This is a genomic window from Vibrio sp. 1F279 (assembly GCF_041439815.1).
In the GTDB taxonomy this organism is placed as follows: Bacteria; Pseudomonadota; Gammaproteobacteria; order Enterobacterales; family Vibrionaceae; genus Vibrio; species Vibrio tasmaniensis_A.
Genome location: NZ_JBGOOU010000008.1, coordinates 115343 through 173013, shown reverse-complemented (window position 1 = coordinate 173013; position 57671 = coordinate 115343). Strand labels below are relative to the sequence as shown.

The following is a 57671-nucleotide window of genomic DNA, read 5'->3' as shown; positions in this document are numbered from 1 at the left end:
CAGCGATTCAAAGACAGCGCCACTGCACTGATGATGGTAACCCCAACGGCGAGCAAAATGACATCTTGATTAGCGACTAAATAAGTCGAGCCTGAAAGCCAAGTGAGGAGCGCGGTTGCATTCTCATTACCCGAGCTCATTGTGATGCGCAATAGAGCGTCGAGCCCCGCACTTAGCGCGATGCCAGTTAACAAGGTTGGCGTTGGGGCAAAATTGTGTTTTCTTCCCATCAGCCAAACCACGGCAGTCACTGAAGTTGCGCCGAGTGTACCAAGCAGCATTTGCTCTTCTCGGCCGACTGCTGTGCCAAATAGTGTGCCGAGCACTAACGCCAGAGCAGCCCCTGAGCTGATCCCCAATACTTCGGGGCTCGCCATTGGGTTGTTTGAGATGCGTTGAATAATCGTGCCTGCAAACGCAAGCCCGATCCCTGCCAATAGCGCGACTAATACACGCGGTAGACGTAGATCGAATAGCGATGGGTTGAGTTCAAGATTCCAGCCGAACTGGTTTTTACCTACTGTAAGGGCAAGAACACACATTGCCATCAATAGTACTGACATCGCGGCAAGTACTTTACGCGTACTGACGAATTTGTAGTGCTCAATGGTTTCACTGCGGTTTTTGAGATCGGACTGCAGCTTGGTACGTTGCAGTAACCACAATAAGAAAGGAGCACCCAGTAGCGCCGTCATTGCGCCGGTAGGGAGAAGTTCGCCACCGAAGCCAGAGAAGGGCTGAATCACTAAATCCACAATCAATAGAATGAAGCTGCCTACCAACCCGCTGACCAGAATCTGTTTCGCGAGTGCTCTTACACCGATAAGCCTAGCGATAGCAGGAGCCACAATGCCAACGAATCCGATTAAGCCTACTTCACTGACTACGGCTGCAGTAATAAAGATCGCCAACGATAAGCAAAGCAATTTGATTTGTTTGATGTTTACACCAAGCGAAGTGGCGACATTATCGCCAAATTGCAGCGCTGATAATGGACGCTGTAAAACCAGTAATAACAGCGTCGGGATCGAGACTAAAGGTATGAGAACCTGCACGCTCGACCAATCATTCTGATTCAGTACACCTGCACCCCAAACAAAAATACTGGTAAGCCGTTGTTCATGCAGCATGAGCAACATGGTGTTGAGTGAGCCTAAAAATAGGCTGACCACCATACCGGCTAACACCATGTGTAATGGTGAAAAGCCTCGTGCAGAACTTAAGGTAAAAACTAAGCCTGTTGCAAGGCAGCCCCCAATGAAAGCGGGAATAAACCCTGGGATAGCTAGGTTAGCAGGAATTAAAAGGATCCCTAATACCATGCCGAGTTCTGCGCCCGCAGCAACACCCAATGTGGTAGGTGAGGCAATGGGGTTACGCAGTACAAATTGCATCACACACCCAGCGACTGCCAGTGCAAAACCACAAATGAGAGCGACGGTAAGCCTAGGTAAATAGGTGAGGTGAGTAATCAGATGCTGATAATTTGAAGAATCAAAGTGAAACAGCGTATCCCAAATCAAGCCAACCCCTTGCGAGTAAGGAGCGGTAATTTGCAGTAGCGAGCTGATCAACAAAACAGCAGCGACAGGTAGTGCCGCTGCCTTGATACTGAATCGCCCGGTGACGGTTTTTTCGATCTTTGCGGTAGCCATTATTTTTGGATAAGCAGTTCGGTAATGTGGTCACTAAACCTTTGAGCGGCGATTAGCCCACCGAAGGTCCAGATGGTAGGAAGTTCGTAAACGGAGTCTGTACGCGTAAACGCCATCGCTTGCCAAAGAGGAGATTGAGTCAGTTTCTTATGCTCTTCTTCCGTTAGCGGGCCAAAGATCATCACATTCGTCTGTTGGTGTTCAGCGAGCCTTTCAGTACCTGTAGTGGTAAAACCCCAGAGGTTTGTCTGCTCTTGCCAGTCGTTTTTAAGACCCATGCTGCTTATGGTGGCTTGCGCTAATGAACCTTGGCTATGAATGCGTAAGGTTTTGTCGTTGATAAAGCGTGCAAAAATCAGTGGTTTGTCTGAGTTGCCTGCGGCACGTATTTTTTCACCGTTATCGCTTAATCTCTTGTTTGTCTCATCAATCACTTGTTGGGCGCGTTGTGCTTTGTTAAATAGCTTGCCTAAAGAGAGGGTAACCGAAGTTGCGGATTCAAGTGGTTGTTTCTTTTTGCTGTAGACACTGTAAACCAAGACAGGTGCGATTTTATTGAGCTGGTGGTAGGCCGCCGTCATATGCTCACTGATTAAAATGACGTCAGGTTTGAGTTTTGTTAGCAGCTCTAGGTTTGGTTCTCTTCGGGATCCCACATCTGTCACGTCTGCATTTAACGCAGGTTTTACCACCCATTGCTGATAACCTTGTGCGTCTGCCACACCTTGCAACTCAACGCCTAGGCTTAATACGGTTTCGGTGAGTGCCCAATCTAAAGCCACCACTTTTTTAGGTGTAGCATCGAAAGAGACACTGCCCATTTCATGTTTGATTTCTAGTGCGTGAACGCTCTCTAGAGCAAGGGCGTTGAAAGCTAATACTGTGAACAGCATGGTGATGAACTTTTTCACAACAGGTTCCTTTTGATTTAAGGGATGTAGCTGATAGGTTGCCCTGTCTCAGGGTGTTTAAAGAGCGCAAGCTCCATTCCGTAGATTTGCATCAGTGTTTCTGGCGTCATCAAATCTTTAGGCGAACCGGAAGCAATCACTTTTCCAGAATGAAGCGCAATCAAATGATCACTGAATTTGGCGGCCATGTTGACATCATGAAGCACCATGATCACGGTTAAGCCGAGTGACTGATTAAGCTCTCTGATTAAAGCGAGCAATTCATGCTGGTGCGCGACATCGAGTGCTGAGGTTGGTTCATCAAGCAAAATACATTGGCTTTGCTGAGCAAGCAGCATGGCGACCCAAGCTCTTTGTCTTTCTCCGCCGGAAAGTGTCGCGACAAATCGGTCAGAAAAGGCGTTAAGGCCAACTTTCTCAATCGCTTCGTCTACGATGGCATAATCATCTTTGCTGTAACGTCCAAATGCGCCTTTCCATGGATAACGGCCAAAGCAAACCAGTTCACGAACGGTCACGCCATCAGTAATCGGTGGGTGCTGCGGCAGGTAGGCGACTTGGTGTGCAAATTCAAGGTTACTGTATGAGGCGAGTGGTTGCTCATTGAAGAAAACGTCACCTTCTGTTGACGTGTTTTGTCGACTTAACAGTTTAATGAGTGTCGATTTTCCACATCCATTATGACCAAGCAAGGTGGTGATCTTCTTTGGTTCAAAGGTCAAAGTCGTTGGCGAAAGGATTTTCTTACCGTCGATTTCGAACGAGGCATTGGTAAGTGTGTACATAATGCAATATGAAGTTGAGTTATGGGCTGCTAGCCGCTAATGTAACACAGTGAAATCAAAATGATAATTATTCGCTAAATCAATCTATTTATCATTGTAATATGCTCGTGCCCACTACGAACCTACCAACCTTATCTAGCGCCTTCGATATTATGTCTGTGATACAAAATAAAAAATTTCAACTATTGGCTATTGGTCTTGCTTCGGCTCTTATGGGAATTGGGCAAAACGGCTTACTCGTTTCCCTGCCTTTTCTTGTGGAACAGTCTGCATTCAGCTTGCCTACGTGGTCGATTCTTATCGCGGTAGGAAGCATATTATTTCTGCCATCTGCGCCGTTTTGGGGAAGGCAGAGCGACAAATATGGCCCTAAAAAAGTAGTCATTCAAGCACTGATAGGCATGGCCGTCAGCTTTGCTTTGTTGTGCTTTTTCGCCATGTTTAGCAAACAGGGGCAGGCATTCGTGTTTTGTTTGATTGGGCTGGTGGTCGCGCGAATTATTTATGGTTGTACGGTGTCTGGAATGGTGCCTGCGAGTCAGCATTGGGCGATATTATTGTGTGGTGAGAAGAACCGTTTACAGGCCATTACATCAGTGAGTCTTGGCCTAAGTGTTGGTCGATTAATTGGGCCTTTGGTCTCCATTTTAGCGTTAAAGTTATCGCCTTTTGCTCCCCTGATCGTGATGATCTTTTTACCGTGTGTTGCTTTACTTGTCACGATGTTGTTACCAACCCCTAAAGAAGAAACTCGGAAGGTTGAAGGAATAGGGCAAGCATCTTGGTTACCGAATAGTACATTACTGCCTTTTTTATCTTGCGGGTTGTTGTTGTGTGCCGCAGTCGCGTTGTTGCAATACAGTTTTTCTCCACTTATCTATTCGATCACCCGTTGGCCTACCGATCAAATAAGTGACACGATCGGGATTCTTTTGACTATCAGTGCTGCCTGTACTTTTGCTACTCAACTCTTGGTTATCAAAAAAGAAAAGCTGACACCGTTTGTTATGTACCGTTGGGGGGCATTGGGTCTGCTTGTCGGTTTTGGAATGTTCTTGATCCCCAGTATGTGGGCGTTTGCTGTGGCGATGGTAGTGACGGCGATTGGCGCAGCGTTGCTTGTTCCTGCTTACACGTTGTTTGCCACTGAAAAGCAAAGTGAGGCTCCGGGCGCAGCCGCAGGGTATATCGCCATGTCTCATACTCTAGGCTATGGCGTTGCTTCATTGCTTGCATTTACTTCAACCTTGAACCCTCAGTATCCCATCTACTTATGTGGGCTGTTTTCTCTACTGATTTTCGCGACGACTTATGTTGTAAAAATAAAGGGAAATACCAAGCTCGCTGAGCAAGCTTAATCTTATATGTCCCCTGATACTTTTTAGTGAATCAGTTAACAGCCGTAAGTAAACGGCTTTGTATCGAACTTTGATTCACTAATTTATGTCTTTGAAAGCTGCGTCTTCGAAAACCACATCCCCTTTTAACACTGTCATCAACACCTGAGTCTTGGCTATTTGTCTTGCCGATACTGTAGTGATGTCTTTGTTGAGAATCGCGAAGTCCGCTGATTTTCCAACCTCAATAGACCCCGTGACGTCTTCGATACCAAGGCTCTTTGCTGCATTGAGCGTGTAAGCGTCGATAGCTGTGTAGATATCAGTTAGGCCTGTTTTACCCATGATTAAGCTATTTGCGATTCCAACTAGAGGGTTGATGTCGTGTACGTTCCAGTCACTGCTCAAGGTGATATTGGCATCAGTCTTAAGTATCGCGTCTAAGTTCATCATGGCTTTGGCGCGGCGAGCACCAAGGAAAGCTTCGGCCCATTGGTGTTGATGTTTGGCTACGTAATCGGAACCGACTTGGAAGTCCGCCGAGACATTGAGCTGCTTGAAGCGGGGAACGTCTTCATCATTGATTAACTCTATGTGAGTTAGGGTATAAGGCTTTTGCGAACCTTGTTTACGCACGCTTTCTATCGCATCAAGAGATTCACGAACGGCACCATCACCAATCGCATGAATGTGAGCGCTAAAACCGATTTTATCGAGCGCGGTTAGCCACTCTTTCATCTGTGCTGGTGGAATGTAGTTTAGGCCATTGGGAGACTGTGGCAGATAGGTATCTAAATAGGGCGCGAGTGTTTTTGCTGTACCGTTAATGAAGATGCCATCGCTGTACATTTTTACCTGATCGACGAGCAACAGACGGCTTTTATCATCGGAATACATCTTCCCGAAGACTTCTAATTGAGAGGGTATCGCCATTGATGGGTAAACCCAAGGGCGTAATGACACGCGAGCCGTCAAATCTTGGTTTTGCTCCGCTTCTAGCCAAACGTCATACCAGCCTCGTTTCCAGTACATCCGGCCGTCACCGATGGTGGTAATGCCGTGCGCAGCGGCTTCTTCAAGACCGAACATTAACCCTTGGTAGCTTTGTTCAAAGAGCTCGCTTTGGCTGTTCCACGCCATCTCCATAATTTGGTCGCCAGCGTTATCTAATAAGATGCCATTGAGCTTGCCGCTGTCTTGGTCTTTTAAATAAGCGCCACCTTGTGGATCAGGAGATTGTTGGCTTATTTTGGCTATTTTTAAGGCTTTTGAGTTGACCCACATAGAGTGAGAGGTTTGCTCCATAAGCACCACGGGGCGATCAGGGAAGATACTGTCGATGATCTCAAGTGGTGTGTATTCAGAGTCGCTGTCGAGTGTCGACTCAAGAGAAAAGCCATAACCCATCAGCCAGCCTCGACCATTGGTTTCGGCATTGATTTTACACGCTTCTAAGTAAGGGATTTGCTCTTCTAATGTGGCTTCAGAGTCTAGTTCGCAATTGCCACCCAGCTCTGAGGCGGCTTCAAACACATGGTTATGATTATCAATGAACCCCGGCAAAACAAAGGCATTCTCCAAGTCGATGACATCGCTACTCTGACCTTGAAAAGATTGCGCCTGAGCGTGGTCACCGATGAAGATGATCTTGCCTTTATGGGTAACGATCGAGTCTGACTCGCGATGCCCATATATGTCGGCATTGGTAAAGATCTGGTCTGCGGTTAGGCTTTGAGAAAAAGCCGATGGCACAGAGACTAGGCTAGCGAATAATGCAATCCATGCAGTGCGTGGCAAAGTGAGCTTATTGTTCATTGTTATTTATTCCATGTTCCACTGTTTAGTAAGTATAGAAAGCGAGTGGTAAGAATCATATCGCGGATTTTTGATAATAAAGTGTCCATAGTTGCTCTCCTGACTAAGTTAACTTGCCGTAAATTTAGTGGTGACTCTGACTCAATATCGAATAGCAATGAAACACCATTGATTCATTCGCAGACTAAACAATTCACATAAGATTCTGAATAAATTACAGTTAGGTGAACTTTAAAAATGGATTTAACGTATTAGCAAGGATGTAAGTTTATGTTTTCACAAGGCTTACTCGCATTACTAATAAAAACAAGCCGAGGTTAGGATGAAAAAAATATTATTGCTGCTTAGTGTGATTCTATTGGGTGGTTGCGCGGGCATGCCTGAAACAGTAAAGCCCGTTCAACAGTTTGAATTGGATAGATACTTGGGCAAATGGTACGAAGTGGCTCGTTTAGACCACTCGTTTGAGCGTGGCTTAGATAACATCAGTGCCGAATATAGCTTGCGTGATGATGGTGGCGTTAAGGTGATTAACCGCGGCTATTCGGCTGAAGATGGCGAATGGAACGAAGCGGAAGGTAAGGCGTACTTTGTCGAAGGCAGCGATCAGGGTTATCTAAAAGTGTCGTTCTTTGGCCCCTTCTACGGAGCTTATGTGGTGTTTGAGTTGGACAAAGAGAATTACCAATACGCGTTTGTTTCGGGCCCAGATACCGACTACTTGTGGTTACTTTCAAGAACACCAGAGGTTGCACCAGAAGTGATGGAGAAGTTCAAAGCGATGTCTAAAGAGCGTGGCTTCAATACTGATGAATTGATTTACGTTGAGCACAGTAAATAAGCTGAGCGCGCTAGGTTAACGACAGTTGATTGAGAAAAAGGAACAGATGATGAGTGCATCTGTTCCTTTTTTATTGGTTTGGTTTTGTATGAACTAGCCTTGTCGACGAACCTGCAACACGCTGAGCACCGATAGTGAAAGGAAGAACGCCGGATCACTCCAGCCGAAGCCAACAAATATTCCTGTAAACGCTGCATACAATGTGATGATGGCGCCGAGCATATTTGTAACCACCAAGCCTTGGATGAGCTTTTTAGCGGACAAGCCAGGTTCAATGTCTCTAAGCAGCCAGCTTATTGCAGCGATACCACCCAAAAATATACTGGTGTGTTGAGAGAGAAAGTACGCGTACTTATCATTGATCTCTACGCCGTACATGGGCCACATTACCGTTGGGATAAAAAACAGTGCGATGGCAAACCCTGCGTAAATAATGCCGTGTAGGCTAAGAAAAGTTTTGTTGTTCATTACGTATATCTCTCTCTATTTATTACTTAGCTATTCAGTATCTTTGTTGTCATTCAGCGAATGAACAAGTTTGATTAACCGTTGATTGGGCCTTTATTAATGGTAGTTAATGGCTGATTGACGTCAAAAATCACACCACGCACTTCTTCAACACCCATCTCTTTTAAGCGAGCAGCGTGCATCGCCAGATAGGTTTCAGCACTCAGCTGATCTTCAAATAAGTAGACGCCGCCACCCAGCTTTTCAGCTTCGTTCTCTGTCCAAATTTTCCAGATCATGCCCGGTTCGTTGTTAATAGACTTTGCTAGGTCAACGAGTGCGTTTGACATCTCTTCACCAAATGGGCCGCTAAATTCAAAATCGACTTGTAATAATTTCATGGTTATTTCTCCAAACAGTTACTTGGTATTGCGCTGAGACTCATGGTCATTTCGCAAAACATAGGAGGCTTGATTGCCTGTTGAAATAGATATTACCTGTAAAAAACAGACGGAAAAGTTCATAATATAGTTATTAACTGTCAGGATTTTAGACCGATGAGATTGAAAACCACCCTCGACCAATGGCAAACGCTTTACGAGATTGACCGCGCAGGCAGCATTCAAGCGGCTGCATTGCAATTGAATAAGAGCCATACCACGCTGATTTATGCGCTGAGAAAATTGGAGGACCAATTAGGCGTGACTTTAGTTCAGGTTGAAGGTCGTAGGGCGGTATTGTCGGAGGATGGGAAATCACTGTTGCGCCGTGCAAGCAGTATGTTGGAACAAGCTCGCGAGCTAGAGTTGATCAGTGAACAGCTAGCGAAAGGTGTTGAGTCTGAAATTGTGGTTGCTGTTGATCACTTGTGCTGCCTTGAACGCCTTTATCAACCAATGGCTGCATTTTTGACGGAGAACAACACCACATCGATACAAGTGATTGAAACGTCTCTGTCTAAAACAACGGAAATGGTCACTCAAGAACTGGCTGATGTGGCTATCATCAACTTGCCTATTACTAATTACTCAGCCGAAGCCTTTGGTTTTACGATGATGGAGCCAGTAGTTGCTAGCTCACATCCGTTAGCAAGTGCCGTTTCAGTGTCGTTGAATCAACTGTCGTCTTTGCCGCAAATTGTGGTGCGAGATTTAGGTACACGATCTAATCAAGGCACTAAAAGCCAAGGGAACAAACAGGATGTGGGTTGGTTGAAGTCGAGTCAGCGCATTACGGTGGATAATTTCGATCATGCGTTTGGCGCGGTAGAGCAGGGAGTCGGTTATTGTCGACTACCAAAGCACATTGTTGAAAGTCGAGGTAGCGACAAGCTCACTGTGTTGAATGTCGAAAATGGCAGTGGGTATCACGTTCCGCTGCACCTGACTTTACCAAAAGGAGCCAAGACAGGCCCTGCTGCTAAACGTTTCTATGAGTTACTTCTTGAGTCAGCTTCAAATGCGAGCTAACGGTTAAATATTCTAAGATTAACGAGGCTGATTGCCGTTTAAGAATAGCGCGACACATTCGCGAGTGTAGTGAAGTCTTTCTTCTTCAGATTCTCCGCTATCGTGTCCGAAGAATCCCCAATACGCCGATTTGCCGTGAAACATCAACAACAGTTGGCGTGCTGCAATGACTGGCGAGCTTGATGTCGACAGTGTGAGATCACCAGAGTCTATTTTCGACTGCAAATAATCAGCAAGTAACTTGGTGGTTTTCTGAGGGCCAGTTTCTAAATAGATAGAGGCGATCTCTGGATGCGTATTCGCTTGGCTAATGGCATTTTGAAAGGTTTGTCTAGATTGTTCATCAAGTAATAAATCCTGAAACTTCACACCAAATTTCACCAACTCATCACCCACCGCAGCATCCATATCAAAGGCAGCAGGACTGAGTTCTCGCTCCGCACACTTGGTTTGCATGCAGGTTTCGAAAAGTTCGTCTTTGTTTTTAAAGTGAGAGTAGACCGTTTGCTTAGAAACGTTCGCTGCTTTGGCTATCTGATCCATATTGATCTTGAAGCCATGTTCAGAGAAAAGTTGGCTGGCTGCGGTTAAGATCTGCGATCTCTTCTGTTCACTCTTGATGATTTTAGTCACGTGCTTGCTTCTCGTTACTTAGTGTTGTCTCGTTACCTAGTTTGTCTCGTAGCTTGGTGCCTGTTGGTGCTCAGTTCTATGTGTCTCGTTTTACGCTAAGCATTATGCTTTTTGTGATGGTTTTATCAATCATTAACGATGAAACTTATTTTTAACATAATCAAACTAGACAGTCTAGTTTGATTTGGTTAGTCTAAAAAAAGAACATAATTGAGTACCGCACAGGAACAGTACGTATGTATAAATTGATGAAGGGAAGCGCAGTGGCAGTGGCGTTGTCGGCTTTTCTTGTTGGATGTGGCGAAAAGGAACAAGCCCAAGAGTCGGTTGATTCAACCGCTGAAACGGCATCGAGCGTCCAAACCATTTTAACGGTGGAAACGATGGCCTTGGCGCTGTCTTCCTCTTATGCAGTACAACGCGAATATGTCGGTGTGGTTAAGGCGGGTCAACAGGCTAATTTAGGTTTCGAACTGGCGGGCAAAGTAAACGAGATTCTGGTGGATGTCGGTGACACAGTCACAACGGGTCAGCCGTTGATTAGACTGGATACCCAACTTTTGGAAACCGAGTCTAGCCAACTGAAAGCGCAGGCTGAAGAAGTCAAAGCTCAATTGAGTTTGGTGGCTGCGAACCTTAAACGTCAACGTTCATTGAAAGCGAAAGGCTTCAGTGCCGAAGCTGAGATTGATTCGTTAACCAGTGAGCAACGCGTATTGCAGGCGAACTTGCTGCGTATTGATGCCTCGGTAAAAGGCAATCAATTGAAGCTGGTGAAATCGACAATTCGTGCGCCATATTCAGGGACCATCGCAACACGCTTTGTCTCGCTTGGAGATGTAGTGAATGTAGGGAATCCAACTCTTACACTGCTTGCCTCTGAAGGGAAAGAAGCCTTTATCGGTATTCCTGCCCATCAAATGAAAAAGGTTACTTCACTTTCCGCCCCAAGTATTCGCGTCGGGCGAGATGAATTCGCTGTGAGACTGTTGAATCCGGGCGCAATGGTCGACACACAGTCTCGCAGTGTCGGTTTGCGTTACTTGTTTCCTGAACAATCGTCGGTGTTAGAAGGGCAACTTGCCTATTTGAAATTTGATGAGCAGATTGATGACCAAGGCTACTGGGTGCCATTAACGGGTTTGATTGATGGATTGCGCGGTGTGTGGAACATCTTTGTGATTGGTGAAGACAACAAAGTTGAGCGCCGAAGTGTTCAGGTGTTGTTTGCCAACAATCAACAAGCGTACGTGAGTGGGGCGATTGAAGACGGTGAACAAGTGATTGCCAGTGGCTTACATCGTTTAGTTCCTGGACAAACCGTGAAGCCAGCAAGCGTTACTGCTGAATAGGAAATAGCATGAAAATCATAGAGACTATTTCCAACACTCGACTGCTTATCTTAATGACAGCACTGCTGATGGTGAGTGGTATTTCTGCGTTCATGACGTTGCCACGTGCAGAAGACCCAGTAATCATCAACCGTTACGCGAACATCACAACCAGTTTCCCCGGAGCCAGTGCCGAGCGTGTTGAAACCTTGGTAACAGAAGTTATCGAGAACAAGCTGCGTGAGCTGAGTGAAGTTAAACTCGTGAGCTCAACCTCAAGGCCGGGCGTGTCTATTGTCACCTTAGAATTGAATGACACCATCACCGAGCCTGAGCCAGTTTGGTCTCAAGCTCGCGACAAGCTATCTGACATCGAATCCATTTTGCCTGCGGGCTCTCATTCTCCCGATCTCGACAGTGATCATACCTATGCTTTCACAACTATCGCATCTCTAACCTGGTCTGGTGCAGGTGAACCTGACCGATTAACACTCGGGCGCTATGCCAAAGAACTCGCTAAGCGACTAAGAACTTTGTCGGGTACTGAATTCGTTGATGAATACGGGATGCCACAAGAAGAGATTCAAATCAGTTTACGTACGGCCGATGCCGCCGCGTTGGGGCGTTCAAGTGCCAATATTGCTGAGTCGCTCGAAGGGGCAGACGCCAAGAACTCCGCCGGCGAGTTAGTGAGTGCTTATTCTCGCTTTGGCTTAGAAATTAAATCTGAACTCGATTCTATTGAACGTATTAAGCAAGTGCCAATAGCCACTGATAGCAAAGGTCACATCATCCGTATGGAAGACATTGCTTCCGTGAAACGTGGTGAGAAAACCCCACAAGACCAGATTGCCATTATTGATGGTGAGCCGGGTGTGATTGTCGCGGCAAGAATGCATCCTGATCTGCGAGTTGATAATTGGACGTCGCGAGCTAATGCTCTGATTGGCAAGTTTGAGCAAGAGTTACCAAGTAACGTTAAGGTGACCGTGCTCTTTAATCAGCAAGGTTATACCGAGACTCGCTTAGACGATTTAGGCAAAAGCTTGATGATCGGTTTCGGTCTGATCTTGATTGTTCTGTTTGTCACTTTAGGCGTGCGTGCCGCGATCTTAGTCGCCATTTCTCTGCCGTTAACCTCATTATTGACCTTGTCGATCATGAAAATGACCGGTGTGCCGATTAACCAAATGTCGGTGACAGGCCTAATTGTGGCGCTCGGGATCATGGTTGATAACGCGGTGGTGATGGTCGATACCATTCAAGCTTATCGTTTGAAAGGGCAACAGCGCGCTGAAGCGACCATGAATGCATTGAAGCATTTATGGGTGCCGTTATTAGGCTCAACCTTAACTACCGTGTTGGCGTTTGCCCCGATTATCTTGATGCCGGGTGCATCGGGTGAATTTGTCGGTGGTATTGCGATTACCGTTTCTTTCTCATTGATCGGCTCTTACATTATCTCGCACACCTTAATCGCAGGATTGGCGACCAAGCTACTGCCCAAGCAACTCAGTGATGTCGACAAGAAAGGACAGCACCATTGGTACATGACGGGTTTGAGAATCCCGGCTTTGACGCGCTGGTTCTCATCTTCTGTCCGCTTTGGTGTCACGCATCCAATCATCACGATTGCTTTGGTGTTGTTGGTTCCGTTTACCGGTTACTGGAGTATGTCTCAGCTGACTGAGCAATTCTTCCCGCCATCAGACCGAGACATGTTTGAGATTCAGGTTTATATGCCGCCGCAAGCGAGCATTTATGCCACTAAAAACACCTCTGAAAAAATCGACGATATCATTCATCGTTACCCTGAAGTGGAGCGTATCGATTGGCTCGTGGGTGCAAACTTCCCATCCTTCTATTACAACCTGCAAGCAAGGCAAAATAATGCGCCATACTTCTCGCAAGCCATGGTGAAAACAGAGAACTTTGACCAAGCCAATGCGCTAATTCCACAGTTGCAAAAGGTGTTGGATGAAGAGGTGCCGGAAGCACAAATCTTGGTACGTAAGCTTAATCAAGGGCCTCCATTTACCGCGCCCGTTGAACTGCGGGTGTATGGTGAAAACCTCGATACGTTGAAAGCGATTGGTGAGGATGTGCGATTGATTTTGGCGGGTGTTCCTCATGTGACGCACACAAGGGAAACGCTGCAACCGGGTACGCCGAAGGTGTGGTTGAAGGTCGATGAAGATACCGCGAAACTCAACGGTATTTCATTGAACCAGTTCGCAGGTATGCTGCAAACTACTCTGACAGGTCGTGAAAGTGGCTCTGTGATTGAAGGCAGTGAGTCGGTACCAATCCGTGTTCGTGTGGCAGATGAGGCGCGTGAGAACTTAGCGCATTTAAGCAATATCCGTTTACCAATCAGTTCAGATGTCTACTCGACAGGTATTAACGTATCGACACTGGCCGAACTTGAATTGACGACCAGTCGCGGCGCGATAACCCGCCGAAATGGGCAACGTGTGAATACCATTGAGGGCTACATTGAAGCAGGAGTCTTGCCTCAAACCGTGCTTAATGAATTCCAAAAACGCCTAGCAAGCTATCAGATGCCATCGGGTTACACGATTGGTTTTGGTGGCGAATCCGCTGAACGAGATAATTCAGTCAACAGCCTTATCTCGAATGTCGCCGTTGTGGTGGTATTGATGGTGTTGGTGGTGGTGATGTCGTTCAACTCGTTCCGAATGAGTAGCATTATCTTCATGGTAGCAGGATTGGCTGGTGGGCTAGGGCTGTTATCGGTGTGGATCTTCGGTTATCCGTTCGGCTTTACGGTGATCATCGCCATGCTCGGCATTGCGGGCTTAGCGATTAACGCTGCCATTGTGATTCTGACGGAATTGAAACTCGATAAGCAAGCCTCATCAGGCAATGTGGACGCGGTCGTTGAGGCAGTGATGTCGTGTACTCGCCATATCAGCTCGACAACGATTACAACCGTTGGTGGCTTTATGCCATTGATTATTGCTGGTGGCGGTTTTTGGCCTCCATTTGCAGTCGCGATTGTTGGCGGTACAGTATTAACCACGCTTATCTCGTTCTACTTTGTGCCTGTGGTTTATCATTTGATGACTAAAAATCAGCGTAAAAACATAGTGACTCAAGCTGCGTAACTGTTTTTCAATTTAACTGCTCTTCAATTACCCATAATCGAGCCGTATCTGGTTCGATTATGGCGTTGTTCTCTCACTAAATTCATTCCAACTACCCTTCAAAAATATCACTAAGCCAATCTTCAAGTTGCTCTCGTTTATCTTGTGGGCCATTGATGATCACCAAACCGTTTAGTGTCGCGTGATCCCAAGATATGGTGCCAGTAGCTAGCGCATCGAACACATCGAGTTCCGTAATCAGTAATAGATCTTCCTCTGTAGGCAAAGTATCTCGACCTGACACATCGACACCTTTCTCAAGTTTAACTTGGCTGTAATGACCTTTAATTGCTTCGAATAAGTTGAACTCAATTTTGCTTGGGTGGGGTTTCGCAAGCGCAGCCTTGACGGCAAAGAGTCGAAAATGATCCGGTTTATTGAGGTTGTTGAATTCATCGTCTTGTCTGGCTGTGATGACGTTGCCAAAGACTTCTAGTGAACCGGGCTCTGTCACTAAACTAAATCCTGTATCTTGGTGAAGACCACAAGCGAAAGTTAGGGAAGATGTGAGTGAAAGAATGAGAGCAAATCGTTTTAGCATGTGTGAACCTTAAACGAACTAGGGCAGTTTTCTTACTTCAACAATAGATCGAGATTGTTGAGTGAAGGTTGCGAACTGTACCAACAAATAAACGATAAAGGGACCACAATAGGTCCCTAAGTTATCGGCTCGCCATCCTTAGCATGCCTTTGCTTGGTGTATATCTAATTAACGAACGATTAGCATGATCTCTTCTGGAGTCATTGGCTTATCGAAGTAGCTCATGAATTGACCGAAGCCTTTGATGTCGCCGTTCGAGAACTTGAATGCACCAGACTGTAGGTTGCTACCAATCACTTGTTGAGCGTTTGGACCCGCAATCAAGATTTGGTTCAGTACTGCACGAGTGGTGTCGATTTGAACGTCTGCGCCTTTTACTGCTTCTTCGTGTAACTGAGCAATACCGTTACGGATTTCGATAGTGAATGCTTCGTTCGTATCAGAGAAGTTGTACGTTAGCATCATGTTCACGTCTAACGAGTTTTCTGCGATAAGCGTTGAAGTCATCATGTCGAAGATCTGCTTACTTGGTAGCGCAGTAAGCACGTCAACAGAAGCGAAGCTGATCATGTTAGAGAAGTCACGTTTGTTCTCTAGTTCAGCCGCCGCGTTAAGCGCCCAGTTACGCCAGTTGATGTTCACTTGGTCTGCAGCCCATGCTTTGTAAGCTTGTGCTTTCATCTCGCGAGCTTCCATATCTTGCTTGTTTACCGTGATTGGGTAAGAAAGAATTTCTGCTGCAAATGTGTAGTTTTCAGCCTTAATTGCTGCTTGTGCAGTCGTAAGGATGTTCTCACGGCCGCCCATGATCTCTACGAACGCTTTAGCACGTTGCTCGTAAGCCATTGGCTCTAATTGCCATGGATCTGCTTCGAAGAAACCGTTGTAACCAACGTAGATCTGACGAACAGCATGTGCAACGGTACCGTAGTGCTCTCCTAACCAAGGGTGCTCAGCAAGGTGCTTAGGAAGTTTAACGACTTCAACTAGCTCGTCCGGCGTCATACCTTTGTTCATGTAACGGATAGTTTGGTCATGCGTGTATTGAATCGCATCACGGTAAGCCGTTAGTACGTCAGCTACCGCTTCTTTACCTTCAACTGGACGACCGTGAGAGTTAATCATGATCTCAGTGTCGAACTTACGCATTACGTCGATGCCCTTGAACCACATTGATGGGTCACGGAATTTAGTACCACGAATAGTGTGAAGATTAGGGAAGTTCTCTCCTTGAAGTACTTCCGCAGCGTGCAGAATTTTCTGATCTGGGAAGTAAACCACTAACTCATCTTTCGTTTCAGATGGCACGTTCTCAATGTGCATTTTCACGCCAGCGATTTCGATTTCGATGTGGCTTTGGCTTGGTACAAGCAGGTTTGGTTCGATGAACGAAATAGCACCTTGCATGAAGCGTGGGCCAAGGCCGTCATTTACTGTACCGTGCTCACCTTCTTCTACGTGCTTAGCACCTGTGTAAGAAGTGCGGTGACCAAATAGAGTACCTAGGTTTGAAGACCAGTTAGCCACTGCAGCTGTTAGGCCTTCTTCAGCGATGATTTTTACTTCACCTGATGCTACTTCTTCGTCAGTAACCCATGCACGCACGCCAGAGATGTGGTCGATGTGGTTGTGAGAGTAGATGATTGCTTTAACCGGTTTGTCTGTGATTTGACGGAACTGCTCTTTAACCGATTGAGCCATTTCTACTGACTCGCCTGGATCAACAATGATGATGCCGTCAGTACCTTCAATCATGACTGGTGTGTCTAGACCGAAGCCGTAACCAAGGTAAATATTGTCATCTACTTGGATGATAGCTTGGTCCATTTTACGACCATGCTTGGTTAGGATTGGATGAACGTGGTCAGATTCTGCAGTGTAAGCTAGAGAATCGCCCGTTTTAGAAACAACCTGGATACGTTCGCCTTTACCCCAGAACATGTTTGACTTGTGTTCGAATAGAACCTCGCTTTTGTAGCGTGCATCAAGATCGATGTTTTGGTATTGAGCTGCGTTTGCCGTTTGAAGTTCTTGGCCTACTTTCGATACTGCTTCAACAGTGGGTGTTACTGATGCAAAACCAGAAGCAAATAGAGCGCTTGCGATAGCAACAGGAAGAGCCATTTTTTTGAATGTATTAGTCATGATTGTGACCTTATATTTGGATACAGGAATTGGATTTCTTGACTCAAATAATAGAGAGGGTAGAGGTCGCTATCTACACGCTAATAGTATTTCAATACATCGCTTTTGCGATGATTGGATTATCATTGATATTGTTTTTTCGATTTATATCGGAGGTTAAATTAGGAAGATTGGTTTGTGATAGATACAAAAATGCCCTGAAAACTAGGGCATTTCTTAAAGAACTAAAAGTAATATTTTCGATTATCTAAGTGCTTACCAAGCTCCTAAGTAAGACTTGTAAGATTGCAGGCGAACTGTTGCTGCACCGATAACATCAATGAAGCCCCAGAACGGATGCGGTTTCTCAGCCGAGATCCAAGCCGCGCCAGTTGAACCAATAGGGATGTTGTAACCTTCTGGTTCGATGATCTCAAGAACGATGGTACGGCCTAATCCGTTACTATTTCTTACAACGTGTTGACCAACACTCTGTGGGCCTTGAAATGGAGAAATAGCCGCTTCGCCAGTACCGGTTGTGAAGCTGTGTACTTTTGCTCTGAACACGTGACCTGGGTATGCATCAACGAAAAACTCTGCGAAATCGCCTTTTTGAACATATCCGTAAGTTTGATCAGAAACTCGCATTTCTAAAAATTTCTTGTTGGTGTTGTAAAGGTGCATGTTGCCCATGACTGAACCTTCGGCAATGTTGACAATCGCGACTTGTCCATCAAACTCAGCACGAATCGTCTTTTTCTCTTGCGCCCAGTTCACTTTTTGAAGATCGGCAACCAATGAATTAAGTTCAGCGTTCATTACACGTAGGTCAGAATCGTATTTCTCAACATCACGCGCATTAAAGATTTGCGGTGATGTTTCAGCACGCTCAAGATCTCGTGTCATCTGCTTGATCTGTTCTTCCTTCTTAACAATGGCAGATTCGATCTTTGCTTTGTCAGCTGCAGAGTTAATGTCGACGAGTGTGTAAAGTACATCGTTTTCTTTTACTCGTTGGTTGTGGTCAACATGGATTTCATCAATTTGTTGGCCAAATACAGGCGACATTACCGCGTGTGGTGCTTTTACTGTGGTTGAGTTCGTTAAATCAACCGGCGCCCACAAGCGAGAAATAACCGCCAATACCGCAAGAATCGTTACGCCGCCAATGGCAGCCCACGTGTAGTTTTTGAAGTTCTTCTTCAGTGCGCCTGTCGCAAACAGTGACCATACAATTAGGATGTATGGAATCATCATCTCTTTCATTATGCGACCTCTTTTTCTGTAGGGGATGGTTTTGTTGGAGTCTTTTCTTCTGAAGCCTGTTCTTTTGAAGGCTGAGCTTCTGAAGACGGTTCTACTGGAGACTGTTGTGTTTGAGACGGCTCTGTTGCCGATTTTTCAGGTGATACGTGGACTGCGGCTGCCTCTGAATTGGTCGCGTCTTGTTTAGGCTGCACACCACGGCGAATGACATCACTCAGTGATTGACCAATATGTTTCCAGTTCGCTAGCGCGATAACCAAGGCGATAACCCAGAATGTTTTGCTGATGAAGAGCCCGCAAAGTGACAGTGCAAAAACGATCTGTACGTGAGCGCTTTTGTGTTCTTTTGCTTTATGCACACCCAGTTCATGCAACTGCCACATGCCGTAAACACCGGCTAATACCACAGCAATGGTCACCGAGAACAAGTAACCAGAGAAGTACTCCATCTGGAAGAAGTTCATCATCATTTCATTGGGATGATTGTTGAATTGAGACATGTCGATGTCTTTAGAATGGATAGTGCCTAACGGTGCAAGAGCCCATGCACCAGCAAACATTACCGCCATAAACAGGCAGAATTTAATCAAGACCATCACAACGGCCCAGATTTTCTGGAAAATGATTTTTATAAAGTTCATATCTCAACCTACATCAATAAGAAGAGAGAATTTGCAGCCTAGAAGTCACCTTTAATGACATCTTAAAAAGTAGATGTCTATTATGTGGGTAGATTAGTGCCCATAATAAACAAAAGTAATAGATGATATTTAAAGTGATATTGCACAGTCCAGACAACCGATTCTCGGTATCAAGAAGCGAATATGCTTCTCTACAAATCAATCTTTATTATTTGTCAGCAGACGTAAATGAAATGGCTATGAAGCGTTCGAATTAATATTCGCGCGGCTTTCTAGCGACTGTTTTTATTACGTGTATTACCTCGACAATCGAGGGGCTCTTCCATGACAATTGACATACCAAAGTAAAACATTTGTCAGTTTTCTATTTGGGCTGGTGATTGATTTGTTAGCAGGATAATAGGAAGAGTTTTGACCAGTATCTACCCAGAATTACGATTTGATAATATCGTAATTACGATTAGTAGTTATAACTATAAATCGGTAAAGTGATTTATTTGAAAAGGCTCATATACAGATAGAAAACATTGTTCATTAACTTGGTTTGGATCATAGAAGTCGATGAAAAGTACTAAAAAGGCTGGCCTAAAATATTGAATAAATTAGACCAGCTCTAGGGAGGATTTTAATCGATTATTTGAACGGGTTTAATGTAACAGGAGCAATAAAGAATTTTAGGTTCCAATCTGGTGCATATGGCACATACTCAGCTGGATTGGTCGTATTAACATTTGCGTCTGGTTTCATTACGTAATATTGAAGTTCTACACCCCAACGAACAGGCATCGGTCCAATCTTAAACATATCGATATAGCCTAACCCGACAGGTACAGTAAATTGGTCGGAACCATCTTTTGTCCAATCAATTTGAATATTAGGCGTCATACCAATTAACGCGGTGTTGCTGACACGATAGTTTAAGAAGTACTGGATGTCCGCTTGATTGGTTGATTCAGTAACGCTGTCGCTACCGCCTACATCCCACCATTGCTGAGCTAAGAAACCAACGTTCCAGCTTTCAATACTTGCTGGGTTACCGGTTTCTTTACCAAGGCGAGCGACCATTGCCGCAGGGCCTACTTGCCATTTATCTTGGGTTAAACCATCAGTACCAGTTGGCATGATCACCGTTGGACCAACACCCCAAATCCAGCCGTCATCACGGTTAGGCGCTGCCATTGATAGAAAGACGGTGTCTCCCATGCCATTTGTACGACCTTCAAAGAAATCACCGTCTTCACGGTCACCTGGTGAACTGTAGTGGTTGGCTACCAGACGGTTCACCAAGTTCCATTCGCCATCCATGATAGGAACAGGCATTACTGGTTGAAAGCTGAAACGGTTTTGCATTTCATGGTGGCCATCTTCTTTCTCAAGAAAGGTGTAATCATTCTGAGTGATTAGCATCCATACGTCAGATACCGGGTTAGCCGATTTTTTTGCGGCTTCCTGAACTGAGAGTTGTTCCTTTTCAGCCAGCGCAGAACCAGAGTAAGCGATAGCCGCACCGCTTAAGAGTAGGGAAATTATTTTAGTGTTTTTCATATTGATACCGAGGGTCATTATTTTGGTGCCATTGTAGTATTCACAAAAGGAATGTATATGTACCGAACGGAAACTCAGTGTCATGTAATTTGAGACAATGTTGTGGTTTCAAAGCGCGTTGCATGAAGTACGCCCCATTATTAAAGGGCTTACGGAGAAGGGAGGGCTTTATTGTCTCAATATATGAAGATTTATTGAGGGTTGATGAGTGTGAGTAAAGTCTGGTTAATATGCTATTTATTAGCAAAATAATCGATGCGTTATACCTTTAATAAATGTTTTTATTGACGATATTTAATCGTTTTTACGATAGCATGGTGTTTATGGTCGCCTAACGAGTAATGATATATGAGCAACGAAATCCCCAATTTCAACCTACTTGCTGTGTTTTCTGCGGTGATGGAGCAGGGCAGTTTAAGTAAGGCTGCGGATCAACTCAGTACCAACCAATCGACCATCAGTACCGCGTTAGCCCGCCTAAAAAAAGAGATTGGCCAAGAGCTTTTTGTTCGTAAAGGAAGAGGTGTTGCGCCTACGTCTTATGCGCAAAGCTTGTATGAACAAATTAAAGCGCCGATCAATGAACTCAATGGTGTGTTTCAGTCGATGGCTAATTTTGATGAGCAATCCTCTGAGCGTAAGTTTGTGATCTCTGCGCCTGAGCACTTACAGTGGGTATTACTCAATAGTTTCGCGGCGCTTCCCAATCAAAATTTGTCGTTAGAAGTGTTTGATCAACCAGACAGTGATGAGCGCATTTACGAAGATCTTTTGACGCAAGAGTTCGATGCGATGATCGATATTGTGGTGCCTGAACACCCAAGTATCGTCAGTGAAACACTTTATGAAGGCGAGTTTGTGATCGTGTGTCGATCTGATCACCCACGAATCCAAGGTGAAATCAGCGAAGCTCAGTTCCTGAGTGAAAAGCATGCTGTATTAGACAGAACACGACGCAAAGTTCGCAGTTTAAATCACTACACTTCTTTGGATCTGTCCCAACGTAAAATCGTATTTCATGGGCGTTCACTGTTCAGTAATATCTTGCTGTGTAGCCAATCCGATTACATTACTGTCGTGCCTTTATCTATGGCCGTGCAGTTCCAAGAAAAGTTAAGTTTGCAGCTGTTCAAGCCGCCTTTTGAATATCAGCCGATGTCTCACTACCTGATTTGGTTGAAGAAGCAGAGCAGCGACCCCGCTCATAAATGGTTCAGAGAACAAGTCATCAGTACATCAGATGCAATGTCGAAGGCGCTTAAAGATAGGCGTTTGCGGTTTTAATTGAGAGTTTAATTCTAGGGAAGCATTGGCTTCCCTTTTTTGCGTCATTGAGTTCGTGTTAGTCATAAAGTTCATAACAAAAAATTATCACATTGAGAATTTTTGATAATTTCCTTAATTCCTCGCTGAATCGTATTATTTCACTCAGAGATTAGTGGATAACCTCCACTCAAAATAATAACGGCGCCATGCTTGTGGTGCTAATAAGGGCGAAATATGAAATTCCTACACACAATGATCCGAGTTACTGATTTAGACAAGTCTATCGAGTTCTACACCAAGGTATTGGGAATGAAGGAACTTGAACGCCATGAAAACAAAGACTACCGCTACACATTGGTTTTTGTTGGCTACGAGCAAGGTGGCACGACTATCGAGCTAACGCACAACTGGGATACGAATGAGTACGAGATGGGCAGCGCGTTCGGTCATCTGGCATTGGGTGTAGACGATATTTACGCAGCATGCGACAAGATCAAATCGCTAGGTGGCAACGTGACTCGCGAAGCCGGTCCAGTGAAAGGCGGTTCAACTCATATCGCTTTTATTACTGACCCAGACGGCTACCAAATCGAACTGATTCAACTAGGTTAATCGAGGATATAACAATGACAAATGCACTATTTCAACCAATTCAACTTGGTAATATCGAGCTTAAAAACCGTATTGTTATCCCACCGATGACGCGTTCTCGCGCAACGCAACCTGGTAATTCAGCAAACGACATGATGGCGGCTTACTACGCTCAACGCGCTTCTGCAGGTTTGATTATTGCGGAAGGCACACAAATTTCACCTATGGGCCAAGGTTACGCTTGGACTCCGGGTATCTATTCTGATGAGCAGATTGCGGGTTGGAAAAAAGTCACCGATGCCGTACATGAAACAGAGGGTGTTATCTTCGCTCAACTTTGGCATGTAGGCCGTGTCACACACCCAGACAACATTGATGGTGAACAACCAATTTCGTCTTCTGCACTTAAAGCAGAAAACGTAAAAGTATTCATCGATAACGGCACTGATGAACCGGGTTTTGTGGATGTGGTTGAACCTAGTGAGATGACGAAAGAAGACATCAAAGAAGTGGTTGAACAGTATCGCCAAGCGGCTTTGAACGCGATTGAAGCAGGCTTTGATGGTATCGAACTTCACGCCGCGAATGGTTACTTAATCAACCAATTCATCGATTCTGAAGCAAACAATCGCACTGACGAATACGGTGGTTCAATCGAAAACCGTTTACGTTTCCTAGGTGAAGTGGTTGAGGCTATGGTTGAAGCGATTGGTGCTGACCGTGTTGGTGTGCGTCTTGCTCCGTTCACATCGTTGAATGGTACCGTTGATGCTACGCCAGTCGAGACTTACACAGCGGCGGCAGCATTACTTAACCTATACAAAATTGTTTACCTGCACATTGCAGAAGTCGATTGGGACGATGCACCTGAAACACCGAAAACCTTTAAATCAGCAGTACGTAATGCTTACCAAGGTGTCCTGATTTATGCGGGTAAATACGATAGCGATCGTGGCGAAAAAGCGGTTGCTGAAGGCGTAACTGACATGGTTGGTTTTGGTCGTCCATTCGTTGCTAACCCAGATTTACCAGCTCGTATTCAAAATGGTTACCCACTTGCGGCGCACGATCCAAACACGTTGTTCGGCGGTGCTGAAAAAGGTTTAATTGATTACCCAGAATACGCAGGCTAAAAACAGCTGCCTGAAGCAGAGTATTGAGATAGTATCTTGATCCTGTTGAATGTTTATAAAAAGCAACCTTGCAGAGTCGGGTTGCTTTTTTTGTTATTGGACTAAGTAAAATGATGGACGTGAAAGCGATGCGCGGAGAGCTTTACCTTCTATTTGCCACCCTGCTAGCTGGGGTGGGATGGATTGCATCTAAGCTGGTGGTATTAGAAATGCCGGGGCCAGTGTTCATTGGTGTGCGATTCCTCGTCGCGAGTTTGATTCTTCTGCCGTTTTGTATTCATCACATTCGTAAGCTTTCGCTTAAGCAGGTTCTTTCTCTTTGCGGCGTTGGCTTGTTGCTGTCTGCTTCATTGCAAGTCTGGGTGTATGCAGTATCGATGACGGAAAGTTTGTCGGAAGGAGCGTTTATCATGAGCTTAGCTATGATCATCGCGCCGTTTGTCTCTTGGATTATATTTCGAGTTAAGCCTAATCGTGCCTTCTGGATGTCATTTCCAATTGCGATTATCGGTATGTTGCTACTGACCCTAACTAACGGTTGGCACGTTGAGCAGAGTCAGCTCTATTTCCTATTAGCATCGATGTTGCTTTCGGTTCACTTTGTCATGAATAAGCGAGTGATTACTAATATCAAACCTATAGCTTCAATTTGCGTTCAGCTTTTTGTGGTGGGTGTTAGTGGGTTAGCGTTTGCTTCGATGACCACTCAACCAGAGTTTGAAATAACTCAAACCTTAATATTCTGGTTTATCGTCTCAGCGGTTGTCGCGACATCGATCCGTTACTTATTGCAAACTGTCGGTCAGCACTCCGTGAACATGGAAGTGGCGGCATTGATCATGATTCTTGAGCCAGTGTGGACATTGTTATTGAGTGTCAGCGTGTTGGGTGAAACGGTTGAGATGCAAAAGCTACTTGGCGGAGCGGTGATTATTGGTTCGCTATTTTGTTATATCAAATGGTCTAGACGAAAATAAAACACTCGGCGCAAGGCCGAGTATTGGTTGTTGGTTCGTGCAAGTTTAGAACTCATTAAGCATGTACTAACAGTAAGCTCCGGTCACAGTAAGATCAGATCGCTGCGACCATCTTTTGAAGTAGCTTTATCATCTGCTGTTGTTCTTTAGCGTCCAACTCGTTCATTAGCTCTTTGTTTAAACGAATAGGGATTGGAACGAGTTGTTCTTCGAGTGCTTTCCCTTTTTCCGTTAAGTAGATTCTGAAAGAACGACGACTGTTTGGATCGGCTCTGCGTTCAACCAGTTCAAGCTTTTCTAACTTGTCTAATGTTCGTGTCGTTGTCGAATTCTCGACTTTGGACTTTGCCGCGATATCACGCTGAGTAATACCTTCCTCTTCCCATAGGCACATCAAGGTTGGCCAGAGCGCAATGGTTAAGCCATGTTCTTTCAATTCTGTGTCGAAGTCTTTGCTCGCTTTATTGGCGATCACGTTGATCATCCAACCAAAGCTATTTTGTCTATCAAATTCTTGTGACATTCGTCAGTACCTAATTCTTATGATGACATTACAACTATTGTCATCGTAACTAATACCGATGCAATTAGCACCAACATTGCTTCGTTATTTGATAAAAAAGCGAATTGACTGCTAATTTTGAATTAATCGCGAATCGTGACCTTGGTAATCACAATATCTTCGCAAGGTACATCTTCGTGTCCCCAGCGAGTAGTGGTTGGTGCAAGCGCAATCTTGTTGACCACGTCCATGCCTGCCGATACTTTGCCAAACACTGCGTAACCCCAACCTGCGTTGCTGGTCGCGGTATGGTCAAGGAAATCATTGTCGTCAAGGTTGATAAAGAACTGCGCCGTTGCTGAGTGTGGTGCGTCTGTACGAGCCATTGCCACTGAGCCAATCACGTTCTTTAGTCCACGATTCGCTTCATTGACGATAGGTGCGTGTGTTGGCTTCTCTGTCATGTCGATAGTGTGTCCACCACCTTGAATCATGAAACCCTCAATCACACGGTGAAATGTGGTGCCTTCATAGAAGCCTTCTTGGCAGTATTTAAGGAAGTTTTTTGAACTTACTGGCGCTTTCTCAAGGTTAAGTTCAATTTCGATGTCGCCAAAGTTAGTGGTCAGAATAATCATAAAGGTGCCCAATGTTCGAGTACTAATATTTTGAGTACTACAGAGTAGTGGATGACGTAATAGGGTGCAGTATATGAGAAATAACGACGGATGCCAGTGAACAGTGATTCTGACGTGTATTCAAGGGCGATCTGAATGATCTTCGAGCGTGCCATCGCGCGTTCACTTCATTCGTATAGACAAGAAAGCCAGCGAACAGGTCGCTGGCTTTGGAGGTTTTAAAGATTATTGCTTTTGATTAAAGCGTTAGAAGGTAATTTACCAGCTGGTTGTACTCTTCGTAGCTCTTGATTTGATCCGGTTTTACGATGTATTTGTTGTTAACTAATACGCCTGGAACGCCAGTTAATGTGCTCGCATCAAACTGCTTATCAAAACGCTTCTGCATTGAGTTAACTGCGAAACCGTTGTAGGCCGCATCAAACTTCTTCGCATCGATACCGTTATCAATGAAGATCTGGCGCAGTTCCGCTTCGTTTCTTGGAGTCTGTTGCTTCTCGTGAATTTTGGCGAACATTGCTGGAACCATATTGTCTTCAGCGTCGAGTGCAATCATGGTCGCGTAAGCTTTTGCCATAGGCACAGCCATGTCGTTGCCCATAAACGCTACGTGCACTTTTTGAAAGCTTGCTGATTCTGGTAGATCTTGTTTAAGGAACTCAATGACGCCTTCAAATTTGTAGCAATGAGGGCAGTAAAACGAGAAGAATTCGGTAACGACTGGCTTATCTGCTTTCGCTACGTCGAGGATCTTGTAGTGAGTACCTTCTTCAAACTGAGCGGCATTAATTGAGGCGCTCATGATCAGAGCTGCGAATAGGCTAAATAGCTTTTTCATGTGTTATTTCCTAAATTTGGATGTCATTGTTTACAGCGATAGAGCTGTATTAGTAATACGTTGGCAAGCGTTGCCAAACAGGGACAAACAATTAAGAAATAGGAGGGCGATAAGGAGCTTGTGGCGACATGATTGCCTTGTGTGAAGGCTCTTTCTCGATCAAAGCCAATGAACCAATTTGGGTATCAAAAGACTCTGACACAATCAACGGTGGCATTTTAAGCAAGCATACAGAGCCACAGCAGTGGTGTTCTACATTGGGTTGCGCGCTGGAATATGGGAATGAGTCACTGGTGTCGAATGAGGAATCGGTGTTCAGCGATAAGGTTGATAGATTTTGAGTTACCTGCATAGCATTGGCGTTCGCGATACTGTCCACACTGACGGTGGCCACTAACATAGCGAATAGCATAAAAGCATGTACCCAAATTTTGCTTATCAACTTTGGCATGGAATATTGGTCTTTGTGTCCGAATTAAGGTTGGTATGAATCACATTCTGCAACCGCTAAACAGGAAAGCGTAGAACGAGCGCATGATACATCACTCGTTTACGCATCTCTAATTAAACCCAACAAAACTTAGCAGAGCTCAACTTTTATTACGCTTGGTACTGTTTAAGGAACATCTCGACGCTGGAATTAATGATTATTTGCTTGTGCTGCTTATCAGGAGAGGGCGCATGACCAATGATCTGTGGCCAAAATGCAAAAGATTTCAGCAGGGCGATAAACTGAGTGGATGCAAACAATGGGTCGAGTTCAACCAAACGCCCATCAGCCAATGCCGCTTTGATCCAAGTCGTCAGGCCGCTTTCTGCTTGAGAATATTTTTCCATCGCTTGATGCGCGAGTTCTGCGTTATGAAAATATTCAGAGAACAGTACGCGAGATAAGTCGATGAAACCTTCAGACTCGAGAAGCTCAAGTTCTTGGTTGGCTATAGAGGTAAGTTGTTCATCTAGCGGTTGTTCGGCTTGATAGGGGAACTGAGTCGCTGCGAGTGTTTTGCTCCAAATGCTGTCTAAAATCTCATCCAGTAGCAGTTCTTTACTCGCAAAGTGATTGTAAACCGTGCGCTTTGATACTTCCGCGCGGCTCGATATTTTATCCATGCTGGTGGCTTTATAGCCATGCTCGGTAAACTCTGCGATGGCAGCGGCCACGATAGATTCGCGTTTTCTTTGGCTTAGTGTTTTTTTTACCGTCATCTGGATATTACTCAATATGTCGCGGTTAGCATTGCATACTCTAATTTTACACCAGTAAGTTTACTTTTAGAATACCAATCAGTGTATTGGTAATTAGCACGCTAGCACCTGAATCGCTTTGCAATGAACTGCGGGTGTCATAGAATCGAAAACGTATTCGAATTTTATTGATATCAACGGAAGAGAATAAACAATCAATGAGTAGTATTTTAGAGTGTATTCGTACAGTTGGACGAGGGGAAAGAGGTCGTAAGCCTTTGTCATTCGAACAAGCCTACCGCATCATGGATGAGTATTTAAGCGGAGAGGTCGGTGACGACCAAATGGCTATGCTACTGATGTTGATTCGTGTGCAGAATGAAACCAATGAAGAGATCGCAGGCTTTGTAAAAGCGTTTCAATCTCGAGTGCCAGACTTAGGTGCTGATATCGATTGGCCGTGTTATGCAGGTAAGCGTAACGATAACGCCAGTGGAAAGCCTTGGAACCTGTTGGCAGCAAAAATTCTAGCTGACAACGGCTATAAAGTATTAATGCATGGCTACATGGACAAACCCAGTGGTCGTACGCATGCCGAAACGCATTTAGAATGTGTCGGCGTTCGCAGCGCGCAAGATCCGCAAGACGCAAAGCAGATTCTAGAAGCCGATGGTATTGCTTACTTGCCTTTGGCGAACTTCGCCCCACAAGCTCAAACTATGATTGGTTGGAAACATCGTTATGGACTGAGAACTCCGATTAATACCGTTGTTCGTGCATTGAACCCTGGTGGTGGACGTTTAGGCTTGCGTGGCAGCTTTCACCCTGGATTCCCACAGCTTCATGCAGAAGTTGAGCATGTGATTGGCAATAAATCCCACTCGGTGATTTCATTTAAAGGCATGAATGGCGAATCAGAATACAACCCCAAGGTAAGCCAAACTGTCTGGATGAGTTCTCCTGAAAAGGTGGAATCTTTCTACTGGGAAGGCACGATGAATGCTGAGCTGCCTCTACCTTCTGAATGTGTACTGGGTACACCGGAAGATGAGATGGAGCTGATGGCGAATAGTGTTGTGGATAGTATGACGGCAATTTTATTCGCAGAAACGCACGATAAGGCTGAAGCTTACTCAAAGGCAGCGCGTTTGTGGGAAGCCTATTGCACTCGTTAGTAGCTACTAGCCAGTCGTTAAGAGCTAGCAAATAACGTATAGCGATTGAAATCGTGAATGAGAAGGTCAGCGAATGCTGGCCTTTTTCGTATATTTACCGTGGTAGGTATTCGCTGTTGAATTAAGTAGGCAATCATTGTCAAGGTGATTGCCTACTCATAACATGTTATTCAACGGTGTTCTGTGCTGTTGACCATGCTGCTTAAGCTTGCCGAACAAGACATGCGTTATGACTGCGCTATTTTAGGAATAGGCCGAAGTCGATCTCTTGTTCTCTTCCGTATTTAACCAGTTTCACTTTCAAGTTGTGTTCTGCTGCAAGATCAATAGCTAAGTTAGACATGCGCTTTATCTCATTAAAACAGCTTGAGATTAGGGGCTTTTCTTGGTTGTCGACAGTAGCGATAAGTGTGTTCTCTGTACCTTCGTTGTCTGCATAAACATACACGTACATGTTGTTGTCGTGTTGCATAAATTACCTAAGCTGAGCTTTTTATTATTAGTGTGATGAAGGTTACAGTATTTATGTATTCAGGCTAGCTTATGGGAGGAATCAAAGGTAAGAGTTTGTAAGCGGTGTTTAAATTTTTGCTTCATAGGCATGCGTGCAAGCCTTTTGTTACCTCGTTTTTTGCTTTGGTAGGTTTTGCCTATCAATAAAATTGTTGAAATCCATTTAGTAAAATCAAGATTTTAGACAACAATTAAGGTAACACGATAGAAAAATCGATAACAAAACGTATTTTAGGGAGAACGCAATGCATTCTATTAAAGTGAAAGATTACATGACGCCGCAGGTTGTGACATTCACTCCTGACATGCCGTTAAGTCTCGCGTTAGACAGAGTAATGCGCAGCCATCATATGGGTGGTCCAGTCATTGATGATAATGAACAAGTGATTGGTTTCCTTTCTGAACAAGATTTACTCGAGAAGTTAGTGAAGGTGAGCTATTTCTGCCAAGACACGCATATTGTAGGTGATTGTATGTACCAAGAAGTTCTCTCGGTATCACCTGAGTTATCCATTATTGAATTGGCAGATATGATGCAAGTTGGAAAACCCAAAGCTTATCCGGTACTCGATAACAAAAAGCTAGTGGGTATGATTACTCGAACCGATGTTTTGAGAGCAATCGGCAAGAACTTAGATGAATGCTTTAAACATCAGGTATAGTTTTAAACATCATGTATAGTGGTGTGTTAAGAACGATTATTTTTCTCAATACCCTCAATTGAAAAGGCGCACTAGCGCCTTTTTTCTTTGTAGAGCTTTTCTTGGTGGATCTTTTTTGTAGATCCCTAGTTTGTGGCTGACTAGCTTATAGAGCTTTATTTTGTGGTGTTCCAACTTTTGGAGGTTTCATGTCAAATCAAACTGCGAAGTTTGTAGAAGATTCAACGATGCGCCACATATTGGTGATGTCGGGGGCTGGCTCTGTTGGTTTGATGGCGTTATTCGTGGTCGATTTACTCGATATGTTGTTCATCAGTATGTTGGGACAAGTCGAATTGGCCGCGGCTGTTGGTTTTGCAGGCACACTGACATTTTTCTCTACCTCCGTTTCGATCGGTACTTCTATTGCTATGGGTGCGTTGGTTTCCAAAGCTATTGGTTCAAAGAATCAAGAACACGCTCGAAACCTCGCCACGAGTATTATGCTGACCGCTTTTGTCATCAGTTTGACGATTACTGCGGTGATGTTCGCCTATATCCCAGAGCTGCTTGCTGCGATTGGTGCAAAGGGGGTTGCCGCAGAGCGGGCGCAAGCTTACCTGCAGATCTTATTGCCAAGCGGGCCATTTCTAGCGCTAGCGATGGCTGCGGGTGCAGGCTTGAGAGCTGCAGGTGATGCCAAACGTTCGATGTGGGCGACCTTGTCGGGCGGCATTGTTAACGCGATTCTCGACCCTTTGTTTATTTTTGGTTTTGGTTGGAACATCGAAGGGGCGGCTATCGCTTCTGTCTTTGCTCGTTTTTCGGTGCTCTTTTTCTCGCTTTACCCTTTGATTCGCAGTCACCAGCTGGTGGCTCCCCCTTCTCTTGTACAATGGCGCATTAATATTCGACCAATATTGGCTATTGCGCTGCCTGCTATTATCACCAATACCGCAACGCCTATCGGTAATGCGATTGTAACGACGGGGATTGCACAATACGGAGAGGATTTTGTCGCGGGCTTTGCTGTGATAGGTCGTCTGACGCCGGTTTGTTTTGCGGTTATCTTTGCTTTGTCTGGCGCTGTGGGCCCTATTATTGGGCAAAATTTTGGTGCAGAACGAATGGACAGAGTAAAAGAAACACTCAACAACTCATTGTTGGTTACTACGGCGTACACCATCGCCGTTTGTATTCTCTTATACTTTGTCCAAGACTATGTGATCCAAGGCTTTAGCCTACAAGGTGATGCAGCAATTATTGTTGCCGCATTCTGTACCTATGTGGCGTTAACCTTCACCTTCAACGGCGCACTGTTTGTTGCCAACACGTCTTTTAATAACTTAGGTAAACCGCTTTACTCGACAGCACTGAATCTGGGTAAAGCCACTCTCGGTACATTGCCGTTCGTTTACTTAGGCTCGCAATGGTATGGCGCATTGGGTGTGCTGTATGGGCAAGCCTTGGGCAATGTTTTGTTCGGAATACTCGGTACCCTAGTGCTTCGCTATCATATTGCAGAGCTTATGCAAGGTTCCCAAGTTGATCCTGTAGAAGACGATGTGTCGATAGTCAGCTTGAATACACAACCATTCTGTTCACATGATGCCGTTCTTATTGATGATGTATCGGCGAACAGAGAAGAGTGTAAAGAGCTCAAGTCGCAATAACAGCGACACTCCAATATAGATTAGTTGGTTTGTAAATTTCTTCTTGGTCTTGGACAATTTGTTCTTGACCTTGGAGTAGTCTCCAAGGTTTATACTTTTGTTGTACTTAAGGTTCTGTTGCTCATGAGTGAGCAATAACCTCAAGGCTTTTGAGTATTAAGGAGATACATTATGTGCGCAAAACACGCAGCGTGCCGCTCAACAAAAGTGGACGTTCAACCACAAGCGACTGGAGCAAGTTGCTCTAGCCCTAAAATTTCAAGCATTACCGCAGCAGGTACTTCATCTTCATGTTGCAGCTCTTCTGCTACTGCGTCTTCATCGTCAGGAGATGATTGTTGTGGTTCAGACAGTGGAGAAGAAGACAGTCAGTCCTCTACTCAAACTTTAAATGCCCAATTTTCTAAAAGTTGGTTGGTCTCAGGAATGGACTGCTCAGCTTGTGCTAAAAAAATAGAGAAAGCCGTTAGTAACATTGAAGGTGTTATTCAAGCCAAAGTTCTCTTTGCCACCGAAAAGCTAGTTGTGAAATTCGACAATGAAAGTCTTGCCGACACCATTGAACAGGTCTCTATCAAAACGGGCTTCCCTCTTTCGGAAGTTGGTTCTAAAAAAGAAAAACAGCACCCCGAGACTTTTTGGCAAGCTCATATCCAACCTAATTTACAAATTATAGCGATTGCAGCCGCAATGCTCTTCGCAGCACTGTTGAAAAGTACTTCTCCTCAACTAAGTGAAGGTTTGTTTACCGCAACCTGTTTGCTTGGTTTGTATCCAGTGGCCAAGAAAGCAGTTCAGTTGGCACGTTCAGGTACGCCGTTTGCAATCGAAACCTTAATGAGTGTTGCCGCGCTCGGTGCTTTATACCTTGGCGAAACCGCTGAAGCTGCGATGGTTCTGTTACTGTTTTTGATTGGTGAGCGTCTAGAGGCATTTGCTTCATCAAGAGCAAGAAGTGGTGTTCAAGCCTTAATGGCATTGGTGCCAGAAAATGCCACCAAGATTATCAACGGCGACCGTGTTGACGTTGCAGTAAGTGAACTTGTTCCTGGTGACGTGATTGAAGTGGCGGCGGGTTCTCGTTTACCTGCTGATGGTCAACTTATTACCGACGCGGCGAGCTTTGATGAAAGTGCGCTAACGGGTGAGTCTGTTCCTGTCGAACATATCGAAGGCAATAGCATCATGGCTGGTGCTGTGGTGGTCGATAAAGTCGTTCGTATCACCATCACGTCAAAACAGGGTGAGAACGCGATCGACCGTATTCTTCACTTGATTGAAGAAGCAGAATCTCGTAAAGCACCGCTTGAACGTTTCCTCGATAAGTTTAGCCGCTGGTACACACCACTAATGATGTTGGTGGCTCTGTTGGTCATCATCACCCCACCATTGCTGTTCGGGCAGCCTTGGGAAACCTGGGTTTACCGAGGTCTAGCTCTATTGTTGATTGCTTGTCCGTGTGCGTTGGTAATCTCGACACCTGCTGCAATTACTTCTGGTTTAGCAGCAGCGGCGAAACGTGGCGCATTAATAAAAGGCGGCGCGGCACTAGAGCAGTTAGGGAAAATTCAAACGATTGCCTTCGATAAGACAGGTACGCTGACTGAAGGTAAGCCTCAGGTTACGGATATTCAACCTCTATCAGGTTGGAAACAAGACGCGATGCTTCGTGTAGTTGGGGCGATTGAAGTTGGTTCGACTCATCCTTTGGCGCAATCGCTTGTCGCTAAAGTTAAAGAGCTGAATGTTGAGATCCCTGAGTCACACAACAAGAAAGCGCTCATTGGTAGCGGTGTTGAAGGCGATGTCGATGGTGTTAAGTATCAGGTTTTATCACCGTCTAAAGTCACGTTCGCTCTTGGACCCGATGTGGTTTCTCAGGTAGAAGCATTAGAAGGCGAGGGCAAGACGGTTGTGGTTGCTCTTGAGCTTAAAGATCTAGAAGAGTCAACAGAACAAGCTACGACTGTGATTGGTTTGATTGCTTGGCAAGATACGTTACGTAGTGACGCTAAGCTTGCGATTGAACGACTTAATGACTTGGGTATTCAATCAATCATGCTCACAGGGGATAACCCACGAAGCGCAGCAGCGATCAGCAGCAAAATTGGTATGCAATATAAAGCGAGCCTGCTTCCAAGTGACAAGGTGTCTTATGTTGAAGAGTTATCTCAACAGTCACATGTTGCTATGGTCGGTGATGGCATCAACGATGCGCCAGCAATGAAAACGGCGAATGTCGGTATTGCTATGGGTGGTGGTACTGATGTTGCGCTTGAAACGGCAGATTCAGCACTGACTCACAACCGTTTAACTGAGCTGCCCGCGATGATTGAATTGTCGCAAGCGACTATGAATAACATTCGTCAAAACGTAGCACTAGCGCTCGGTTTGAAAGGTGTGTTCTTGGTGACCAGTTTGCTTGGTATTACCGGGCTTTGGGTTGCCGTTCTTGCAGATAGTGGCGCGACAGCTCTGGTGACACTCAACGCACTGCGCCTGCTTCGATTCAAGTCTAAATCGGATTAAGTTCAGCTCTCAGACATAGACGCTCTTAATTTTAAAAGCGTCTTATATAAGAAGCATCTCGCATAAAAGCGCCTTTAGCGGTCATACGTTAAAGGCGTTTTTTGTCTCATTAGTATGCAACGCAGCCGTTCGGATTGCTTATTTTTGTGATGCCAATCGGTTTTTCGTGAAACCTGAAATGTTGTTGCGATCATTGGTGTGATGTTCGTCACTTCATTTCATTATGAGCTTGGTTAGAGTGTGTTCGTACCCCACGAATTTACTATGAGCTTAAATAAGGGTAAAAAGCCCAATAAGCCAAAAGGAGCGAACTATGTCTCAAGCTGTTTTCCACTTAGGTGTTACTGAAGCAGATCTTAACGGTGCTACTCTTGCGATCATTCCTGGTGATCCTGCTCGTGTGCAAAAAATTGCAGAAGAGATGGAGAATCCCGTATTTCTTGCGAGTCACCGTGAATACACGCTTTACCGCGCAGAGCTAGACGGTAAGCCAGTTGTTGTATGTTCAACAGGTATCGGCGGCCCATCTACTTCTATCGCAGTTGAAGAGCTTGCTCAGCTTGGTGTTCGTACTTTCCTACGTGTTGGGACTACTGGTGCGATCCAACCTCACGTAAACGTGGGTGACATGATTGTTTCTACGGGTTCTGTTCGTCTAGACGGCGCTAGCCTGCACTTCGCTCCTATGGAGTTTCCAGCAGTTGCTGACTTCGAAGTTGCTACAGCAATGAAAGCAGCAGTTGAAGAATCAGGCGCAGCAGTTCACATGGGCGTAACCGCTTCAAGTGATACTTTCTACCCAGGTCAAGAGCGTTACGACACGTTCTCTGGTCGCGTGGTTAAGCGTTTCCAGGGTTCTATGCAAGAATGGCAAGACATGGGTGTTCTTAACTTCGAAATGGAATCTGCAACGCTACTAACAATGTGTGCAAGTTCTGGTTTGAAAGCAGGTTGTGTTGCTGGTGTGATCATCAACCGTACTCAAAAAGAGATACCTGATCACGAGACACTAAAAGTAACTGAAGCGCGCTCAATCAAAGTGGTTGTAGAAGCTGCTCGTAAAATGCTTTAAGTCGGTAACAGTACTTTTAGTTTTAAAGTGCTTTAAGTTTTCAATTGCTTTAAGTTTTCAATTGCTTTAAGTCTTAAAACGACTTCAAATTTTGAAAATGGCCACATCGAATGATGTGGCCATTTTTTTGCGTGTTTACAAGTCCTTTGAGCTTTTTACCTTGCGAGCTTTAGACTTTGTAAACGTAGACCTTGTGAGCTCTAAACCTTGTGAATATCTAGATGCTGTAAAGTTTAGACCTTGTTAATACGGGCGGGGTAGTGGATATAAGTCATTTACTACGATTGGCATAATCGTTACGGGTACAAAAAAGGCGAGTGACTTAAGCGGTCATTCGCCTTTTTGTTTTTGAGAATTCGATATGTTCGAGTTTCTTAAATTAGCACTCTAAATCTTCATCACCACCGGCAGCGGTAAACCATGCCGCGAGATGTGTTTTAAGATCTTTTAATTCGTCAGGGCCAATCAATGCAAGGCCAAGATCTTCTGCTCGTGTGATGTCATTATGACGAAGAGGGCGGAAGCTCACCAACATTGCACGGGCCTGTAGGCCACCTAGCAGGTCTCTGAGCGATTCCAGCTTGTACAAGGTATCATCGCCATCATCTCGCATACCTTTGGTCTTACACTCGATGATGTGCAGCTTATTGTTCACTACAGAAGCAACATCAAGCTCATTACGAACCTCACGCTCACCGAGTTGACGATAAACCTGAACATTCAAAGAGCGGTCTTGAATGGTCGGCATGTCATCTTGGATCTGCTTTACGGTGCTATGAACCAATGTCTCAAGCCATTCGCCGTTTGAGAAGCGTCGCGCGTCTTCATTGGCAAACGTCAAAATACCATTGTCATAAGTGGCAATCTTAGCTTCAACCAAATCGCTCAACAGCATGTTCAGCTCGCGATAACCTTGTTGCTTCTCAGACAAGCCCACATCAAGCCTCTGTTCTTTACGGCAGGTCGTTGCAAGGTAGTTCAATGTAGCAAGGCCTGGGCCTAATTCTAATGCGTTACTTGCCCAACGCTCACCCAGTTCATACAGTTTTTGGTCAAGTTGCGGAGACAGTTGTACATCGCTGAATTCACCACGAGCACCGAATACCGTTAAGTAGTCATCGATAGTGATGCGGTCTTGAACTTGTGCGTCTTCTTTCCCATTCGGGTAAAGCCAGCACAGCTTGTCACTGTTTGGTTCAACAACAAAGATTGGCCAGTGGTAAGTACGAAATACTTCATAGACAGACAGTAGGCGGTGACGAAGGCCACAACTTGCGTTGAGCTTCACTTCTTGTCCCCGAGCTTTTAAGTCTTCAGCAAGGTTTTGGATCGATTCTTTAATTGCAGAGGTGTTTACGATAGTTGGAATCTCGAAAAATTCACTCGTAATATCACGCTTCTGCAAAACGCTGTCTAAGCGTTGATAGATACTGATTTGATTTTTGTCACCGATGAACACGATGTGAGTGCTGATCGTTCGGTTGTCGAGTAGTGGGGTGATCAACCGAATGGGGTCTTGATCGATAATGCCAACATGAACAGCCATATAAATTCCTTAATAGCGGCTCGCTCATAAAGGTGAAAGAAAAACGGGAAGCAGCAAGCCTTTATAATCATATAATGACAAAGCTCATAAAAAACAAGGGCAACCCTTGATAAAAGTTGCCCTTGTTCAATTAGTTATCACTATTGGGTGAGATATCCCAACATTTCAGGTGAATATCTATTGGTTCTTCGTTTACTTATAGCTTGAATTGATGAACTAAATCGCCTTGCTGGTTTGCCAGAATTGTTAGGTTTTGGCTTGCCTCTGCAATTGATGACATCGCTTGATAACTCTTATCAGCAATCTGGTTGATGTCTTCAATGTTACGCGCGATATCACCCGAAGTTTCACTCTGCTCAGCCGCGGCTTGAGAAATGTGCGTACTCATTCGACTGATTTCTAGAATCAATGCCTGAATTTCTTCCATAGCACTATTAGCACTTGAAGCTTGTTGAACCGACATATCCATATCGCTCATGCAGCTTTCAATCACATTGCTTGCTGTTTTAGAACTTGATTGTAGGTTACTGATCATGGTCTCAATTTCAGACGTCGATTGAGTTGTCTTTTGTGCCAGTACTCGGACTTCATCTGCAACTACAGCAAATCCACGGCCTTGTTCACCTGCGCGCGCGGCTTCGATTGCTGCGTTGAGTGCAAGTAGGTTGGTTTGATCTGCAATACCACGAATAACATCGAGGATAGAGCCAATCTGGCTACTCATTTGTTGTAGCTCGCCTACAGCACCCACGGATTCAGTCAGGCGCACCTCAAGTTGATTGATGGTACTGATGTTGGTGTTCATGACCTGACGACCTGATTCAGAAGCCGATTCTACTTGTTGAACCATAGTTAACGAGCTTTGCGCGCTGTTTGCTACTTCTTGTACAGAGTGAGACATTTGTGTCATTGCCGTTGCGACGGTTGCTGTTTGTTCACGCTGGCTGTTCAATTGAGCCTGTGTCTCAGAAGAGGTTTTTTGGTTTACGCTTGCAGTATTGGTTAGGTCATCTGAAGCGTCATTCAGTTTCACCAGAATATTGTGCAGGTTGTCGGCTAAGGTATTGATGTGACGGCTTACTCGGCTGAATTCGTTGTCGTATCGAATATCGATACGCTGAGTCATATCTCCTTCAGTCAGGCCTTCTAATGTACCTAGGATACGCGTTAGTGGCTCTCTTACACTATGTGCAATGTGGTAACCAATTGCTGCAGCGAATACGGTGACAACAATGCCAATTGCAATCGCTTTGAATAGACCGTTGTCGTAGATGCTGCTCGCATCTGCTAATGATGAGTTGAGTTGCTCTTCCGCTGTGACGTTGAAAGAATCCAGTACCGCCATTGCTTGGTCGACTTCAACGGCTAGATTAGCAATGTTGATGTACAAGGCTTCTTTCGCTTTCAGATAGTTATTATGTTTATCTAAAACACCGCCTTTTTGTCCCACGTCTTTGGTGAAGTTTTTAACCGATTCATCGAAAACATTTTTTATCGCAGGCAATTGTGTCGCTAAGCCACGGTACGCGTAGTTTAGGTGGGTAACGGCCTTTTTGTTTTGGTTGACGGCTTTTTGTACGAAGGCAACATCAGAACTTGCTAGTGCATCAGAGGTAATCACCTCGGCGTCTTGTAGTTTAATAAAGTAGCTCTTTGCCATCACTTTTACAGAGATGCTTTTTTGGTCGGCAACGTACTCTTTCATGCCAACGGTCAATTCTGAATGTAAGCGTTGGAAATCACGTGATGCTTTTTGTACTTGCTCTTGCGCCTCAAACATAGCGATATAATTGTTCATCGCTTCATCGCTTCATCTGCTTCGGTGAAGTAACGTTCTTCCATCGCTCTTAATTGCGTGATGCGCTCAGTGAGCGAGGTATTGTCTTGGCTTGCTGTTTCTAGGCTACCTAGAACTTCAGAAAAAGCGTTTTGTGATGCAGCAAACTCTGTACGCATTGCAGACATACGCTCAGAATTTTGTGTGGTTAAGAAGTCTTTAAATGACTTGTCAGCGGAAAGTAATTGGACACTTGTTTGGTTTGAAAGCGCAACCAGCGGCAATGAGACTTTTGAGACGCTCTCAAAATTGCTATGTATCTGATTCATGCTGCTCATCATGATGGTTATCGTGACTGCGAACATGATGATGATCAGTGCGAAACCAGCGTACATACGCTTGATCACAGATCCCTTCATGACTTTCTCCCTAAATAAATGTGGACCTAATACCAGGTCAAAACAAAACTAACAAAATTATCAGGATTCTATTGAGCTCGGCTTACGCATTTTATGACGCACACGTCAAAAATAGTCCTTTGTTCTAACCAATATGCCATTCTTGAGAGGCAAGGCGTGTTTTTTTTGATTTGCACGGTGTTTTTTATTATGCTTTAAAGCAGGTTTATTGTGGTTTGATGCGGCATAGCGCATACTCAAAGCATTAAAAAATAAATGTTTTATCGGAGAGAAACATGGCTGAAGAAACCATTTTTAGTAAGATCATCAATAAAGAAATCCCAGCAGATCTACTATACCAAGACGATTTAGTAACCGCATTTCGCGATATTAACCCTCGTGCTCCTAGTCATATTCTAATTATTCCTAACAAGCTGATTCCAACAACGAATGATGTTGAAACGGAAGATGAAGCAATGATGGGACGTATGTTTACTGTTGCTCGTAAGTTAGCAAAAGAAGAAGGCATTGCAGAAGATGGCTATCGTCTTATTGTGAACTGCAATTCTCACGGTGGCCAAGAGGTTTACCATATTCACATGCATTTGGTTGGTGGCCGCCCGCTTGGCCCGCTTTTAATGAGTTAATTAAAAGGCTAATAAGCTAACGAAACAGTTAATGATCTCGTTAATACAAGTTAATGGTTAATTAACATAAACAGCGAGTTGGAAAATTTGTTGTTTGTATGCCAACTTTTAGTTTTATCTGTTGTCTGAATATCGGCTTCGCTCAGGCAGAGCTAATTAAGCAAGGGATTACCTTGCTTAATATCCTTTTTACAGCGTGTTTCGTTTTGATAATGAGACTAGGGTCTGTTGAACTTTCGAGCTGATTTTTGCAGCACTTTGTGGGAAATTTTTACAAGGCAGAGGCTTTGAGGTGTAGCTAGCCTACATGAGAAGCTGATAACGCAGTAGAAATGAACCACAAAGACTGCCCGAAGGGTTCGGCTAGAATCGTTTTATGCTTTGTTAAGAAGTATTAACTTAGAATGACTAGGCTACATACTCCTTGCCGCGCCTAAAACGATTCTATCTCGAACAAAATTTAACCACGAAAGGTCAACAGACCCTAACAAAGTTGGCATTTTAAACATGCACGGAGACGATAAGTGAAGCACCAGTTTAGATTCGCTTCCATTGCCCTGTTATCGGCGTTGACAGCGGGTTGTGCGAATATGTCGGCAGGGAGCCTGTTCAGTCATTACAGCGCGCAAAACAAAGAAATTTACCAAGCAGTCAAGTCTGGGGATTATTCAACGGCTCAACAAGAGTTACCAGATTACGTAGCAGGTGACATTCTTGATAACTTTGAAAAAGGTAGAATTAATCTACTTGATCAAAAATATCCTGAGAGTAAGTCGTCGCTCGAACTGGCCGATCAGGCAGTAAAAGATCAGCAAAGTAAAGCGGTGATCTCTGTATCAGACAGTGCAACCAGTGTCGGCGCGTTGGCTGTGAATGACAATATTACCGAGTATGTGCCTGCTGACTATGAGTTGGGTTTTCTGCATTTATATCTTGGTTTGAATTATTTAAAGAAAAACGACTTAGAAGGTGCGGTGATCGAAATGCGTCGCGCTAACCAAGTTCAGGAACAAGCCAAGAAACAACGTGAAGCTGAGTTAGAAAGTGCTGCTAGCGACGCAAAATCTCAAGGATTGTCTGCCAACGTGGGTAGTATTCTTGCGAATTATCCTGATGCGGGTAAAAAGCTGCAATCTGTGCAAAATGCGTATTTGATGTTTTTGTCTGGCCTGCTTTACGAAGCATCTAACGATCTGAACAGCGCTTATGTGGACTATCGACGTGCTTTGGCCATCATGCCTGAGAACCAAGAAATCATCGATAGAACCATGGCAACAGCTGCTCGCTTAGGCATGCGACAAGATTTAGCAACACTGAAAAAGCGCTACAAACAGTCATCTAAGTTAGGGGCAAGCGAAGGGCGAGTAATTGTGCTTCAAGAACAAAGTGCAGTTCAAGCGATGGACAGTTGGCGATTAGATTTACCTATTTATGACAGTCGCGATCAGGGCGCAATATACTCTCTGGCGCTGCCATATTACCCGCGCCAAAACGTAGAACGTTTTTCTGCGCTACGAATCAGCGGGCAACCGTTGTCTGAGCATTTGATTACGGATGTGAATGCGATGGCGCAGAATGATTTATCTGAACGTATGACGAGCATTGTTATTCGCCAAGCGTTACGTGTGGTCGCGAAAGACCGCATCCGTAAAGAAGCAACTCAAGGTAACGATGTCGGTAACATTTTGTTCAATGTCTGGAATGCATTCACGGAACAACCAGACACTCGAAGCTGGCAATCTTTACCTGCGGAAATAAAGACCAGCACGTTTGTAGCAAACAGTGGTCAATATACGTTAGAAGCGGGCACTAAAACGTATGACTTTGATATTCGAGAAGGGCAGACCACTTTGGTGTGGATTTCTCGACAAGGAAACAATGCAACAATGTGGCATAAACAGCTAGGGAGGCTGTAATGAAAAAGTGGTTAGTGAGCTTAGCAGCGGTTATGGCTCTGGCTGGTTGTGCTGATAATACAGCTGGCGTAAGGTAGATAGTCAAACTCAGAACGTTTTCTTTGGTGATAAGGTATTGGGTAGCCGCTTACAGGTTGAAGATATCCGAACTGACCTCGTCGACGGTCATACGCGAGGAATCGTGCGTTTAAACAGTAACTATAAAGGCGATCAACATATCCTTTATCGCTTTTACTGGTACGACGATGCTGGTCTTGAGGTCAACCTAAAGCAAGGACCTTGGAAGCAAGCGATTGTTCGTGGCTTTGAAAGTATTTCGTTGTCGGAAGTGTCGGTAAATCCGAAAGCGACTCAGTTCAGAGTTCAGTTCAGAGAGCAGTAAACTTTCGTTTGGAACCGCTCATATTTAGAGTGGTTCCAAGCTTTATAGCAAAGACGAGATAGAACGGGTCTAAGGATTCGAAAATACAAAAATTTAAGAGAGTGGGTAACCCCGCTTAGTGATTAGTTAAGGAAACAAAATGAAAAAGAGTGTCATTGCGCTACTAGGTTTAGCGGTTATTTTAGGCGGTTGTTCAAACAAGGTAAGCTACGGTGATGCACAATCAGTAGAAACCACGACAATCGATTTCGGTTCAACTGACCTTCAAACGATTGCGGGCGAAATGGTCGATAGCATGATGGCGTCTGGTTCTGTGTCTTACATTACTCGTGATCAACGTCCAATCGTGTTCGTAGAGCGAATCAAGAACAAAACAAGTGAGCACATCGATACTGAGTCAATCACTGATACCATCAGTACTAAAATGCTGAACTCTGGTAAGTTCCGTTTCGTTGATATGGACCGTGTAGAGTCTGTTCGTGAACAATTGAATTTCCAAAATAACGATGAGCTTGTAAATCAAAGCTCAGCAATCCAATTTGGTAAAATGGTTGGTGCTCAGTACATGTTGTACGGCAACCTATCAAGCATCGTTAAGAAAGCGGGCAGCGACGAAGACGTATACTACAAAATGACCATGCGCCTAATGGATCTTGAGTCTGGCTTGATTGAATGGGCTGACGAAACTGAAATCCGTAAGCAACAATCTAAGAGCTTGCTGGGCTTTTAATTAAGTTTACTTGGCTTCTAATTAGCTTACTGGGTTTTTAATTTAGCTTATTGAGCTTCTTAAATGGTTTAGTGTGCTATTAACTTGGCTTAGTCATGCCTCAACGCAGTACATGTTATTTGCTGTGATTGGTATTAATGAAGAGGCACTGGCTTTTGGTCAGTGCCTTTTTTGTAGGGAAATTAAGACGTTTATAGGGCAGTTAAGACGTTTATAGGGAGTAAATATGGCGATTTTTTCTTGGTCTGAAGCAAAGCTTCTTGATACCAGTTTGAGTTCTCTTGATGGCTACTTTTCTGAGCCTCCAATCAGAGCACAGACACTTACAGGTGGGTTGACTAATCGATGTTGGAAATTGGTTTTAGCCGATGGCACCGCGTATGTTTGGCGTCCAATTACCCCCATCACCAAAGCGTTCTTCATCTCTCGCCATGAAGAGTATCAAGTACTGTCTGCTATTGAGCGCCTAGATATCGGCCCAAGTCCGATAGTGGTCAATGAGCAAGGCTTATTGGTTGAATGGATCGCGGGTGAGACGTTGTACGAAGGACTCGAGCAGGATGATTTACTGAAGACGCTGATCTCGGTGCATTTGGTTAATACTGCGCGCCTGCCGCTCCAACCGTTCAGTTATACGGCTCGAGTTGACCACTACTGGCTTCAGCTTGATGCGGTTCATAAGACTGAAACCTGCACTAAGATTTATCAAGAGTGGCGCGTGGCTCCAAGTATCCCAAGTGTAGGCCTGTCTTTGTGTCATTTTGATCTCGGTGGCTATAACCTTGTGAAGAATCAAGATGGGATTAAGATCATTGACTGGGAATACGCAGCGCTAGCAGACCCAAGGCTTGATCTTACGCTGACTATTGCTGTTGCCCGATTACCAGTTACAGAAGCTGTTAATAAGTACTGTCAGCTAAGAGGTATCCATGATCCCCAATCGTGGCTTGACGGAGTAGAAGCCTGGTTACCAAGAAGCCAAATGATGGCAATGCTGTGGTATTTACTTGCTCATCAGCTATGGGGCGATGACAGTTATCTGCGTGAAGCAGAGGCTCTTAGTCACACTTTATGTAGCTATGATCACGTTTAGGAAGTGAAAAATATAATTTCAGAGGTCTTCCCTTTAAAACCTTGTTTTTCGTGTTAGATTGATCAAAACGTACCAATATTCAATGGGGGAGGTACAATGATTATCTATCTACACGGCTTCGACTCAACAAGCCCGGGCAATCACGAAAAAATACTGCAGTTGCAATTCATTGATGATGACGTTCGTTTCATCAACTACAGTACTTTGCATCCAAAACACGATATGCAGCATTTGCTAAAAGAAGTGCATAAAGTGATAGAGCAATCCGATGATCCACATCCAATCATTTGTGGTGTAGGTTTGGGTGGTTTTTGGTCTGAGCGTATTGGTTTCTTATGTGGGATTAAGCAGGTGGTGTTCAACCCTAATCTGCACCCTGAGAACAACATGGTAGGTCGAATTGATCGCCCAGAAGAGTATGAAGACATCGCGACTAAGTGTGTCGCTCAGTATCGTATGAAGAACAAAGGACGCTGTTTAGTGGTGCTTTCTCGTGAAGATGAAATTCACGACAATACGAAAACAGCTTCTGCTCTAGAAGATTACTACGAAGTTGTCTGGGACGAAAAAGAGAGTCATAAGTTCAAAAAGATCTCTCAACACTTACAGGCAATGAAGGCGTTTAAAAACGCTTAAGGATTACCGTCATTTTATAAAACAGCACTCAATTGAGTGCTGTTTTTTTATCCAAATTAGCAAGCGATGCCCGAAGGGTTCGAGCTGAGCACCCCGCAAAAAGCGTTTTACTCTTTGTTGAGGGAGATTTGCTTAGAATGACCAGGCTACTTCCCCCTTGCCGCGATTAAAACGCTTTTATATCGAACGAAATTTGACCGTGAAAAGGTCAATGTGCCCTAGTCATATAGATTTTATCGATGAGTTTGCGCAAACGTTAACTAATCAGTCACGAATCCTCATTGTGGGTAAGGATTTTTGTTGCGGTCATCTTTTTGCTATATAATGTTCTAAAGCAAAATATTTTGATAAATGTCAAAAAAAATTGAGAGTGAGTGATAAAACTTGCCCATAATTTGTGCTCTGCCTCTCAGGTAGACACCTTTTTCATCCTCGTGAGCAAAGTGACAAACCAATGTTTGTTGCTTGTAATCCCTCTAACTACTCAGTGAGCTGTTGTTACTTATTATCACAGTCATCAAATGAGCCGCAGCCTTTGGAATTGAGGCCGAGTAGATACATAGAATTTATCGGTTGGAGTAATCGAGCCGAACCCCATTTATTCATTTTGTAGAGGATTGTCATTGTGACAAAAATTATCGTAGTAGGCGGCGGTGCTGGTGGTTTAGAACTAGCAACTAAGCTAGGCCGCACTTTAGGTCGTAAGAAACGTGCCCAGATTACTCTGGTAGACCGTAAAGCAAGCCACCTATGGAAACCATTGCTTCATGAAGTAGCCACTGGCTCATTGGATGAAGGTGTTGACGCGCTAAGCTACCGCGCACACGCGAAAAACCATTGCTTTGATTTCCAAATGGGCAGCCTGAACGATATCGATCGTGAACGTAAAGTGATTGCGTTGAGCGAGTTGACTGATGAGCACGGTGAGTTACTGATGCCAAGCCGCGAACTTGAATACGACATTCTTGTGATGGCGTTAGGTTCAACGTCAAACGACTTCAATACCCCAGGTGTTCGTGACAACTGTATTTTCCTTGATAGCCCAGAGCAAGCACACCGTTTCCGTACAGAAATGAACAACCAGTTCTTAAAGCTGCACGCTAAGAATGGTCAAGGTACGGTAGACATTGCGATTGTTGGTGCGGGTGCTACTGGTGTTGAACTGTCTGCTGAGCTTCACAACGCTGTGAAAGAGCTTCGTACATACGGTTTTGGCGACCTAGATTCAAGCAAGCTGAACGTTAACCTTGTTGAAGCGGGTGAGCGTATTCTTCCAGCTCTACCTCCTCGTATTTCCAGCGCAGCACATTCTGAGCTAACTAAGCTTGGCGTCAACGTGCGTACAACGACAATGGTTACACAAGCTGACGCTGACGGTCTAACGACCAAAGATGGTGAGAAGATCCCAGCACAGATCATGGTATGGGCTGCTGGTATTAAAGCGCCAGATTTCATGAAAGACATCGGTGGTCTTGAGACGAACCGTATCAACCAGTTGGTTGTCAAAAACACGCTGCAAACTACGCTTGATGACAACATCTTTGCTATCGGTGATTTGGCGCAATGTACACAAGCGGATGGTTCGTTTGTTCCACCACGTGCGCAAGCGGCTCACCAAATGGCAAGCTGCGCATTTAGCAACATCATCGCTAAGCTGAACGGCCGTGACCTGAAAGACTACATCTACAAAGATAAAGGCTCACTGGTTTCACTAAGCCGTTTCTCTACAGTAGGTAGCTTGATGGGTAACCTGACTAAAGGTTCGATGATGGTTGAGGGACGTATTGCTCGTGTGGTTTACATCTCTTTGTACCGAATGCACCAGATGGCACTTCACGGCTTAATCAAAACATCACTGATGATGTTGGTGGGTCGTATTAACCGTGTCCTTCGTCCAAACCTAAAGCTTCACTAATCAGGTAAGCCTTCTAAGGTCATTACGCTGATAATAAAAAAGAGCTCTTCGGAGCTCTTTTTCGATCGTGTCGAGTACGTGTTATTTCGGATTGTTACTCTATTAAGCGATTAAGATAATGGAGGTAACACAGAATAAACCACGCCATCTTTCGGTTTACCGTTAAAGATAAAGCGATTCTTTGCAATGGCTTCACGTTCAGCGCCACATTTCTCGATCAGCTTTTGGCTGGGTAGGTTCTCTGTATCGCAGACAATCTCCAAACGCGTCAACTTGAGCATTGCGAAGCAAAATTCAAATAGGGCAAGCATTGCTTCTTTCGCTATCCCTTTTCTCTGAAATTGATCACCCACCCAATAACCTAAACTTGCCATATTAAAGGTGTGGTAAAGCTCATTTATGGCCACCATGCCGACTAACTTTTCGCTTTTTCGTTCGAAGATACCAAAGCCAAACGCATCGGCTTTAACCCAGTTTAAGCGAGTCGCAAGAATGAATCTCTCGGCCTCGACGGTCGAAAACTCGTCGTGGCACCAGTCGAGCCATGGCAATAAACTCGGGGAGGATTTAACCAGCTGCGAAAACTCTTGAGCGTCTGAGGCTTCAATGATTTTTAGGTTGAGGTGTTGAGTATTTATCTGAAAGTCAGGGCTCATAAGAAATACCGAATTACATGTAAGTACTGAACAAAGGATTCAGTGCAGAATAAAGATAGATAGCACTTAATAAAACGCCCTCACTAGGAGGGCGGATTGAATTACTTATATAATTATAGCCGAATCGGCAAGTAACTTACTGCGCCACGCGTCGAACTTGAATAACCATTCCAAGAAGTGGGTGGTCAAGGTAGTGAGTTTCTGTACTGCGCATACGACGTTTTTGGTCCATGCGGTAGCTCTTAAGAAACTCTTGGACTTCAACCGTCGGAGAAATCTCCGTTAGATTACCCACTTGCACGTTACTTTCTGCACCACTTACAGGTGAATCTAGCTCGATTTGTTGCTCTTGTAGTGTCACTTCACGAACGCTCGGCGCTTTCAAATCCAATGTCGTTTCAGCGTATAGATAGTGCTGAACGTAGATTTGCAGCTTGCCGTCTAACTCGTAAAGCGGCTTATCGATAGTCTCTTCTTGAAAACCATCAGTATTTACTGCTGTTACTACACCTTTCTCAGAACCGTCGGCATTAAACTGTTTAGAGAAGTCTTTACCGGCTTGAATGTGGAAAACCGGTGCCGAGCTTTTGCCTTGGTCGCCTTGACGCCAAGCGGTATGCATCAGAACTTCAAAGCCTGCGTGTTTGCGTAGCTTGTCTTTCTGAGGTGTTAACTTGTATTCCGAGTAAGGCAGCATCTGCACGCCTTTCTTCGCTCGGTATTGGGTATCTTGAAATGAACCTACGCGCTCAAGTGAAATCTGAGGCTGTGTGTTTGGCCAAGATTCATTCACTTTTTCTGCATCAACAGCACGCTTAAAAATGATCACTTCTATATCAAATTGTCTCTGCGCCAAACTTGGCAGTGAGACGAACAATAGTAGCAGTGGGATCAGTCTTTTCATTTTTACTCCGTCTTCCAGCCGAACTACCGGCTGGATAATTTATATGTGCAAGTGGATTGGGTCTTATGCGAAGGAAGCAAGTTCTGTCTGAATTCGCCCAATAAATCACTAACAAATTGAATTCGTTTCCGTCTGTCGACCAATGGTATCGTAAACTTGAACTTTGTTGGTCCTTCCATTGAAAACTTTTGCGGTTGAGATTGCAACAGTTTAACAAGGTAGGTCGGGTTTATGTCAGCATCCGGGTAGAATTCTAAGAATCCACCTTTATCATGAGCCTCAATTTTCTTCGCTTTGATAGACGCCGCGGCTAATTTTAGCTCTGAAACTGACAACAAGTTCTTGGTAGCATCCGGCAGAAGGCCGAAGCGATCAATCAGCTCGACTTTCAACTCTGCCAATTCGTCGGTGTCACTCACACTCGCAATACGCTTATAAGTAGACAAACGTGTATTGATGTCTGGGATGTAGTCATCAGGCAACAGTGCAGGCAGGCGCATCTCAATTTCAGTTTGTTCACGCAGTAGGTCATCAAGCGATGGCTCTCGCCCCTCTTTCAATGCTTCAACTGCTTGTTCAAGCATCTCCATGTACAAGGTGAAACCAACCGATTGGATTTGACCACTCTGTTCATCACCTAACAGCTCACCCGCGCCACGAATCTCTAAGTCATGGGTTGCTAGTGTAAAGCCTGCACCTAAGTCTTCAAGTGAAGCTATGGCATCTAATCGCTTAACCGCATCTTTGGTCATTGCTTTCGGGGGAGGTGTTAGCAAGTAGGCATAAGCTTGGTGGTGAGATCGACCCACACGCCCACGCAATTGGTGCAACTGTGCTAAACCAAGGTTATCGGCTCTGTCCATTAAGATGGTATTGGCTGTTGGTACGTCGATACCGGTTTCGATGATGGTTGTACACACTAGCAAGTTAAAACGCTGGTGGTAGAAATCATTCATGATGCGTTCTAGTTCGCGCTCTCGCATCTGGCCATGAGCCACGGTGACACGCGCTTCTGGAATCAGTTTCTGTAGTGACTCAGCCGTCTTTTCAATCGTGTCTACTTGGTTGTGTAAGAAGTAAACTTGACCACCACGCATGATTTCACGAAGTACCGCTTCTCTGACGATCGCGTCATCACTCTCACGGACAAAGGTCTTTATTGCTAAGCGTCGTGCTGGTGGTGTTGCGATGATTGACAAGTCACGCATGCCGCTCATTGCCATGTTCAATGTACGTGGAATTGGCGTCGCGGTGAGCGTTAGGATATCGACATCCGCACGCATTGCTTTCACTTTTTCTTTCTGACGCACACCAAAGCGGTGCTCTTCATCGACAACCAACAGGCCAAGGTCTTTAAACTGAAGGTCACTTGAAAGTAACTTGTGAGTACCCACTAAGATGTCGACCTTACCGTCGGCGACATCTTGCATGATCGATTTCTGTTCTTTGGCTGATTTGAATCGAGACAGAACCTCAACACGAATCGGCAAGTTGGCGAAACGGTCGCGGAAGTTTTCAAAGTGTTGCTGAGCAAGTAACGTTGTCGGTACTAACACGGCCACTTGTTTGCTGTTATCGGTACACACGAACGCGGCACGCATTGCGACTTCTGTTTTACCAAAACCAACATCACCACACACCAAGCGGTCCATGGCTTTTGCTTGGCACATATCAGACATTACCGCATTAATTGCCATCGCTTGGTCATCGGTTTCTTCAAACGGGAAGCCAGATTTGAAGGTTGCGTACTGACCACGATCGAGCACAAATTTGTAACCCGGCTTAAGCTCACGCTTGGCGTAAACATCGAGCAGTTCGGCTGCGACGTCACGGACTTTCTCTGCGGCGCGCTTACGAGCTTTCTGCCATGCTTCACCGCCAAGTTTGTGTAGCGGTGCAGAATCTTCAGCGCCACCAGAGTAGCGGCCAATTAAGTTCAAAGAGGCAACAGGCACGTATAACTTGGCATCGTTTTGATACTCAAGTGTTACGTATTCGGTTTTCATCCCACCCGCTTCAAGTGTTTGCAAGCCGATATAGCGGCCAATACCGTGGTCAATGTGAACAACGGGTTGGCCCGGTTTAAGTTCCGCAAGGTGACGGATTACGGTGTCGCTGTTTACGCTTTTTTTGTCTTTTTTACGACGCTGAATAACGCGATCACCCAATAGATCACTTTCACAGATAAGGGCGATGTTTTGCTCTTCGTGGATAAAGCCATGCTCAGCAGAACCTAGGATCAGGGTGAACTTATCTTTACCTTTAATTGCCGCGTCGAGGTTTTCAACTTCGCTTGGACGAACTTTGATGCCTCGAAGCAATTCACTCAGAGCTTCACGGCGGCCTTCAGACTCAACCGAAAAAACAACCTTGCCATCGAAGGCTTCAGTGAACTTTCTTAAGTTAGACAACGGTTCTTTATTCTGATGTTGAACGCTGAGATCAGGCAGAGGCATAACCGGAAGGTTTGTACGCCCAGCTTTTTCTTCAATCGTGTCTAAGCTTAGGTTGACCTGTGGCTTCTGTTTGAAGTGTGCGAACAGCTCGTCTTTCTTCAACCAAAGTTGCTCAGGTGTCAGCAGTGGTCGTAGTGGATCAACGCCACGTTGCTCGTATCGGTGAGAAACGTCCGTTAGGAACGAATCTACTGCAGTCTCGACATCACCTAGAATCAGGAGTTGCGCTTCATCGGCAACATAATCAAACAAGGTTTCGGTGTGCTCGAAGAACAGCGGTTGCCAATACTCAATACCAGCAGGCCACGTGCCTTTAGAAACCTGCATATAAACTGATTCTGGTTCACGGCGCGCATCAAACTGTTGGCGCCAACGAATACGGAAATCTTCAATCGCTGTTTCCGAGGTTGGGAATTCGTGAGCAGGCAGCAGTCGAATCTCAGAGATGTCTTCGATAGAGCGCTGGTTTTCAGGATCGAAAGTACGGATCGTGTCGATCTCGTCATCGAAGAAGTCGATACGATACGGGTCTTTGCTGCCCATTGGGAACAGGTCGAGAATAGAACCACGGCTAGCGTATTCACCCGGGCCAAACACTTGGTCAACATAGCGATAGCCCGACTTTTCGAGTTGCAGACGTAATTTCTCTAGTGAATAGAGATCGCCTGTTTTCACCATTAACGTGTGTTGTAGTAAGAAGTCGCGCGGTGACTGGCGTTGCAATAACGTGCTGATCGGAACGATCGTGATGCCATCTTTTAGCGTTGGCAGTGCGTAAAGGCGTGCTATACGATCTGAGATGATCTCTTGGTGCGGCGAGAAGCTATCGTATGGCAGCGTCTCCCAGTCAGGAAATAACGCAACTTCATGTGCCGTAAACTGTTCAATTTCAGATTGAAGCTTGAGTGCGATCTGAGGATCAGGCACTGCAAGTAAAGTATGGCTGTTATGCTGCTCCGCTAGTTTAGCGATAGTAAGCGCGAGAGATGAACCAACTAGGTTACCGATGTGCTTTTTGTCACCGGCACCTTTGAGCTTAGGTAGTGTGAAAATGGATTGTTTTGTCATGTCTATTTACTTGTTATCTCGTTCTAGAGAGCGTTGACGTAAGAGCTTTTGTTGTTGATGGAGCGCAGCCTTGATCAACAAGTCTTGGTCAGTATCACGAAGATGAGCATATTTGAATTTGATTTCGAAGCCTGAATCTTTAGGTTCGCTAGCGAAGACCTCCGCGTAGCAATAGATAGCGGCGGCAGGGTGCTCGATAAAGAGCTTGGCTTTAACTAAGCGACCCGCTTCGATATCTGTTTTGGAAAAACACGAGAACTGACTCGCGCCAAATGAATACGTGTGGGTCCGAAATTGTTCATCATCTTGTTGCGATAACATAAAGCTCAACAAGAGGTTTAATTTAGAGTTCTGTGCATCCAATAAACTGATGACATTCTTCAAGTCGCTGTTTTTCAGTTCGTTGCGAGCACTGTCAGCTAATAGATCCAATTGGCTAAATTCACTTGCCACTACAAAAGGGGCAGGGATCTCTGATTCGAACTGAATCTGAGAAGGTAAAGCGAAGTTACTGTCCATTGGCTCAATATTAGCGGTAAGGCTGTGGTGAACGGTAAAAAACTCTTGTTCTGTCATGCGTTAGTTCCTTGAAGTGATCTATTGATTATCGCTATGTGGCCGCAGTAATCAAGGTCAGTTAATTGAAAGTCTCAAATAGTTGTTTGAAAGTTAGCTATTTGACAAGGTTCTGTTTTTCAAGCCTAACTAATTGAGATAATTCACTCTATATTTTCAATTAACCCCTACACAGTAACGGCAATACCCGTTACATTAACCCGCATCTCCTTTAGATGGTTCAAAGTATGTTTCATCCTATTTCATTGTTTGTTGGCCTGCGTTATTTGAAAGGCCGTTCAGGTGATCGCTTTAGCCGTTTTGTTTCTTATATGTCGACAGCCGGAATTACCATTGGTGTGCTGTCTCTGGTTACTGTTTTGTCGGTAATGAATGGATTCGAAGCGCAGTTAAAAGACCGAATTCTTGGTGTCCTTCCTCAAGCCGTCGTTTACGAGCAAGGAGGCACAACGTCACTTTCTGCTCAAGCACCTAGCTTTGCGGAGCAAATGTCGCTCAATGGCCACGTAGAACCTATTGTTCGCAGTGAAGCGGTGATCCAAAGTCCTGCTCAGTTATCTGCGGGCTTGTTAATCGGTATTGAGCCAAATTCAGATGACCCTCTTCAGAATCATTTAATTGCTGGCAGACTGTCTTCACTCAAAGCTGGTCAGTATCAGCTTTTCCTTGGTCATACCTTGGCAAGAAACTTGAAAGTGTCTATGGGCGACAAAGTTCGCTTAATGGTCACCAGTGCCAGCCAATACACACCGTTAGGGCGCATACCTAGCCAACGAAATTTTACCGTAGCTGGCATTTTTAACACGGGTTCGGATATCGATGCTCAATTGATGGTGACAGATATCAACGATGCTGGGCGTTTGATGCGCTATAAATCAGACACCATTTCAGGCTGGCGACTGTTTTTTGATGACCCATTTGAAGTGGCAGAACTATCAAACCAACCGCTACCGGAAGGTTGGGTGTGGAGCGATTGGCGAGACCAACGTGGTGAGTTATTCCAAGCCGTTCGAATGGAAAAAAACATGATGGGTTTGATGCTTGGGCTGATCATTGGTGTTGCTGCGTTTAACATTATTTCTGCGCTTATTATGGTGGTGATGGAGAAACAGTCCGAAGTCGCCATCTTAAAAACCCAAGGTATGCGTGATGGTCAAGTCATGGGGATATTTATGGTTCAAGGTGCAAGTAGTGGTGTGATCGGCGCATTATCTGGTGGCATCCTGGGCGTGATTTTAGCTTCGAACCTCAATACTATTTTAGAGACGATGGGTGTTGCTCTGTTTTCATTTGGTGGACAGTTGCCAATATTGATTAATCCAATCCAAATTGCGGTTGTTGTGGTTCTGGCTATTGCACTTAGCTTGATTGCCACTGTATTCCCTTCTTATCGTGCATCGTCTGTAAAACCTGCTGAGGCCCTTCGTTATGAGTAATTTCCTTCAATGTAATGATATCCGTAAAACGTACCGTGAAGGCTCGTTAGATACTGAGGTTCTCAAGGGCGTCAGCTTCGAAATAGAAAAGGGTGAGCTAGTAGCAATCATTGGTACCTCCGGTTCAGGTAAAAGTACGCTATTGCATATTTTAGGGGCGTTGGATGATGCTTCTGATGGTAGTGTCAGCTTTCTCGGACAAGACTTAGCGTCTTTGAGTTCGAATAAGCAGGCTAAGCTTCGCAACCAGCATCTTGGCTTTGTTTATCAATTCCATCATCTTCTTTCTGATTTCTCAGCGTTAGAAAACGTAGCAATGCCGTTGTTGATAGGTGGAGAGAAGCCAGCGAAAGCTAAACAAGAAGCACAGTTGCTACTTGATAAAGTGGGGCTAAGTCATCGTGTTGACCACCGACCTTCAGAACTTTCAGGTGGTGAGAGGCAACGAGTGGCAATTGCTCGTGCATTGGTGAACAAGCCTGCGCTAGTGTTGGCGGATGAGCCGACTGGTAACCTAGACCACAACACAGCACTTTCTATTTACGACTTAATGCGCGAACTGAACCGTGAGTACGATACTGCCTTTTTGGTTGTGACTCACGATGGTGAACTTGCCGGTAAGATGGATCGCCAACTTCACATGCAAGATGGTTTACTGGTCAACGTAGAAAAAGAGGAGAGCTAAGTGTTTTCTTCTTTATCTCTATTGATAGGCGGCCGATTTAGCCGGGCGAAACAACGAGACAAAATGGTGTCGTTCATCTCCTTGTCTTCGACGATTGGTATCGCTGTTGGTGTCGCGGTGATCATTATCGGCTTATCTGCAATGAATGGTTTTGAGCGAGAGCTTCAATCACGAGTGCTTTCTGTCATTCCTCACGGTGAGTTTGAGGGCGTGAATAAACCAGTAACTCGCTGGGAGCATGTGATTGAGGAGTCGGTAAAGCACGATAAAGTCGTTGCTGCAGCCCCTTATGTGAAAATTACCGCGCTTGCCGAAAAAGGCAAAGAGTTGAAAGCAATTGAAGTTCGCGGTGTTGACCCACAACTTGAGCAACAAGTATCGAGCCTATCGAGTTTTATCGATAAGCAAGCTTGGAGCGATTTTAAGGCAGGGCAACAACAAATCATTTTGGGATCTGGCGTGGCCAATGTACTTGGCGCGAAAGTCGGTGATTACCTGACTCTGATGATCCCGACGGTGAATGGGTCGGTTAAGGTTCAAGCACCTAAACGTGTTCGAGTGAAAGTGGTTGGCTTACTGACGCTTAATGGCCAGATCGACCACAGCTTGGCGCTAATCCCGATTGGCGATGCTCAAGTTTATGCAAACCTAGGCGAGGCAGTAACCGGAGTTTCTTTAAAAGTGACCGATGTTCTGAACGCGAACTCTATTGTGCGTGAGGTGGGTAACCAGCTTGATGTGTATGTGTATCTACGAAGCTGGCAACAGAAGTTTGGTTTCCTGTATCGAGATATCCAGTTGGTTCGCACCATCATGTACCTAGTGATGGTACTGGTTATTGGCGTGGCTTGTTTCAATATTGTCTCGACGCTAATGATGGCAGTAAAAGACAGAGCATCAGAGATCGCGATTTTAAGAACCATGGGCGCATCGGACGGCCTTGTGAAACGCATTTTCGTTTGGCAGGGCGTATTCTCAGGCGTGTTAGGTAGTTTGGTGGGCAGTGCAATAGGTGTGTTAGTCGCGCTTAATCTCACGACACTTATCAAAGGGCTTGAAAAGTTGGTCGATCACCAGTTCTTGTCCGGTGATATCTACTTTGTCGACTTCTTGCCTTCGCAACTCGATATGACGGATGTTGTTGTAGTTTCTGGTACTGCTATTGTATTGAGCCTATTGGCGACATGGTACCCAGCATCACGAGCAGCCAAGTTAAACCCTGCCTCGGTGCTTAGCTCGAAGTAATGCGCTTAGTAATACTTCATGTAGCATGATAGACAAATGGCATACACAAAAAAGGATCCCTGATGGGATCCTTTTTTTTGAATTCAATCTGCATTCTTTACGACTGTGGTTACATCCCAATATTGCAGAGTTCTGCGGTTCATCTGACTTTAACTTGTGTGCGGTTTAAGTGAAGCGCATACAAGGATAGATTGAACGACAAGGAAAAGTTGTCAGTACCTTGCTTGACGCTTCTTCCAACTTCTTACTACTGAGTAACGCCATAACCCGCGAATACCAAAGTAGCCAATCATTGCTGAAACCACGCCACAAATCAGGCAACCCAGTAAGAAAGGAGGCCCGATTGTATTCATTTGCGCCAAGATGAAGTCCCAAGACAATTCGAAATGGAAGGCTTGAGGTGGTACATGCATAACAAACGCCCCGACTTTATAAGCAAAGTAGAAGAGAACGGGCATAGTGACCGGGTTACTGATCCAAACAAGTGCGACAGCCAAAGGGAGGTTAACGCCACATGCGACAGCAAGGCCTGCAGACATAATCATTTGGCTTGGTAGAGGGACAAACGCCATGAATAACCCAACAGCGAATGCGCCAGCCGCAGAGCGACGATTAAGACACCATAAGTTGGGGTTGTACAAAACATTGCCAAAAACTTTCAATGCTTTCTGACGCTTGATTAGCTCATGGTCAGGCATAAATCGTTTGATAAACTTTCTTGGCATAGGAGGAAGCTACTCTCTTGTTTAACACTTGGTTCTTGATTTCATTTGCTGCGACAGTTGTGTCTGCCAGCTTCTGGCCTGTGATGCCTCATTGGGTTTGGGCACCATTGATGCTGTTGTTACTACTAGCATCAACAAAGTATAGCGTTTTCCGGAGTGCAAGAGGTCTAGCAACAGCATTGATACTAGTTATCTGCCTAGGGAATGTAATTGAAATACAAACGAGTCGCTTATTTCAATCAGGGCAGAATACTACCATAAATGCTTCGGTTGTTAGCCTTTTTAGTGAAAATAGCCACGGTTTTGAAAGCGTAATAGTAGCTAGATCAATTGGCGGCGAAAAATTAATCTTTCCTCAATTGATAAAATTACGTTTGTTTACTCCTTTTAAGTTAACACTCGGAGATGATGTCAATTTATCTGTGTATATAAAGCCTGTATGGGGCAAACTCAATGAAGCAGGCTTTGATTTAGAAAAGTATCTGTTTAGCGCAGGTGTGGTTGCCAATGCAATTTACAGATCTAATACAAAGTATCGCATTCATACCAATAGCAACTTACGGTCCTATTGGTTTGAAAACAGTCTTGAAAGGTTAAGTCAACTGGCAAATCAAGACCTCATTATGGCTTTGAGTTTTGGTTATCGAGACCTTATTCACTCTCAGCGTTGGGACTTACTTAAAAGCAGTGGTTTGATTCACTTGATGGCTATTTCGGGGCTGCATATTGGGATTGCCTTTGCTATCGGCTATCAAGTAGGAAAGGTATTCAGGTTACTATCATCTTCACTTCTTTGGTTGCCCACAATATTCGGAGTCGGCTTAGCCTATTTCTACAGTTGGTTTGCTGGGTTCACGCTGCCCACCTTGAGAGCTTTGGTGATGTGTATTATCGCCAGCTATTTCTTGTGGCGTGGGCAAAATATCAGTTTGTTTCGGTATGTCGCCTTAAGTCTGTGCGTGGTTCTGCTAATTTGGCCATTTTCAGCATTATCGAGTAGCTTCTGGTTGTCTTTTGGTGCGTTAGGTGCCGTTCTTTACATTGCGTTAAATAGTCAGTCATCCGATTCAAACTCAACATTTATCGACCGAGCACTGCAGCTCTTCAAGATTCAGTTAATGCTGACATTCCTGATTGCTCCCTTTTCGATGCTGTTCTTTAATGGGGTCAGCTTAGTCTCTGTTTTCTACAACTTGCTCCTTTTACCTTGGGTGTCGATGGTGGTTATTCCACTATTGTTCCTGGCAATGTTCTTTAGCTTAATATTGGCGCCAGTATCAGGTGGCGTTGGCTTAACTACATTCAACAATGGTTTGTCTGAACAATTATGGATGTTGGTCGACTTATCGCTTGAGCCTCTCGTATTTAGTCTTCCTTTCTCTGAACGATTTTGGTTTCAAGTGGATAATCACACGATTGAGTTGTCTGTATTCCTCATCTTGTTTTTCGGTTTTGTCAGTCGATATTTCAAGCGAGCACTATCTATATTGATTATTACCGTGTTTGTACTGTGGTGGGAGTTCGGCAAGCCTCAACAAGACAAACTAATTATCGATATCTTGGATGTTGGTCACGGGTTGTCTTTGCTCTTAGAAAAGAACAATCAGATTGTTGTTTACGATCTTGGTAACGCATG

The 57671-nt window shown here is 44.8% G+C and carries 48 protein-coding genes and 3 pseudogenes (2 of these 51 running past the window's edge); 25 read left to right on the top strand and 26 right to left on the bottom strand.

Going from position 1 to position 57671, the window contains the following annotated elements; translation table 11 throughout:
- The 3 genes in view from fhuB to ACED60_RS08800 are tightly spaced (at most 17 nt apart) and all read right to left on the bottom strand, a layout consistent with a single transcriptional unit that may run on beyond the window.
- Nucleotides 1–1655 carry the 5' portion of a Fe(3+)-hydroxamate ABC transporter permease FhuB gene (fhuB, locus tag ACED60_RS08810; protein WP_371727340.1) on the bottom strand. Its footprint begins 343 nt before the window's first position, so only the first 1655 of its 1998 coding nucleotides appear in the window; the start codon lies at nucleotides 1653–1655; its stop codon lies off the left edge, out of view.
- Nucleotides 1655–2566 carry an iron-siderophore ABC transporter substrate-binding protein gene (locus ACED60_RS08805; protein WP_371727339.1) on the bottom strand — a complete coding sequence of 304 codons (912 nt, stop codon included), beginning with the start codon at nucleotides 2564–2566 and terminating at the stop codon, nucleotides 1655–1657. The genes fhuB and ACED60_RS08805 overlap by 1 nt, the downstream gene beginning before the upstream one ends.
- 17 nt (nucleotides 2567–2583) lie before the next feature.
- Nucleotides 2584–3351, bottom strand: a complete 768-nt coding sequence (locus ACED60_RS08800; RefSeq protein ID WP_371727338.1) for an ABC transporter ATP-binding protein — start codon at nucleotides 3349–3351, stop codon at nucleotides 2584–2586.
- 101 nt (nucleotides 3352–3452) lie between these two features.
- On the opposite strand from ACED60_RS08800, the gene ACED60_RS08795 reads away from it, so the two are divergent.
- Nucleotides 3453–4709, top strand: a complete 1257-nt coding sequence (locus ACED60_RS08795; protein WP_371727337.1) for an MFS transporter — start codon at nucleotides 3453–3455, stop codon at nucleotides 4707–4709.
- A 78-nt stretch (nucleotides 4710–4787) separates the two neighbouring features.
- Here the strand turns inward: ACED60_RS08795 and ACED60_RS08790 are convergent, their stop codons facing one another.
- Nucleotides 4788–6503 carry an amidohydrolase gene (locus ACED60_RS08790; RefSeq protein ID WP_371727336.1) on the bottom strand — a complete coding sequence of 572 codons (1716 nt, stop codon included), beginning with the start codon at nucleotides 6501–6503 and terminating at the stop codon, nucleotides 4788–4790.
- Nucleotides 6504–6825: 322 nt separating this feature from the next.
- Between ACED60_RS08790 and ACED60_RS08785 the strand changes: the two genes are divergently transcribed.
- The gene (locus ACED60_RS08785; protein WP_371727335.1) at nucleotides 6826–7344 is read left to right on the top strand and encodes a lipocalin family protein; all 519 of its coding nucleotides are present in this window, start codon (nucleotides 6826–6828) and stop codon (nucleotides 7342–7344) included.
- Nucleotides 7345–7437: 93 nt separating this feature from the next.
- On the opposite strand, the gene ACED60_RS08780 is transcribed toward ACED60_RS08785, so the two are convergent.
- Together ACED60_RS08780 and ACED60_RS08775 are read right to left on the bottom strand one after the other, a co-directional pair.
- Nucleotides 7438–7812 carry a hypothetical protein gene (locus tag ACED60_RS08780; RefSeq protein WP_009847186.1) on the bottom strand — a complete coding sequence of 125 codons (375 nt, stop codon included), beginning with the start codon at nucleotides 7810–7812 and terminating at the stop codon, nucleotides 7438–7440.
- 74 nt (nucleotides 7813–7886) lie between these two features.
- A complete protein-coding gene (locus ACED60_RS08775; RefSeq protein ID WP_371727334.1) occupies nucleotides 7887–8192 on the bottom strand; it encodes a monooxygenase in 306 nt (101 codons plus the stop codon).
- 156 nt (nucleotides 8193–8348) lie between these two features.
- On the opposite strand from ACED60_RS08775, the gene ACED60_RS08770 reads away from it, so the two are divergent.
- Complete coding sequence (locus tag ACED60_RS08770; RefSeq protein WP_371727333.1) at nucleotides 8349–9260, top strand: LysR family transcriptional regulator; 912 nt, start codon at nucleotides 8349–8351, stop codon at nucleotides 9258–9260.
- Between the two features lie 18 nt (nucleotides 9261–9278).
- On the opposite strand, the gene ACED60_RS08765 is transcribed toward ACED60_RS08770, so the two are convergent.
- On the bottom strand, nucleotides 9279–9893 hold the full coding sequence (locus tag ACED60_RS08765; RefSeq protein ID WP_004736309.1) for a TetR/AcrR family transcriptional regulator: 615 nt from the start codon (nucleotides 9891–9893) through the stop codon (nucleotides 9279–9281).
- 236 nt (nucleotides 9894–10129) lie between these two features.
- Here ACED60_RS08765 and ACED60_RS08760 point away from each other — a divergent pair, with 236 nt between their 5' ends.
- A complete protein-coding gene (locus tag ACED60_RS08760; RefSeq protein WP_371727332.1) occupies nucleotides 10130–11245 on the top strand; it encodes an efflux RND transporter periplasmic adaptor subunit in 1116 nt (371 codons plus the stop codon).
- An 8-nt stretch (nucleotides 11246–11253) separates the two neighbouring features.
- The gene (locus ACED60_RS08755; RefSeq protein ID WP_371727330.1) at nucleotides 11254–14352 is read left to right on the top strand and encodes an efflux RND transporter permease subunit; all 3099 of its coding nucleotides are present in this window, start codon (nucleotides 11254–11256) and stop codon (nucleotides 14350–14352) included.
- Between the two features lie 91 nt (nucleotides 14353–14443).
- On the opposite strand, the gene ACED60_RS08750 is transcribed toward ACED60_RS08755, so the two are convergent.
- The 5 genes from ACED60_RS08750 to ACED60_RS08730 form a co-directional block, all read right to left on the bottom strand.
- The gene (locus tag ACED60_RS08750; protein WP_017101598.1) at nucleotides 14444–14932 is read right to left on the bottom strand and encodes a hypothetical protein; all 489 of its coding nucleotides are present in this window, start codon (nucleotides 14930–14932) and stop codon (nucleotides 14444–14446) included.
- A gap of 168 nt (nucleotides 14933–15100) precedes the next feature.
- A complete protein-coding gene (locus ACED60_RS08745; RefSeq protein ID WP_371727329.1) occupies nucleotides 15101–17077 on the bottom strand; it encodes an alkyl sulfatase dimerization domain-containing protein in 1977 nt (658 codons plus the stop codon).
- A 255-nt stretch (nucleotides 17078–17332) separates the two neighbouring features.
- The gene (locus ACED60_RS08740) at nucleotides 17333–18322 is read right to left on the bottom strand and encodes an efflux RND transporter periplasmic adaptor subunit (protein WP_371727328.1); all 990 of its coding nucleotides are present in this window, start codon (nucleotides 18320–18322) and stop codon (nucleotides 17333–17335) included.
- Nucleotides 18322–18963, bottom strand: a complete 642-nt coding sequence (locus ACED60_RS08735; RefSeq protein WP_017096899.1) for a hypothetical protein — start codon at nucleotides 18961–18963, stop codon at nucleotides 18322–18324. Before ACED60_RS08735 ends, ACED60_RS08740 begins: the two co-directional genes overlap by 1 nt.
- Before the next feature lie 633 nt (nucleotides 18964–19596).
- A complete protein-coding gene (locus ACED60_RS08730; RefSeq protein WP_017096898.1) occupies nucleotides 19597–20526 on the bottom strand; it encodes a hypothetical protein in 930 nt (309 codons plus the stop codon).
- A 330-nt stretch (nucleotides 20527–20856) separates the two neighbouring features.
- Between ACED60_RS08730 and ACED60_RS08725 the strand changes: the two genes are divergently transcribed.
- The 4 genes from ACED60_RS08725 to ACED60_RS08710 all read left to right on the top strand — a co-directional run bounded on the left by ACED60_RS08725 (nucleotide 20857) and on the right by ACED60_RS08710 (nucleotide 24475).
- Nucleotides 20857–21792 carry a LysR family transcriptional regulator gene (locus tag ACED60_RS08725; RefSeq protein WP_371727327.1) on the top strand — a complete coding sequence of 312 codons (936 nt, stop codon included), beginning with the start codon at nucleotides 20857–20859 and terminating at the stop codon, nucleotides 21790–21792.
- 216 nt (nucleotides 21793–22008) lie between these two features.
- On the top strand, nucleotides 22009–22386 hold the full coding sequence (gloA, locus tag ACED60_RS08720) for a lactoylglutathione lyase (protein ID WP_122046385.1): 378 nt from the start codon (nucleotides 22009–22011) through the stop codon (nucleotides 22384–22386).
- A 14-nt stretch (nucleotides 22387–22400) separates the two neighbouring features.
- Nucleotides 22401–23498, top strand: a complete 1098-nt coding sequence (locus ACED60_RS08715) for an alkene reductase (protein ID WP_371727326.1) — start codon at nucleotides 22401–22403, stop codon at nucleotides 23496–23498.
- 110 nt (nucleotides 23499–23608) lie between these two features.
- On the top strand, nucleotides 23609–24475 hold the full coding sequence (locus ACED60_RS08710) for a DMT family transporter (RefSeq protein ID WP_371727325.1): 867 nt from the start codon (nucleotides 23609–23611) through the stop codon (nucleotides 24473–24475).
- Between the two features lie 94 nt (nucleotides 24476–24569).
- Here the strand turns inward: ACED60_RS08710 and ACED60_RS08705 are convergent, their stop codons facing one another.
- The 6 genes and pseudogenes from ACED60_RS08705 to ACED60_RS08680 form a co-directional block, all read right to left on the bottom strand.
- The gene (locus tag ACED60_RS08705) at nucleotides 24570–24998 is read right to left on the bottom strand and encodes a MarR family winged helix-turn-helix transcriptional regulator (RefSeq protein ID WP_009847173.1); all 429 of its coding nucleotides are present in this window, start codon (nucleotides 24996–24998) and stop codon (nucleotides 24570–24572) included.
- Between the two features lie 17 nt (nucleotides 24999–25015).
- Nucleotides 25016–25120: pseudogene (locus ACED60_RS08700) on the bottom strand (hydrogenase); the annotation flags it as partial.
- Nucleotides 25121–25615: a peptidylprolyl isomerase gene (locus ACED60_RS08695; protein WP_012604419.1), complete on the bottom strand. Its 495-nt coding sequence runs from the start codon at nucleotides 25613–25615 to the stop codon at nucleotides 25121–25123.
- Nucleotides 25616–25853: 238 nt separating this feature from the next.
- The gene (locus ACED60_RS08690; RefSeq protein ID WP_009847171.1) at nucleotides 25854–26453 is read right to left on the bottom strand and encodes a thiol:disulfide interchange protein DsbA/DsbL; all 600 of its coding nucleotides are present in this window, start codon (nucleotides 26451–26453) and stop codon (nucleotides 25854–25856) included.
- Nucleotides 26454–26544: 91 nt separating this feature from the next.
- Nucleotides 26545–26904, bottom strand: coding sequence for a hypothetical protein (locus ACED60_RS08685; RefSeq protein ID WP_012604418.1), 360 nt, complete (start codon nucleotides 26902–26904; stop codon nucleotides 26545–26547).
- 149 nt (nucleotides 26905–27053) lie between these two features.
- A complete protein-coding gene (locus ACED60_RS08680) occupies nucleotides 27054–27662 on the bottom strand; it encodes a TetR/AcrR family transcriptional regulator (protein WP_009847169.1) in 609 nt (202 codons plus the stop codon).
- Nucleotides 27663–27829: 167 nt separating this feature from the next.
- Between ACED60_RS08680 and ACED60_RS08675 the strand changes: the two genes are divergently transcribed.
- Nucleotides 27830–28816 (top strand): glycosyl transferase family protein, encoded by a 987-nt coding sequence (locus ACED60_RS08675; protein ID WP_017096890.1) that lies wholly within the window; start codon nucleotides 27830–27832, stop codon nucleotides 28814–28816.
- A 238-nt stretch (nucleotides 28817–29054) separates the two neighbouring features.
- Here ACED60_RS08675 and ACED60_RS08670 read toward each other — a convergent pair whose 3' ends face one another.
- Nucleotides 29055–29288 (bottom strand): hypothetical protein, encoded by a 234-nt coding sequence (locus ACED60_RS08670; protein ID WP_371727324.1) that lies wholly within the window; start codon nucleotides 29286–29288, stop codon nucleotides 29055–29057.
- Between the two features lie 286 nt (nucleotides 29289–29574).
- Here ACED60_RS08670 and ACED60_RS08665 point away from each other — a divergent pair, with 286 nt between their 5' ends.
- The 4 genes from ACED60_RS08665 to udp all read left to right on the top strand — a co-directional run bounded on the left by ACED60_RS08665 (nucleotide 29575) and on the right by udp (nucleotide 35244).
- A complete protein-coding gene (locus tag ACED60_RS08665) occupies nucleotides 29575–29991 on the top strand; it encodes a CBS domain-containing protein (RefSeq protein ID WP_009847166.1) in 417 nt (138 codons plus the stop codon).
- A gap of 188 nt (nucleotides 29992–30179) precedes the next feature.
- The gene (locus ACED60_RS08660) at nucleotides 30180–31643 is read left to right on the top strand and encodes an MATE family efflux transporter (RefSeq protein WP_371727323.1); all 1464 of its coding nucleotides are present in this window, start codon (nucleotides 30180–30182) and stop codon (nucleotides 31641–31643) included.
- Between the two features lie 171 nt (nucleotides 31644–31814).
- Entirely contained in the window at nucleotides 31815–34172 is a 2358-nt protein-coding gene (locus ACED60_RS08655) for a zinc/cadmium/mercury/lead-transporting ATPase (protein WP_371727322.1), read from the top strand.
- A 313-nt stretch (nucleotides 34173–34485) separates the two neighbouring features.
- Nucleotides 34486–35244: a uridine phosphorylase gene (udp, locus tag ACED60_RS08650; RefSeq protein ID WP_009847163.1), complete on the top strand. Its 759-nt coding sequence runs from the start codon at nucleotides 34486–34488 to the stop codon at nucleotides 35242–35244.
- Between the two features lie 379 nt (nucleotides 35245–35623).
- Here the strand turns inward: udp and ACED60_RS08645 are convergent, their stop codons facing one another.
- Both ACED60_RS08645 and ACED60_RS08640 read right to left on the bottom strand, forming a co-directional pair.
- Nucleotides 35624–36790, bottom strand: coding sequence for a DUF1887 family protein (locus tag ACED60_RS08645; protein ID WP_009847162.1), 1167 nt, complete (start codon nucleotides 36788–36790; stop codon nucleotides 35624–35626).
- Nucleotides 36791–36986: 196 nt separating this feature from the next.
- A pseudogene (locus tag ACED60_RS08640) lies at nucleotides 36987–38986 on the bottom strand (methyl-accepting chemotaxis protein).
- Between the two features lie 275 nt (nucleotides 38987–39261).
- Here ACED60_RS08640 and hinT point away from each other — a divergent pair.
- From hinT to ACED60_RS08605, 7 genes and pseudogenes are all read left to right on the top strand, one after another.
- Nucleotides 39262–39612, top strand: coding sequence for a purine nucleoside phosphoramidase (gene hinT / locus ACED60_RS08635; RefSeq protein WP_012604413.1), 351 nt, complete (start codon nucleotides 39262–39264; stop codon nucleotides 39610–39612).
- A gap of 524 nt (nucleotides 39613–40136) precedes the next feature.
- Nucleotides 40137–41528 carry a COG3014 family protein gene (locus ACED60_RS08630; protein ID WP_017104113.1) on the top strand — a complete coding sequence of 464 codons (1392 nt, stop codon included), beginning with the start codon at nucleotides 40137–40139 and terminating at the stop codon, nucleotides 41526–41528.
- Nucleotides 41528–41910 (top strand): annotated as a pseudogene (locus ACED60_RS08625) (YcfL family protein). Before ACED60_RS08630 ends, ACED60_RS08625 begins: the two are co-directional and overlap by 1 nt.
- A 139-nt stretch (nucleotides 41911–42049) precedes the next feature.
- Nucleotides 42050–42640: a penicillin-binding protein activator LpoB gene (lpoB, locus tag ACED60_RS08620; RefSeq protein WP_012604411.1), complete on the top strand. Its 591-nt coding sequence runs from the start codon at nucleotides 42050–42052 to the stop codon at nucleotides 42638–42640.
- A gap of 226 nt (nucleotides 42641–42866) precedes the next feature.
- Nucleotides 42867–43733, top strand: coding sequence for a phosphotransferase (locus tag ACED60_RS08615; protein WP_017096884.1), 867 nt, complete (start codon nucleotides 42867–42869; stop codon nucleotides 43731–43733).
- Nucleotides 43734–43829: 96 nt separating this feature from the next.
- A complete protein-coding gene (gene ycfP / locus ACED60_RS08610) occupies nucleotides 43830–44369 on the top strand; it encodes an alpha/beta hydrolase YcfP (RefSeq protein WP_012604408.1) in 540 nt (179 codons plus the stop codon).
- A 625-nt stretch (nucleotides 44370–44994) separates the two neighbouring features.
- Entirely contained in the window at nucleotides 44995–46284 is a 1290-nt protein-coding gene (locus ACED60_RS08605; protein WP_017096883.1) for an NAD(P)/FAD-dependent oxidoreductase, read from the top strand.
- Between the two features lie 110 nt (nucleotides 46285–46394).
- Here ACED60_RS08605 and ACED60_RS08600 read toward each other — a convergent pair whose 3' ends face one another.
- The 4 genes from ACED60_RS08600 to ACED60_RS08585 all read right to left on the bottom strand — a co-directional run bounded on the left by ACED60_RS08600 (nucleotide 46395) and on the right by ACED60_RS08585 (nucleotide 51944).
- Nucleotides 46395–46940, bottom strand: coding sequence for a GNAT family N-acetyltransferase (locus ACED60_RS08600; protein WP_012604406.1), 546 nt, complete (start codon nucleotides 46938–46940; stop codon nucleotides 46395–46397).
- Nucleotides 46941–47076: 136 nt separating this feature from the next.
- On the bottom strand, nucleotides 47077–47844 hold the full coding sequence (locus tag ACED60_RS08595; protein WP_012604405.1) for a peptidoglycan binding protein CsiV: 768 nt from the start codon (nucleotides 47842–47844) through the stop codon (nucleotides 47077–47079).
- Nucleotides 47845–47867: 23 nt separating this feature from the next.
- On the bottom strand, nucleotides 47868–51368 hold the full coding sequence (mfd, locus tag ACED60_RS08590; protein ID WP_371727320.1) for a transcription-repair coupling factor: 3501 nt from the start codon (nucleotides 51366–51368) through the stop codon (nucleotides 47868–47870).
- A gap of 6 nt (nucleotides 51369–51374) precedes the next feature.
- Nucleotides 51375–51944: a hypothetical protein gene (locus tag ACED60_RS08585; RefSeq protein WP_009847150.1), complete on the bottom strand. Its 570-nt coding sequence runs from the start codon at nucleotides 51942–51944 to the stop codon at nucleotides 51375–51377.
- Nucleotides 51945–52171: 227 nt separating this feature from the next.
- On the opposite strand from ACED60_RS08585, the gene lolC reads away from it, so the two are divergent.
- The 3 genes from lolC to lolE are packed head-to-tail and all read left to right on the top strand — an operon-like array spanning nucleotide 52172 to nucleotide 55310.
- Nucleotides 52172–53380 carry a lipoprotein-releasing ABC transporter permease subunit LolC gene (gene lolC / locus ACED60_RS08580; protein WP_371727319.1) on the top strand — a complete coding sequence of 403 codons (1209 nt, stop codon included), beginning with the start codon at nucleotides 52172–52174 and terminating at the stop codon, nucleotides 53378–53380.
- The gene (lolD, locus tag ACED60_RS08575) at nucleotides 53373–54065 is read left to right on the top strand and encodes a lipoprotein-releasing ABC transporter ATP-binding protein LolD (RefSeq protein ID WP_009847148.1); all 693 of its coding nucleotides are present in this window, start codon (nucleotides 53373–53375) and stop codon (nucleotides 54063–54065) included. The genes lolC and lolD overlap by 8 nt, the downstream gene beginning before the upstream one ends.
- On the top strand, nucleotides 54066–55310 hold the full coding sequence (gene lolE / locus ACED60_RS08570; RefSeq protein ID WP_122046376.1) for a lipoprotein-releasing ABC transporter permease subunit LolE: 1245 nt from the start codon (nucleotides 54066–54068) through the stop codon (nucleotides 55308–55310).
- A gap of 212 nt (nucleotides 55311–55522) precedes the next feature.
- On the opposite strand, the gene ACED60_RS08565 is transcribed toward lolE, so the two are convergent.
- Entirely contained in the window at nucleotides 55523–56035 is a 513-nt protein-coding gene (locus ACED60_RS08565; RefSeq protein WP_009847146.1) for a DUF2062 domain-containing protein, read from the bottom strand.
- A 215-nt stretch (nucleotides 56036–56250) separates the two neighbouring features.
- Between ACED60_RS08565 and ACED60_RS08560 the strand changes: the two genes are divergently transcribed.
- Nucleotides 56251–57671, top strand: partial view of a DNA internalization-related competence protein ComEC/Rec2 gene (locus tag ACED60_RS08560; protein WP_371727346.1) — the 5' portion only. The gene runs 712 nt beyond the window's last position; 1421 of the gene's 2133 nt are visible here — the first part of the coding sequence; it begins with the start codon at nucleotides 56251–56253; its stop codon lies off the right edge, out of view.

Coding starts and splice junctions, on each gene's coding strand:
- ACED60_RS08740 (WP_371727328.1), bottom strand. CDS start 18,322: ATGAAAGAGATGATGATTCCATACATCCTAATTGTATGGTCACTGTTT.
- ACED60_RS08600 (WP_012604406.1), bottom strand. CDS start 46,940: ATGAGCCCTGACTTTCAGATAAATACTCAACACCTCAACCTAAAAATC.
- ACED60_RS08725 (WP_371727327.1), top strand. CDS start 20,857: ATGAGCAACGAAATCCCCAATTTCAACCTACTTGCTGTGTTTTCTGCG.
- ACED60_RS08750 (WP_017101598.1), bottom strand. CDS start 14,932: ATGCTAAAACGATTTGCTCTCATTCTTTCACTCACATCTTCCCTAACT.
- mfd (WP_371727320.1), bottom strand. CDS start 51,368: ATGACAAAACAATCCATTTTCACACTACCTAAGCTCAAAGGTGCCGGT.
- ACED60_RS08760 (WP_371727332.1), top strand. CDS start 10,130: ATGTATAAATTGATGAAGGGAAGCGCAGTGGCAGTGGCGTTGTCGGCT.
- ACED60_RS08710 (WP_371727325.1), top strand. CDS start 23,609: ATGATGGACGTGAAAGCGATGCGCGGAGAGCTTTACCTTCTATTTGCC.
- ycfP (WP_012604408.1), top strand. CDS start 43,830: ATGATTATCTATCTACACGGCTTCGACTCAACAAGCCCGGGCAATCAC.
- ACED60_RS08790 (WP_371727336.1), bottom strand. CDS start 6,503: ATGAACAATAAGCTCACTTTGCCACGCACTGCATGGATTGCATTATTC.
- gloA (WP_122046385.1), top strand. CDS start 22,009: ATGAAATTCCTACACACAATGATCCGAGTTACTGATTTAGACAAGTCT.
- hinT (WP_012604413.1), top strand. CDS start 39,262: ATGGCTGAAGAAACCATTTTTAGTAAGATCATCAATAAAGAAATCCCA.
- udp (WP_009847163.1), top strand. CDS start 34,486: ATGTCTCAAGCTGTTTTCCACTTAGGTGTTACTGAAGCAGATCTTAAC.
- ACED60_RS08755 (WP_371727330.1), top strand. CDS start 11,254: ATGAAAATCATAGAGACTATTTCCAACACTCGACTGCTTATCTTAATG.
- ACED60_RS08565 (WP_009847146.1), bottom strand. CDS start 56,035: ATGCCAAGAAAGTTTATCAAACGATTTATGCCTGACCATGAGCTAATC.
- ACED60_RS08770 (WP_371727333.1), top strand. CDS start 8,349: ATGAGATTGAAAACCACCCTCGACCAATGGCAAACGCTTTACGAGATT.
- ACED60_RS08645 (WP_009847162.1), bottom strand. CDS start 36,790: ATGGCTGTTCATGTTGGCATTATCGATCAAGACCCCATTCGGTTGATC.
- ACED60_RS08785 (WP_371727335.1), top strand. CDS start 6,826: ATGAAAAAAATATTATTGCTGCTTAGTGTGATTCTATTGGGTGGTTGC.
- ACED60_RS08695 (WP_012604419.1), bottom strand. CDS start 25,615: ATGATTATTCTGACCACTAACTTTGGCGACATCGAAATTGAACTTAAC.
- ACED60_RS08730 (WP_017096898.1), bottom strand. CDS start 20,526: ATGACCCTCGGTATCAATATGAAAAACACTAAAATAATTTCCCTACTC.
- ACED60_RS08685 (WP_012604418.1), bottom strand. CDS start 26,904: ATGCCAAAGTTGATAAGCAAAATTTGGGTACATGCTTTTATGCTATTC.
- ACED60_RS08780 (WP_009847186.1), bottom strand. CDS start 7,812: ATGAACAACAAAACTTTTCTTAGCCTACACGGCATTATTTACGCAGGG.
- ACED60_RS08585 (WP_009847150.1), bottom strand. CDS start 51,944: ATGACAGAACAAGAGTTTTTTACCGTTCACCACAGCCTTACCGCTAAT.
- lolD (WP_009847148.1), top strand. CDS start 53,373: ATGAGTAATTTCCTTCAATGTAATGATATCCGTAAAACGTACCGTGAA.
- ACED60_RS08745 (WP_371727329.1), bottom strand. CDS start 17,077: ATGACTAATACATTCAAAAAAATGGCTCTTCCTGTTGCTATCGCAAGC.
- ACED60_RS08795 (WP_371727337.1), top strand. CDS start 3,453: ATGCTCGTGCCCACTACGAACCTACCAACCTTATCTAGCGCCTTCGAT.
- ACED60_RS08715 (WP_371727326.1), top strand. CDS start 22,401: ATGACAAATGCACTATTTCAACCAATTCAACTTGGTAATATCGAGCTT.
- ACED60_RS08735 (WP_017096899.1), bottom strand. CDS start 18,963: ATGAACTTTATAAAAATCATTTTCCAGAAAATCTGGGCCGTTGTGATG.
- ACED60_RS08665 (WP_009847166.1), top strand. CDS start 29,575: ATGCATTCTATTAAAGTGAAAGATTACATGACGCCGCAGGTTGTGACA.
- ACED60_RS08680 (WP_009847169.1), bottom strand. CDS start 27,662: ATGACGGTAAAAAAAACACTAAGCCAAAGAAAACGCGAATCTATCGTG.
- lpoB (WP_012604411.1), top strand. CDS start 42,050: ATGAAAAAGAGTGTCATTGCGCTACTAGGTTTAGCGGTTATTTTAGGC.
- ACED60_RS08775 (WP_371727334.1), bottom strand. CDS start 8,192: ATGAAATTATTACAAGTCGATTTTGAATTTAGCGGCCCATTTGGTGAA.
- ACED60_RS08690 (WP_009847171.1), bottom strand. CDS start 26,453: ATGAAAAAGCTATTTAGCCTATTCGCAGCTCTGATCATGAGCGCCTCA.
- ACED60_RS08800 (WP_371727338.1), bottom strand. CDS start 3,351: ATGTACACACTTACCAATGCCTCGTTCGAAATCGACGGTAAGAAAATC.
- lolC (WP_371727319.1), top strand. CDS start 52,172: ATGTTTCATCCTATTTCATTGTTTGTTGGCCTGCGTTATTTGAAAGGC.
- ACED60_RS08615 (WP_017096884.1), top strand. CDS start 42,867: ATGGCGATTTTTTCTTGGTCTGAAGCAAAGCTTCTTGATACCAGTTTG.
- ACED60_RS08660 (WP_371727323.1), top strand. CDS start 30,180: ATGTCAAATCAAACTGCGAAGTTTGTAGAAGATTCAACGATGCGCCAC.
- ACED60_RS08655 (WP_371727322.1), top strand. CDS start 31,815: ATGTGCGCAAAACACGCAGCGTGCCGCTCAACAAAAGTGGACGTTCAA.
- ACED60_RS08595 (WP_012604405.1), bottom strand. CDS start 47,844: ATGAAAAGACTGATCCCACTGCTACTATTGTTCGTCTCACTGCCAAGT.
- ACED60_RS08705 (WP_009847173.1), bottom strand. CDS start 24,998: ATGTCACAAGAATTTGATAGACAAAATAGCTTTGGTTGGATGATCAAC.
- ACED60_RS08670 (WP_371727324.1), bottom strand. CDS start 29,288: ATGCAACACGACAACAACATGTACGTGTATGTTTATGCAGACAACGAA.